53 protein-coding genes and 1 pseudogene (1 of these 54 running past the window's edge) are annotated in these 55,784 nt (G+C 72.2%); 25 read left to right on the top strand and 29 right to left on the bottom strand.

Features of this window, described 5'->3' with window-relative positions; translation table 11 throughout:
- A protein-coding gene (locus tag AB0F52_RS44580) for an SDR family oxidoreductase (protein ID WP_360184368.1) crosses the window boundary here: on the top strand, positions 1-464 show its 3' portion. It extends 274 nt beyond the left edge of the window; only the last 464 of its 738 coding nucleotides appear in the window; the start codon falls outside the window, past its left edge; the stop codon is at positions 462-464.
- Here the strand turns inward: AB0F52_RS44580 and AB0F52_RS44575 are convergent.
- The 3 genes and pseudogenes from AB0F52_RS44575 to AB0F52_RS44565 form a co-directional block, all read right to left on the bottom strand.
- Positions 461-1,433, bottom strand: a pseudogene (locus tag AB0F52_RS44575) (IS481 family transposase). The gene AB0F52_RS44580 and the pseudogene AB0F52_RS44575 sit on opposite strands and share 4 nt — an antisense overlap.
- A 164-nt stretch (positions 1,434-1,597) precedes the next feature.
- Complete coding sequence (locus tag AB0F52_RS44570) at positions 1,598-2,209, bottom strand: hypothetical protein (RefSeq protein ID WP_360184365.1); 612 nt, start codon at positions 2,207-2,209, stop codon at positions 1,598-1,600.
- On the bottom strand, positions 2,206-2,925 hold the full coding sequence (locus tag AB0F52_RS44565) for a YoaK family protein (protein WP_360184363.1): 720 nt from the start codon (positions 2,923-2,925) through the stop codon (positions 2,206-2,208). Before AB0F52_RS44565 ends, AB0F52_RS44570 begins: the two co-directional genes overlap by 4 nt.
- A 209-nt stretch (positions 2,926-3,134) precedes the next feature.
- Here AB0F52_RS44565 and AB0F52_RS44560 point away from each other — a divergent pair, with 209 nt between their 5' ends.
- Together AB0F52_RS44560 and AB0F52_RS44555 are read left to right on the top strand one after the other, a co-directional pair.
- Entirely contained in the window at positions 3,135-3,986 is an 852-nt protein-coding gene (locus AB0F52_RS44560; RefSeq protein ID WP_360184360.1) for a helix-turn-helix transcriptional regulator, read from the top strand.
- A 6-nt stretch (positions 3,987-3,992) separates the two neighbouring features.
- Positions 3,993-4,175, top strand: coding sequence for a DUF397 domain-containing protein (locus AB0F52_RS44555; RefSeq protein ID WP_360184358.1), 183 nt, complete (start codon positions 3,993-3,995; stop codon positions 4,173-4,175).
- A gap of 100 nt (positions 4,176-4,275) precedes the next feature.
- Here AB0F52_RS44555 and AB0F52_RS44550 read toward each other — a convergent pair whose 3' ends face one another.
- The 7 genes from AB0F52_RS44550 to AB0F52_RS44520 all read right to left on the bottom strand — a co-directional run bounded on the left by AB0F52_RS44550 (position 4,276) and on the right by AB0F52_RS44520 (position 10,559).
- The gene (locus tag AB0F52_RS44550) at positions 4,276-5,205 is read right to left on the bottom strand and encodes an ISAs1 family transposase (protein ID WP_360184355.1); all 930 of its coding nucleotides are present in this window, start codon (positions 5,203-5,205) and stop codon (positions 4,276-4,278) included.
- The gene (locus AB0F52_RS44545) at positions 5,181-6,302 is read right to left on the bottom strand and encodes an amidohydrolase family protein (protein ID WP_360184352.1); all 1,122 of its coding nucleotides are present in this window, start codon (positions 6,300-6,302) and stop codon (positions 5,181-5,183) included. The genes AB0F52_RS44550 and AB0F52_RS44545 overlap by 25 nt, the downstream gene beginning before the upstream one ends.
- Positions 6,299-6,637: a GNAT family N-acetyltransferase gene (locus AB0F52_RS44540; protein WP_360184350.1), complete on the bottom strand. Its 339-nt coding sequence runs from the start codon at positions 6,635-6,637 to the stop codon at positions 6,299-6,301. The genes AB0F52_RS44545 and AB0F52_RS44540 overlap by 4 nt, the downstream gene beginning before the upstream one ends.
- 80 nt (positions 6,638-6,717) lie before the next feature.
- Entirely contained in the window at positions 6,718-7,470 is a 753-nt protein-coding gene (locus AB0F52_RS44535; RefSeq protein WP_360184347.1) for a succinate dehydrogenase/fumarate reductase iron-sulfur subunit, read from the bottom strand.
- Positions 7,467-9,383, bottom strand: a complete 1,917-nt coding sequence (locus AB0F52_RS44530) for a fumarate reductase/succinate dehydrogenase flavoprotein subunit (RefSeq protein ID WP_360184344.1) — start codon at positions 9,381-9,383, stop codon at positions 7,467-7,469. Before AB0F52_RS44530 ends, AB0F52_RS44535 begins: the two co-directional genes overlap by 4 nt.
- Positions 9,384-9,450: 67 nt before the next feature.
- Positions 9,451-10,275 carry a hypothetical protein gene (locus AB0F52_RS44525; protein ID WP_360184341.1) on the bottom strand — a complete coding sequence of 275 codons (825 nt, stop codon included), beginning with the start codon at positions 10,273-10,275 and terminating at the stop codon, positions 9,451-9,453.
- On the bottom strand, positions 10,272-10,559 hold the full coding sequence (locus AB0F52_RS44520) for a hypothetical protein (protein ID WP_003054488.1): 288 nt from the start codon (positions 10,557-10,559) through the stop codon (positions 10,272-10,274). The genes AB0F52_RS44525 and AB0F52_RS44520 overlap by 4 nt, the downstream gene beginning before the upstream one ends.
- 234 nt (positions 10,560-10,793) lie before the next feature.
- Between AB0F52_RS44520 and edd the strand changes: the two genes are divergently transcribed.
- The 4 genes from edd to AB0F52_RS44500 all read left to right on the top strand — a co-directional run bounded on the left by edd (position 10,794) and on the right by AB0F52_RS44500 (position 16,737).
- Positions 10,794-12,677: a phosphogluconate dehydratase gene (edd, locus tag AB0F52_RS44515; RefSeq protein WP_360184338.1), complete on the top strand. Its 1,884-nt coding sequence runs from the start codon at positions 10,794-10,796 to the stop codon at positions 12,675-12,677.
- Positions 12,674-13,279: a bifunctional 4-hydroxy-2-oxoglutarate aldolase/2-dehydro-3-deoxy-phosphogluconate aldolase gene (gene eda / locus AB0F52_RS44510; protein WP_360184336.1), complete on the top strand. Its 606-nt coding sequence runs from the start codon at positions 12,674-12,676 to the stop codon at positions 13,277-13,279. The genes edd and eda overlap by 4 nt, the downstream gene beginning before the upstream one ends.
- Positions 13,280-13,493: 214 nt before the next feature.
- On the top strand, positions 13,494-15,461 hold the full coding sequence (locus AB0F52_RS44505; protein ID WP_360184333.1) for a PEP/pyruvate-binding domain-containing protein: 1,968 nt from the start codon (positions 13,494-13,496) through the stop codon (positions 15,459-15,461).
- 22 nt (positions 15,462-15,483) lie between these two features.
- Complete coding sequence (locus tag AB0F52_RS44500; RefSeq protein ID WP_360184331.1) at positions 15,484-16,737, top strand: MFS transporter; 1,254 nt, start codon at positions 15,484-15,486, stop codon at positions 16,735-16,737.
- A gap of 12 nt (positions 16,738-16,749) precedes the next feature.
- Here AB0F52_RS44500 and AB0F52_RS44495 read toward each other — a convergent pair whose 3' ends face one another.
- From AB0F52_RS44495 to AB0F52_RS44475, 5 genes are all read right to left on the bottom strand, one after another.
- Positions 16,750-16,965 carry a hypothetical protein gene (locus AB0F52_RS44495; protein ID WP_360184328.1) on the bottom strand — a complete coding sequence of 72 codons (216 nt, stop codon included), beginning with the start codon at positions 16,963-16,965 and terminating at the stop codon, positions 16,750-16,752.
- A complete protein-coding gene (locus AB0F52_RS44490) occupies positions 16,965-17,492 on the bottom strand; it encodes a regulatory protein RecX (protein WP_103339576.1) in 528 nt (175 codons plus the stop codon). Before AB0F52_RS44490 ends, AB0F52_RS44495 begins: the two co-directional genes overlap by 1 nt.
- A 323-nt stretch (positions 17,493-17,815) precedes the next feature.
- Positions 17,816-18,859 carry a recombinase RecA gene (gene recA, locus AB0F52_RS44485; protein WP_360184325.1) on the bottom strand — a complete coding sequence of 348 codons (1,044 nt, stop codon included), beginning with the start codon at positions 18,857-18,859 and terminating at the stop codon, positions 17,816-17,818.
- A gap of 237 nt (positions 18,860-19,096) precedes the next feature.
- Complete coding sequence (locus tag AB0F52_RS44480; RefSeq protein WP_103339609.1) at positions 19,097-19,291, bottom strand: DUF3046 domain-containing protein; 195 nt, start codon at positions 19,289-19,291, stop codon at positions 19,097-19,099.
- Between the two features lie 44 nt (positions 19,292-19,335).
- Positions 19,336-21,183 (bottom strand): Hsp70 family protein, encoded by a 1,848-nt coding sequence (locus tag AB0F52_RS44475; RefSeq protein ID WP_360184321.1) that lies wholly within the window; start codon positions 21,181-21,183, stop codon positions 19,336-19,338.
- A gap of 297 nt (positions 21,184-21,480) precedes the next feature.
- Between AB0F52_RS44475 and pdxA the strand changes: the two genes are divergently transcribed.
- From pdxA to def, 5 genes are all read left to right on the top strand, one after another.
- Entirely contained in the window at positions 21,481-22,509 is a 1,029-nt protein-coding gene (gene pdxA / locus AB0F52_RS44470) for a 4-hydroxythreonine-4-phosphate dehydrogenase PdxA (RefSeq protein ID WP_360184318.1), read from the top strand.
- Positions 22,506-23,846: an MFS transporter gene (locus tag AB0F52_RS44465; protein WP_360184315.1), complete on the top strand. Its 1,341-nt coding sequence runs from the start codon at positions 22,506-22,508 to the stop codon at positions 23,844-23,846. Before pdxA ends, AB0F52_RS44465 begins: the two co-directional genes overlap by 4 nt.
- Positions 23,818-24,606, top strand: a complete 789-nt coding sequence (locus AB0F52_RS44460; protein ID WP_360184312.1) for a DeoR/GlpR family DNA-binding transcription regulator — start codon at positions 23,818-23,820, stop codon at positions 24,604-24,606. The genes AB0F52_RS44465 and AB0F52_RS44460 overlap by 29 nt, the downstream gene beginning before the upstream one ends.
- Positions 24,599-29,269: a DEAD/DEAH box helicase gene (locus AB0F52_RS44455; protein ID WP_360184309.1), complete on the top strand. Its 4,671-nt coding sequence runs from the start codon at positions 24,599-24,601 to the stop codon at positions 29,267-29,269. The genes AB0F52_RS44460 and AB0F52_RS44455 overlap by 8 nt, the downstream gene beginning before the upstream one ends.
- Positions 29,270-29,943: 674 nt before the next feature.
- Positions 29,944-30,444 (top strand): peptide deformylase, encoded by a 501-nt coding sequence (def, locus tag AB0F52_RS44450; RefSeq protein WP_360184306.1) that lies wholly within the window; start codon positions 29,944-29,946, stop codon positions 30,442-30,444.
- 2 nt (positions 30,445-30,446) lie between these two features.
- Here the strand turns inward: def and AB0F52_RS44445 are convergent, their stop codons facing one another.
- The 4 genes from AB0F52_RS44445 to AB0F52_RS44430 form a co-directional block, all read right to left on the bottom strand.
- Entirely contained in the window at positions 30,447-31,508 is a 1,062-nt protein-coding gene (locus AB0F52_RS44445; protein WP_360184472.1) for a GNAT family N-acetyltransferase, read from the bottom strand.
- 212 nt (positions 31,509-31,720) lie between these two features.
- A complete protein-coding gene (locus AB0F52_RS44440) occupies positions 31,721-32,452 on the bottom strand; it encodes a VOC family protein (RefSeq protein WP_360184303.1) in 732 nt (243 codons plus the stop codon).
- 58 nt (positions 32,453-32,510) lie between these two features.
- Positions 32,511-33,278: a maleylpyruvate isomerase family mycothiol-dependent enzyme gene (locus AB0F52_RS44435; protein WP_360184301.1), complete on the bottom strand. Its 768-nt coding sequence runs from the start codon at positions 33,276-33,278 to the stop codon at positions 32,511-32,513.
- Positions 33,268-33,681, bottom strand: a complete 414-nt coding sequence (locus AB0F52_RS44430) for an SAV_6107 family HEPN domain-containing protein (protein WP_353069492.1) — start codon at positions 33,679-33,681, stop codon at positions 33,268-33,270. Before AB0F52_RS44430 ends, AB0F52_RS44435 begins: the two co-directional genes overlap by 11 nt.
- A 968-nt stretch (positions 33,682-34,649) precedes the next feature.
- Between AB0F52_RS44430 and AB0F52_RS44425 the strand changes: the two genes are divergently transcribed.
- The gene (locus tag AB0F52_RS44425; protein WP_360184299.1) at positions 34,650-35,162 is read left to right on the top strand and encodes a YbaK/EbsC family protein; all 513 of its coding nucleotides are present in this window, start codon (positions 34,650-34,652) and stop codon (positions 35,160-35,162) included.
- Entirely contained in the window at positions 35,159-35,731 is a 573-nt protein-coding gene (locus AB0F52_RS44420) for a GNAT family N-acetyltransferase (RefSeq protein WP_360184296.1), read from the top strand. The genes AB0F52_RS44425 and AB0F52_RS44420 overlap by 4 nt, the downstream gene beginning before the upstream one ends.
- A gap of 19 nt (positions 35,732-35,750) precedes the next feature.
- Here AB0F52_RS44420 and AB0F52_RS44415 read toward each other — a convergent pair whose 3' ends face one another.
- The 3 genes from AB0F52_RS44415 to metF all read right to left on the bottom strand — a co-directional run bounded on the left by AB0F52_RS44415 (position 35,751) and on the right by metF (position 39,580).
- Positions 35,751-36,623: an EamA family transporter gene (locus tag AB0F52_RS44415; protein WP_360184294.1), complete on the bottom strand. Its 873-nt coding sequence runs from the start codon at positions 36,621-36,623 to the stop codon at positions 35,751-35,753.
- Between the two features lie 350 nt (positions 36,624-36,973).
- A complete protein-coding gene (locus AB0F52_RS44410) occupies positions 36,974-38,653 on the bottom strand; it encodes a DUF885 domain-containing protein (RefSeq protein WP_360184292.1) in 1,680 nt (559 codons plus the stop codon).
- A 42-nt stretch (positions 38,654-38,695) separates the two neighbouring features.
- Positions 38,696-39,580 carry a methylenetetrahydrofolate reductase [NAD(P)H] gene (gene metF, locus AB0F52_RS44405; RefSeq protein ID WP_360184290.1) on the bottom strand — a complete coding sequence of 295 codons (885 nt, stop codon included), beginning with the start codon at positions 39,578-39,580 and terminating at the stop codon, positions 38,696-38,698.
- A 95-nt stretch (positions 39,581-39,675) separates the two neighbouring features.
- Between metF and merB the strand changes: the two genes are divergently transcribed.
- The 5 genes from merB to AB0F52_RS44380 are packed head-to-tail and all read left to right on the top strand — an operon-like array spanning position 39,676 to position 44,690.
- Positions 39,676-40,365: an organomercurial lyase gene (merB, locus tag AB0F52_RS44400; protein WP_360184287.1), complete on the top strand. Its 690-nt coding sequence runs from the start codon at positions 39,676-39,678 to the stop codon at positions 40,363-40,365.
- 60 nt (positions 40,366-40,425) lie between these two features.
- Positions 40,426-41,517 carry a polyprenyl synthetase family protein gene (locus AB0F52_RS44395; RefSeq protein WP_360184285.1) on the top strand — a complete coding sequence of 364 codons (1,092 nt, stop codon included), beginning with the start codon at positions 40,426-40,428 and terminating at the stop codon, positions 41,515-41,517.
- Position 41,518: 1 nt separating this feature from the next.
- Positions 41,519-42,991 carry a phytoene desaturase family protein gene (gene crtI, locus AB0F52_RS44390; RefSeq protein ID WP_360184282.1) on the top strand — a complete coding sequence of 491 codons (1,473 nt, stop codon included), beginning with the start codon at positions 41,519-41,521 and terminating at the stop codon, positions 42,989-42,991.
- Positions 42,988-43,914, top strand: coding sequence for a phytoene/squalene synthase family protein (locus tag AB0F52_RS44385; RefSeq protein WP_360184280.1), 927 nt, complete (start codon positions 42,988-42,990; stop codon positions 43,912-43,914). The genes crtI and AB0F52_RS44385 overlap by 4 nt, the downstream gene beginning before the upstream one ends.
- Complete coding sequence (locus tag AB0F52_RS44380) at positions 43,911-44,690, top strand: LLM class F420-dependent oxidoreductase (RefSeq protein ID WP_360184277.1); 780 nt, start codon at positions 43,911-43,913, stop codon at positions 44,688-44,690. The genes AB0F52_RS44385 and AB0F52_RS44380 overlap by 4 nt, the downstream gene beginning before the upstream one ends.
- Before the next feature lie 37 nt (positions 44,691-44,727).
- Here the strand turns inward: AB0F52_RS44380 and AB0F52_RS44375 are convergent, their stop codons facing one another.
- From AB0F52_RS44375 to AB0F52_RS44355, 5 genes are all read right to left on the bottom strand, one after another.
- Positions 44,728-45,345: an MmpS family transport accessory protein gene (locus AB0F52_RS44375; RefSeq protein ID WP_360184274.1), complete on the bottom strand. Its 618-nt coding sequence runs from the start codon at positions 45,343-45,345 to the stop codon at positions 44,728-44,730.
- 126 nt (positions 45,346-45,471) lie between these two features.
- Positions 45,472-45,996, bottom strand: a complete 525-nt coding sequence (locus AB0F52_RS44370) for a CGNR zinc finger domain-containing protein (RefSeq protein ID WP_360184271.1) — start codon at positions 45,994-45,996, stop codon at positions 45,472-45,474.
- 240 nt (positions 45,997-46,236) lie between these two features.
- Positions 46,237-46,653 carry a hypothetical protein gene (locus tag AB0F52_RS44365; RefSeq protein ID WP_360184268.1) on the bottom strand — a complete coding sequence of 139 codons (417 nt, stop codon included), beginning with the start codon at positions 46,651-46,653 and terminating at the stop codon, positions 46,237-46,239.
- Between the two features lie 6 nt (positions 46,654-46,659).
- Complete coding sequence (locus tag AB0F52_RS44360) at positions 46,660-46,989, bottom strand: hypothetical protein (protein ID WP_360184266.1); 330 nt, start codon at positions 46,987-46,989, stop codon at positions 46,660-46,662.
- 178 nt (positions 46,990-47,167) lie between these two features.
- Positions 47,168-47,536, bottom strand: coding sequence for an Rv2175c family DNA-binding protein (locus AB0F52_RS44355; protein ID WP_158264148.1), 369 nt, complete (start codon positions 47,534-47,536; stop codon positions 47,168-47,170).
- A gap of 103 nt (positions 47,537-47,639) precedes the next feature.
- Here AB0F52_RS44355 and pknB point away from each other — a divergent pair, with 103 nt between their 5' ends.
- The 5 genes from pknB (at position 47,640) to AB0F52_RS44330 (ending at position 53,772) form a co-directional block, all read left to right on the top strand.
- On the top strand, positions 47,640-49,661 hold the full coding sequence (gene pknB / locus AB0F52_RS44350) for a Stk1 family PASTA domain-containing Ser/Thr kinase (RefSeq protein ID WP_360184264.1): 2,022 nt from the start codon (positions 47,640-47,642) through the stop codon (positions 49,659-49,661).
- Complete coding sequence (locus tag AB0F52_RS44345) at positions 49,658-49,867, top strand: hypothetical protein (protein ID WP_003100783.1); 210 nt, start codon at positions 49,658-49,660, stop codon at positions 49,865-49,867. Before pknB ends, AB0F52_RS44345 begins: the two co-directional genes overlap by 4 nt.
- A 57-nt stretch (positions 49,868-49,924) precedes the next feature.
- On the top strand, positions 49,925-51,430 hold the full coding sequence (locus AB0F52_RS44340) for an SPFH domain-containing protein (RefSeq protein ID WP_360184261.1): 1,506 nt from the start codon (positions 49,925-49,927) through the stop codon (positions 51,428-51,430).
- A gap of 138 nt (positions 51,431-51,568) precedes the next feature.
- Positions 51,569-52,270 (top strand): hypothetical protein, encoded by a 702-nt coding sequence (locus AB0F52_RS44335; RefSeq protein ID WP_360184258.1) that lies wholly within the window; start codon positions 51,569-51,571, stop codon positions 52,268-52,270.
- Positions 52,271-52,455: 185 nt separating this feature from the next.
- Positions 52,456-53,772, top strand: a complete 1,317-nt coding sequence (locus AB0F52_RS44330; protein ID WP_360184256.1) for a wax ester/triacylglycerol synthase family O-acyltransferase — start codon at positions 52,456-52,458, stop codon at positions 53,770-53,772.
- Between the two features lie 9 nt (positions 53,773-53,781).
- On the opposite strand, the gene AB0F52_RS44325 is transcribed toward AB0F52_RS44330, so the two are convergent.
- Positions 53,782-54,618 (bottom strand): helix-turn-helix transcriptional regulator, encoded by an 837-nt coding sequence (locus AB0F52_RS44325; RefSeq protein ID WP_360184253.1) that lies wholly within the window; start codon positions 54,616-54,618, stop codon positions 53,782-53,784.
- 86 nt (positions 54,619-54,704) lie between these two features.
- Here AB0F52_RS44325 and AB0F52_RS44320 point away from each other — a divergent pair, with 86 nt between their 5' ends.
- Entirely contained in the window at positions 54,705-55,487 is a 783-nt protein-coding gene (locus AB0F52_RS44320; protein ID WP_360184251.1) for an SDR family oxidoreductase, read from the top strand.
- A 7-nt stretch (positions 55,488-55,494) separates the two neighbouring features.
- Here the strand turns inward: AB0F52_RS44320 and AB0F52_RS44315 are convergent.
- Positions 55,495-55,784: 3-deoxy-7-phosphoheptulonate synthase (locus AB0F52_RS44315; protein ID WP_360184248.1), on the bottom strand; the 290-nt coding region annotated here is incomplete at its 5' end.

The raw sequence follows: 55,784 nt of genomic DNA, 5'->3' as shown, positions 1-55,784 counted from the left end.
CGGAGGCACCGGTGTCGTCGGTCGGCTGGCCGGATCACCTGGCCCAGCTGGACTTCTTCGTGCGGTCGCCGGTGCTGCTGGGCCACGCGGTGCTGCCGGGGATGCGCGCCCGCCGCCACGGCCGCATCGTGCACATCGACTCGGAGGTGGCGGACCGCCCGCCCCCCGGCCGCTCGGCGTACGCGACGGCGAAGAGCGCCCAGATCGGCCTGGCCCGGGCGTGGGCGCGCGAACTGGCGCCGGACGGCATCACGGTCAACACGGTGGCGCCCGGGTTCATCCCGGTGGAGCGGCACGCGGAGGTGCCGGAAGCCGAGCGCGAGGAGTACCGGGCGTCGGTCCCGGCGGGGCGGCTGGGCACCCCCGAGGAGGTGGCCGCGGCGGTGAGCTTCTTCGCCTCGGAGGAGGCGGGCTTCGTCACCGGCCAGCGCCTCCTGGTCGACGGCGGCCGCGCGCTCGGTTAGCTGTGATGTCCAGGGAGGTTGGTCAGCCGGGTGACTGGCGGCTTGCCGCCGGTTGAGCTGTGGGGTCGATGATGATTGTAGAAGTGCAGCCGCCCCGGTAGCGCGGCCCGCCGGAGCGTTTCCGATGGGTAGAAGCGGGCATAAGCCCAGCCCTCGGCCAGGGTGCGGTGGAACCGTTCGATTTCCCCGTTGGTTTGTGGCCGGTAAGGCCGGGTCCGTTTCGGGGCGATCCCCAGCTCGGCGCAAGCCTCGCGCCATGCAGGAGACCGGTAGGCCGGGCCGTTGTCCGACAGCACACGCTCGACGGTCACGCCGCGGGCGGCGAACCAGGCCACCGCCCGGCGCAGGACCGCGGTGGCGGCGGCGGTTTCATCGGTGTGGATCTCGGCGTGGGCGACGCGGGAGTGGTCATCGAGCACCGTGTGCACGAACCCGGTCCCGATCTTGGGTTTCGGTAGGCGTTGCGGGGCTTACCCGGGGTCGCGGCGCGGTCACGGTCGCCTTGGGCTCGGCCGACGAACCGGTGCCCACCGCCGTCGGGGATGTTGCCGAACTTGGTGACATCGACGTGGATCAGCGAACCGGGATGGTCGTGTTCGTAGCGGCGCAGCGGTTCACCGGTGACCCGGTCGATCCGGGACAGGCGGTGGAGCCGGCAGCGCGTGCACCGTGGATGCGGGCAGGCCGAGCCGGCCGCCGATCTGGACCGGGCCCAGCCGCTGGCGCCACCGCACGATCGCCCGGACCAGAGGCTTGGGGGGTGCGGGGTGGGCTGTGGTGCGGGCGGCAGCTGCGGTCGGTCATCCCCGCCACGCCTTCGAGCCGGTGGCGGCGAGCCCATTTCGCGGCGGTCTTCGCGGCGACCATGAACATCTTCGCCGCTGCGGTGCAGGTCCAGCCTTCTTCAACGATCAGACGCGCGAGTCGCAGGCGGGTGCGTGGGGTCAGGGTGGCGTTAGGGCGGGACACGAAGACCTCCGGTGGGTGAAGCGGTCCCTCGACAGCTCCACTTCACAACCGGAGGCCCTTCACCTGTCAGCGGGACAGGCCGTCACCAGGTCACCTCAACTCGGGACAACGTCCCCGGACATCACAGTTAGCAGGGGCGCTCGACTTTGCCGAGAGTCAGCCCGTCACGGGGCCAGCGCGAGGATCCCCTCCGCGTCGTGGGCGAGGAAGCCGCCGAACGGAAGCACTTCTCCCAGCTCAGGGTGCCGCCGGGCGACCTCCGGCTGCAGCACCATCAGTTCCGGTGTGATCGTCACCGGCGTCGGGCCGCCGGTCACGATGTCGTCGAGGTCGATCTCCAGCGACGGCCCCCAGCGGTCGACGACCAGCCCGATCGCGGACGGCCCGGTCGCCCGGAACTCGGCCAGCAAGGGGCGGATCACCGTGTCCTGTCCCTTCCGGTAGACCGGGCCGCCGAAGCCGTCGAGGCTGTAGCACTCGACGACCACGTCGCCGTGCCGCGTCAGCGTGCAGATGACGTCGGCGTCCTCGTCGTCGGCCATCCAGTACTGGAAGGTGAACGGCTTCTCCCCCAGCCCGGCCATGGCGGCGAGCAGGCTGTCGGCGTCCATTTCGATCTGCTCGCCGCAGGTCTCCCACTCCCCGCTGAGCGCGGTGATCCGCCCGGTGCGGACATGGCCCAGCACCATCCCGGCCGCCGCGAGCGAGTCCACCCGGTGGCGCGCCTGCCCGGGTGACCAGTCCCGCCGGTACAGCTGCACGAATCCGTCGCTCATCCTGGCTCCCCCTCGGTTCCCGACACGTCCTTTGTGGACGACGACTCCCCCGTGGCGCCGTTGCGCCGCGTGCGGTGCAGCACGGCGAGCACGCCCAGGACCAGCGCGAGCGCCACCGCCAGCGCGGCCCACATCGCGACGTGCAGCTGCAGCAGCCCGCCCGCGAAGGCCCCCACGAGCATCGCCCCCACGGCGGCGACCTTCCGCAGCGGGTGCGAACCCGGCCCACCGGCCGCCTTCGAATCCGCCGCGAAACCGGTCAGCGTCATCGTCAGCACCGTCGTCGTCAGATCGGGCGCGCCGATGCGGCGGACGGCCGCGTTCTGCAGGCCCATCGCCAGCCCGAGCACGACGATCAGCAGTTCGCTGCCCAGCCTCGTGGCACTGCCCAGGGTCGCCGACAGCACGACGGCCACCGCGATCAGCGCCGCCTGCGCCGCGGTCGCCTGCCGCAGGGCGTCGTAGTCGTCTTCGCGCCGGGCGAGGCGCCCGCCGGCGAGCGCGCCGGCCAGGAACGCGAGCACGGCGGTCAGCGACGCGAGCACCGACAACGTCGTCTCCCCCGCCGCCGCGAACCCCAGGAACACGACGTTCCCGGTCATGTTGGCGACGAAGACCCGCCCCAGCCCGAGGAAGCTGACGGCGTCGACCACGCCGGTGACGACGGTCAGCGCCAGCAGCAGGACGGCCAGGTCCCGTGGTTTCGGTTCAGCCATGACTGCATTCAACACCGACCGCCCGTCGATTCCAAATGAGTATTTCGTATATCGCTTAAGAAAGCGCGAAGCAGCTTCGCCCGCGAAGCGGCTTCGCAGCACTTCGCGGGCTGCTTCCGTTGTCACACAGGCGGAACAGCGACCTCCTTGCGGTGAATCCGCGCGCGGCGAGCGGCGTTTTGTCGGAGGTTCCCTCTACCGTCCGTGGCATGACCGAAAAGAGCACGGTGCGCACGCGGGAAATGGCCTGCGAACTCAAGAGCCAGCGCGAGCTGAAACGGCTGACCCTGCGCGAGCTGGCCCGCCGCGCGGACTGGTCGGCGTCGAAGGTGTCCGCCTGGGAGAACGGCCGGAGCATCTCGCCGATCGACGCGGCGATCTACCTGGCCCACTGCGGCACCAGGGCCGCGGAACGCGCGCGGCTCCTCGAACTGACCAAACCGCCCGGCGACCTCTACTGGGTGCGGCCGTACTTCGACAAGCTCGTGGACCCGATGAAGTCCCTCATCATCCAGGAGAACCTCGCGCGATCGATCATCTACTACAGCCCGGCCGCCATCCCCGGGATGCTGCAGACGGAGGAGTACGTCCACACCTGTTTCGAACTCACCGGGCGCTACACCTCCGACCGGCTCGGCATGCTGACGCGGGCCCGGGTGGACCGGCAGCAGCTGCTGCAACGCCACGCCCCGCCGGTCTGCACCTTCTTCGTGCACGAGCGCGCTTTGCGCTCGGTCGTGGGGAATCCGGCGCTCATGCACGAGCAGCTGCAGAACCTCGTGCTCACCACGAACCTGCCGCACTGCGTCATCCGGGTGGTGCCGGAGTCGGATCCCACGTTCCGCGTGCTGAGCACGACCTTCACGGTCATGGAGTTCCCCGAACACGCACCGGTGGTCTACGAAGAGACCTTCACCGCGGGATTGTTCGTGGACGACCGCATCGCCGTGGAGGCCTTCTACCTTCTCGTCACACGGCTGGAACAAGTGGCCCTCTCCGGGGGACAATCACGGGAGTGGCTCGTCCGGTTCTCGGACGAGTACGAACGCCGGAGGGAGTGATCGAGGGTGGCCCGCGAGCGGACTTGGTTCAAGAGCAGCCACAGCGAAGGCCAGGAACACCAGACCTGTGTGGAGGTGGCCTTGACTTCGCAGGTCACGGCGGTCCGCGACTCGAAGGCGCCCGCCGCCGGGCACCTGACGGTCCCCCACCCCGCGTGGAGCGCCTTGCTCAGCTCACTGCGCTACTGAGCCGATCGTTACCACTCCGGCCACAGTCACGGCCGAATGGCTTCGTGGCAACGGGTTGCCCCCGTCCGGGGGCAGGGTTCCGGCAAAGTCGTTGTGTTGCTTAGGCGGGTATTCCGAGCAGGGTGAGGGCCTGGGTGGCGTTGCGGGCGGTGTGGCGCAGCGCTTTGGCGATGTTGGTGTGCCCGGCTTGGCGGTGTGCGCTGGTGGCGAGGTTGCGGAGGCTGGCCATGACGCGGGGTGCGGTGCTGGTGCGGGCTCGGGATTGGTCTTCGTTGTAGGTGACGTCGCGGACCCAGTGGAGTTTGTTTTCGATGTGCCAGTGACCGCGGACGTAGCCTCCGATCTGGGCGGGGTGGCCGGTGAGGCTGGTGAGGCCGAATGCGGCGTGGGCGGAGCGTTTCCGGCTGGTGTGGTGGGTGGTGTAGCGCTCGATGAGGAACGCGTGCGGGGCATGCGGGAAGCCGATGGTGGGATAGCCGAAGAATTCGCCCAGGGGTGCGAGCTGGATGGTGCGGCGTTCGCTGTGGCGGTGCCCGCTGGTGATGTGGGTGGGTATCTCGTGCCAGGGCAGGGTGTCGAGCAGGCCGTGGAGACGGTGCTGGTTCTCTTTGACGGTGAAGACGTAGTCCGCGCCGTGTTGATGCAGGTAGTGGGCGTGGTCGGCGGTGGTGTGCAGGGCGTCGGCGGTGACTACCCGCCCGGTCAGGTCAATGGTGTCCGGCAGCGGCGGGAGCCAGGTGATTTCGCTGCTGCCGGCCGGGACCTGGCGCTGGCCGGGCACTGTTGCCGTGTCGTGGGTGATCGCGGCGAGCGGGTGCACTCCGGTGCCGCCGGTGCGGGCGAAGGTGCCGCGCAGGGATTTGCCGTGCACTGCGATCGCCGGCGGCGTCGTCTCGGCCGGGTCGGTGTCGTTGGTGTCGTGGTCGGTGAGCCAGGCGCTGATCACGTCGTCGAGGATGTCGCCGTCGACCTGGGCGGCTACGCACCCTGCCGTCCGGGGGTGACCTACTTTTGGCCGGATTGGTAACAAGGTTTCCCGTCGTGCCAGACGGCCCGGATCCGCCCGGGCAGGTCGGCCACGTCGAGATCCGTGCCGTCCAGCAGCACCAGGTCGGCGCGCAACCCCGGCTCGACCCGGCCGCGGTCGTCGTCGAGCCGGAGCAGGCGAGCCGCCTCGGAGGTGGCCGCCTTCAGGGCGGCCGCCTCGCCGAGCACCGCGGCCAGCAGCCGCAGCTCGGTCGTCAAGTCGACATGGGGACGCGGGGCGAGGTCGGAACCGGCGGCGACGCGGACACCGGCTTCCACCGCGAGCCGAAGCGAGCGGCGGTGCGTCTCGGCGAACTCGCTGTCGCTGATCGGCGAGAGCGTCGGCACGTACCAGGCGTTCTCGAGCGCGGCCACGGCGTCGTCGTCGAGGAAGGTGCCGTGCTCGATGCTGCGCGCCCCGGCGCGAGCGGCCGAGACGACCGCGGCGGACGTGTGCGCGTGGGCCAGGACGTCCCGGCCGGCGCGGCGGGCCTCGTCGACCAGTGCGGCGAGCTCGTCGTCGGTCGGGCGGACGTCGACACCGTCTCGCACCGCCCGCATGGCCCCGCTCGCGCCGACCTTGATCCAGTCGGCGCCGGCGCGCACCATCCGGCGAACCGCTGCGCGGGCGGCGTCCGGCCCGTCGAACAGCGGGTCGGGCAGCGACGGGTCACCGTAGTGGTCGACGGCGCCCGCGGGCGGCTCCCAGCTGTCGCCGAGCCCGCCGGTCGGCGACAGCTGCCGCAGGCTGACCAGCAGGTCCGGCCCGGCGATCCACCCTTCGCGCAGAGCGTGCTTGAACCCGGCATCGGCGCCCCAGGCGTCCCGGACGGTGGTGATCCCGCGCGCCAGCAGCCCGCGCAGCACGGGCACGGCTTCGAGGATCCGCGCACTGCGCGGCACCGGCTCGGGCCGCGGAAAAGCCACGTGCACGTGGCAGTCGATGAGGCCGGGGATCAGCAGCCCGCCCGAGCAGTCGAGGCGCGAGCCGTCCAGGCCCAGCCCCACCTCGGCGATCCGGTCGCCGTCCAGCCGCACGTCCGCACGGGTGCTCTCCCCGGTTTCGGGATCGAAGACGAGCGCCCCGGCGAGCACCGTCACCGCAGGTCCTTGCGATAGACGAGGAAGTCGCACGGCGTGGCCGGCGACGGCGCGAGGTGCGGGTAGTCCTCGGCGAGGTGCGTCACGCGGTAGCCGAGCCGGCTGTCCCAGTCGGCCAGGAACTGCTTCGACGGATGCGTCCAGTCCCGCGGCACGAGCAGTTCGAGCTGCATCTCCCGGCACCCGGCCTCCCGGCTCGCCCGCTCGGCGAACCGCACGAGCTCCCGCCCGAGGCCGAGCCCCCGCCGCGCCGGGTCGGCGGCGAGCATGCCGAACTCCCCGGTCGCCACGAATCCGGTGACCTCGTCGACGGACGTCCGATCGGTGCTCTCCATGCCCCACCTTGGCACGCGCGGACCGGAAGACGCTCGCGAACCGGCCTGAGGCGCGGTTCGCGAGCGTCGAGGAGAAAGCCCTACTTGTCCCGGCGGAAGAGCTTGTTGCCCAGCCACACGATCGGGTCGTACTTGCGGTCCGCGACGCGCTCCTTCATCGGGATCAGCGCGTTGTCCGTGATGTGGATCCCCTCCGGGCACACCTCGGAACAGCACTTCGTGATGTTGCAGTACCCGAGGCCGTGCTCGTCCTGGGCCGCGTCCCGGCGGTCCGCGACGTCCAGCGGGTGCATCTCCAGCTCGGCGATGCGCATCAGGTACCGCGGCCCGGCGAAGGCTTCCTTGTTCTCCTCGTGGTCACGCACCACGTGGCAGGTGTTCTGGCACAGGAAGCACTCGATGCACTTGCGGAACTCCTGCGAGCGCTCGACGTCCACCTGCTGCATCCGGTACTCGCCCGGCTTCAGGTCCGCCGGCGGGGTGAACGACGGGATCTCGCGCGCCTTCGTGTAGTTGAACGACACGTCGGTGACGAGGTCGCGGATCACCGGGAACGTCCGCATCGGCGTCACCGTGATCACCTCGTCCTCGGTGAACGTCGACATCCGCGTCATGCACAGCAGGCGCGGGCGGCCGTTGATCTCCGCCGAGCACGAGCCGCACTTGCCCGCCTTGCAGTTCCACCGCACGGCGAGGTCCGACGCCTGGGTGGCCTGCAGCCGGTGGATGATGTCGAGGACGACTTCGCCCTCGTTCACCTCCACGGTGAAGTCCTGCAGCTCGCCGCCGGTGTCGTCGCCGCGCCAGACGCGGAAACTCGCCTTGTAGGTCATGCCTTGCTCCCAGGGTGCGCCTCGAGCTCGCCATCGGTGTAGTACTTCCCGAGTTCGTCGAACTCGAACAGCTCCAGCAGGTCCTGCCGCAGCGGCACCTGCTCCTTCACCTCGACGCCGATGTCCGGCACCACCGGGTTCTCGCCCGGGGAAGCCGAGCACACGAGGAGCTTGTTGCGCCAGTCCGCTTCCATGCCCGGGAAGTCGTCCCGGGTGTGCCCGCCACGGCTTTCGGTCCGCGTCAGCGCCGCCTTCGCGACGCACTCGCTGACCATCAGCATGTTGCGCAGGTCGATCGCGAGGTGCCAGCCGGGGTTGAACTGCCGGTGCCCTTCGACGGTGACTCGCAGGATCCGCTGGCGCAGCTCGGCCAGCTTCGTCAGCGCCTGCTCGATCTCGCCCGCCTTGCGGATGATGCCGACCAGGTCGTTCATCGACTGCTGCAGCTCGGTGTGCAGGGTGTACGGGTTCTCCGCCGAGGCACCCGCGGGCGGGTCGAACGGCGCGAGCGCCATCTTCGCCGCGGCGTCCACATCGGACTCGTCGACGGCGGGCCTGCCGTCGAGGCCGTGCACGTACTCCGCCGCGCCGAGCCCGGCGCGGCGGCCGAACACCAGCAGGTCGGACAGCGAGTTGCCACCGAGCCGGTTGGAGCCGTGCATGCCGCCCGAGCACTCGCCGGCCGCGAACAGGCCGGGCACGCTCGCCGCGGCCGTGTCCGGGTCGACCTCGATGCCACCCATGACGTAGTGGCAGGTCGGGCCGACCTCCATCGGCTCCGCGGTGATGTCGACGTCCGCCAGCTCCTTGAACTGGTGGTACATCGACGGCAGCCGCTTGCGGATCTCCTCGGCCGGCAGCCGGCTGGCGATGTCGAGGAAGACGCCGCCGTGCGGAGAGCCGCGGCCCTCCTTGACCTCGGAGTTGATCGCGCGGGCCACCTCGTCGCGGGGCAGCAGGTCCGGCGTGCGCCGGTTGTTGTCCGCGTCGGCGTACCAGCGGTCGGCTTCTTCTTCGCTTTCGGCGTACTGGCCCTTGAACACCTCGGGCACGTACTCGAACATGAACCGCTTGCCGTCGGAGTTCTTGAGCACGCCGCCGTCACCGCGGACGCCCTCGGTGACGAGGATGCCCTTGACGCTCGGCGGCCAGACCATCCCGGTCGGGTGGAACTGGACGAACTCCATGTTGATCAGCTTCGCGCCGGCGCGCAGGGCCAGCGCGTGGCCGTCACCGGTGTACTCCCACGAGTTCGACGTCACCTTGAACGACTTGCCGATGCCGCCGGTGGCGAGCACGACCGCGGGCGCCTCGAAGAGGATGAACCGCCCGCTCTCGCGCCAGTAGCCGAACGCGCCGGCGATTTTCCCGTCGGTGGTGAGCAGCTCGGTGACCGTGCACTCGGCGAAGACCTTGATCTTCGCTTCGTAGTCCCCGGTCTCGGCGAAGTCCTCCTGCTGCAGCGAGACGATCTTCTGCTGCATCGTGCGGATGAGCTCGAGCCCGGTGCGGTCACCGACGTGCGCCAGCCGCGGGTACGTGTGCCCGCCGAAGTTGCGCTGGCTGATCCGGCCGTCGGCGGTGCGGTCGAACAGCGCGCCGTAGGTCTCCAGCTCCCAGACGCGGTCCGGTGCCTCCTTGGCGTGCAGCTCGGCCATCCGCCAGTTGTTGAGGAACTTCCCGCCGCGCATGGTGTCGCGGAAGTGCACCTGCCAGTTGTCGTTCGAGTTCGCGTTGCCCATCGAGGCGGCGCACCCGCCCTCGGCCATCACCGTGTGCGCCTTGCCGAACAGGGACTTGCACACGACCGCGACGCGGAAGCCGCGTTCGCGGGCTTCGATCACGGCGCGCAGACCGGCGCCACCGGCACCGATCACCACCACGTCGTAGCTGTGCCGTTCGACCTCGGTCATAAAAGAATTCCACCTCGGAGCTGGGGGACGTCACCGTCGGGAGGACACTGTCGGGAGTGGGAAAAAGCTAGTTCACGAACCTCAGGTCCGAAATCGCGCCGCTGGCCACGAGCATGACGTAGAAGTCGGTCAGCACCAGCGTGCCGAGCGTCGTCCAGGCCAGCGTCATGTGGCGGGTGTTGAGCTTCGTGACCTGCGTCCAGATCCAGTAGCGCACCGGGTGCTTGGAGAAGTGCTTCAGCCGGCCGCCCGTCACGTGCCGGCAGGAGTGGCAGGAAAGCGTGTAGGCCCAGAGCAGGATCACGTTGGCCAGCAGGACGATGTTGCCCAGCCCGAAGCCGAACCCGCCGGTCTTCCCGTGGAACGCCGTGATCGCGTCGTAGGTGTTGACCAGCGAAACGATCAGCGCGACGTAGAAGAAGTAGCGGTGGACGTTCTGGATGATCAGCGGCAGCCGCGTCTCGCCGGTGTACTTGGCGTGCGGTTCCGCGACGGCGCAGGCGGGCGGGGAGAACCACACCGACCGGTAGTACGCCTTGCGGTAGTAGTAGCAGGTCAGGCGGAACCCGAGCAGGAACGGCAGCACCACGAAGCCGAGCGGGATGAACCCCGGCAGGTCGCCGAACCAGTGGCCGAAGTGGCTCGAGCCCTCGACGCAGGAGGTGGACAGGCAGGGCGAGTAGAACGGCGTCAGGTAGTGGTAGTCGGGCACCCAGTACGCGGTGCGCACGAACGACCGGACCGTCGCGTAGATGATGAACGCCGACAGTCCGAGCACGGTCAGCAGCGGCTGGAGCCACCACCGGTCCGTGCGGAGGGTGCGCTCGGCGATCCGGGCTCGCTTCGGGGCCCGGACGCCGGTGCCGACGCCGTTGTCAGCGGGAGCGCTCACCGCTGGTCGCGCTTGTAGCCGCCGACGCCTTCGTCATCGGCGCCGTGCCAGAGCGCCGGATCGTAGGGGGTGTCGGGGACGGGGACGCGCTCCGCGGCCTTCGCCTGGGCGGGCACCGCGAGGGGCACGCCGTCGAGGTCCGCGGTGTCGATGTCGAGGCGCTCGACGTCGTTGGCGAGCCGGCGCACGGCCGACGCGTCGCCGTAGCGAGAGCGCAGTGCGCCGACGCACTGCCGGAGCTGGCCGATGGTTCGCCGCAGCTCGGCGATCTCGGAGGTGGACATCATGCCTCCCGTGTGGTGGGGCTGGCAGGGAACCGGCGAAGGCTTTGCCACGCGTCGTGCAGTGTGACAACTAGCACACTAACGGTTCCAGAGGTGATCGGGGTCACGCGGGTCGATCTTCTGAATCGATTTTGATTCGGCGTTTTCCCGAGGTAGTGTGGCCAGGGTCACGACCCTGAGGCGTCAGCGCTGCCGTCCCGCGGACCACCCCACACCAGTGATCCGGAGCCGGACATGAGCCCGACCCCATCGTTGCACCCCGTCATCGCCGAAGTCACCGCCCGTATCGCCGCGCGCAGCGCCGCCACGCGCACGGCCTACCTCGACCGCACGGCCGCCTCGTACGCCGAAGGCCCGGTCCGCCGCGGCCTCGCCTGCAGCAACCTCGCCCACGGTTTCGCCGCGATGGACGGCGTCGACAAGGCAGCGCTGCGGGCCGCGCGCGCCCCCGGTGTCGCGATCGTGTCGTCCTACAACGACATGCTGTCGGCGCACCAGCCGATGCAGGAATACCCGGCGTGGCTGAAGAAGTCCGTGCGCTCCGCCGGCGGCGTCGCCCAGTTCGCCGGGGGCGTCCCGGCCATGTGCGACGGCATCACGCAGGGCCGCGCGGGCATGGAGCTGTCGCTGTTCAGCCGCGAAGTCATCGCGATGTCGACGGCGATCGCGCTGTCGCACGACATGTTCGACGCCGCGCTGCTGCTCGGGGTGTGCGACAAGATCGTGCCCGGCCTGCTGATCGGTGCGCTGTCGTTCGGCCACCTCCCGGCGCTGCTGGTGCCCGCGGGGCCGATGAACTCCGGGCTGCCGAACAAGGAGAAGGCGCGCGTCCGGCAGCTGTACGCCGAGGGCCTGGCGACCCGCGAAGACCTCCTCGACGCCGAAGCGGCGTCGTACCACTCAGCCGGCACCTGCACCTTCTACGGCACCGCCAACTCCAACCAGATGGTCGTCGAGGTGATGGGCCTGCACCTGCCCGGCGCCAGCTTCGTCCAGCCGGGTTCTTCTTTGCGCCGCGCGCTGACCGAGGAGGCCGGCCGGCGGATCGTCGCCATTTCGCGCGGCGAGGAGTACACGCCGGTCTCGCGGATCCTCGACGAGAAGGCGTTCGTCAACGGCGTCATCGCGCTGCTGGCCACGGGCGGGTCGACCAACCACACGATGCACCTGGTCGCGATCGCCGCGGCCGCGGGCATCCAGCTGACCTGGGACGACTTCTCCGACCTCTCGGCCGTCGTGCCGCTGCTGGCGCGGGTCTACCCGAACGGCAGCGCCGACATCAACCACTTCCACGCCGCCGGCGGCATCCAGTTCCTCGTCGGCACGCTGCTCGACGCCGGGCTGCTGCACGAAGACGTCCACACGGTGGCCGGGTTCGGGCTGCACCGCTACCGCGCCGAGCCGATCCTGTCCGACGGCGAGCTGGTCTGGCGGGACGTGCCCACGCGCAGCCTCGACGAAGAGGTGCTGCGCCCGGCGTGGCGGCCCTTCGCCGCGGACGGCGGGCTGCGGATGGTCGAGGGCAACCTCGGCCGCGCGGTGGTCAAGGTGTCCGCCGTGGCGCCCGAGCACCGGGTGGTGCAGGCACCGGCGCGGGTGTTCACCACGCAGGAAGGCTTCACAGCCGCGTTCGAGGCCGGCGAGCTGAACCGCGATGTCGTCGTGGTGATCCGGCAGCAGGGCCCGCGGGCCAACGGCATGCCGGAGCTGCACGGCTTGACCCCGGCGCTGGGTGTGCTGATGGATCGCGGGCACGCGGTGGCGCTGCTCACCGACGGCCGGATGTCGGGTGCGTCGGGCAAGATCCCGGCCGCGATCCAGGTGACGCCGGAGGCGGCCGCGGGCGGCCTGATCGCCCGCGTCGCGGACGGCGACGTCATCCGGCTCGACGCTTCCGCGGGCTCGCTCGACGTGCTGGTCGGTGACGAAGAACTCGCCCGGCGTGAGCTTGTGGACTCGCCGCCGTCCGAAGCATCCTGGACCGGCACCGGCCGAGAGCTGTTCGCCGCGCTGCGCCGTGCCGTCGGCCCCGCCGACCAGGGCGCATCCGTGTTCGGTGGCTTGACTCCGGAGCACTTCGGAACGCCCGCTTTCGCAACCCAGGAGGTCGGTCAGTGACCACCGGTCAGGACCTGCTCGAGCTGTCCCCCGTGATGCCCGTCGTGGTGATCGACGACGCCGACGACGCGGTGCCCACGGCCCGGGCCCTGCTCGCCGGCGGGATCGGGGTCATCGAGCTGACCCTGCGCACCCCGGCGGCGTTGTCGGCGATCGAGCGCGTCGCCGCCGAGGTGCCGGACATCGTCATCGGCGCGGGCACCGTCGTCTCGCCGGACCAGGCGAAGCAGGCGGCCGACGCGGGCGCGCAGTTCCTCGTGACGCCGGGCTGCACGGACGCCGTCGTCGACGCGTGCTTCGAGTCCGGGCTGCCGTTCCTGCCCGGCGCGAGCACGGTGTCCGAGGCGATGCGGCTGGCCGAACGCGGGCTGTCGGCGCTGAAGTTCTTCCCGGCGGAGGCGTCCGGCGGCGTCGCGTACCTGAAGTCGATCGCGGGTCCGCTGCCGTCGCTCAAGTTCTGCCCGACCGGCGGGATCACCGTGGCCTCGGCGCCGTCGTACCTGGCGCTGCCGAACGTCGGGTGCATCGGCGGCTCGTGGCTGACGGCCTCGCTCGACGTCGCGACGATCGAGAAGCTGGCCGCGGAGGCCGCCGCGCTGTAGCGGAGATCACTCCGCGTCGTTCCCGCACTCGAACGGCGGAATACGCGTCCGCATTCCGGGAGCACCGTTCCCACGCGCTGGAACGGTGCTCCGAGCGGGTGTGGCGCCGGTCATGGAAACCAACACCGTCCCGCTGAATGGCCCATCCGCCGCTCTGGTGGGTTATTTACCCGCCTGTTATCGTTCCTCTTCGCTATTCCAGCGAGGAGAATCCGTGTCCCTGACCAGCGTGGTCGCGCCCAGTCCTGCCCCCGAGACCGTTGCCGCACTCGTCGGCGAACGCCTTTCGGTGTCCGCACTTCACCAGCTCGGCGGCACTCTCGGCGGCTATTCCTTCGTCAAGGTCGTGGTCGACCGCGAGCAGGCGAAGATCCACTTTCTGAATCACGCGCGGCATTCCTTTCATGCGATCTATATCGGCGAAGAGATCCTCGGCGTCGGAGAAGAACGCGTGCGCGCCGAGATCGACTCGTACAACGAGGCCTTCTACCATGCGCCGGACCGCCGGTTCCTCCTCGGCATTCTCGCGCTGCACCCGCAGATGCTTTCGCTGGAGACGGTCGAGGTCGACACCATGCCGGCCGGGCTGATCCGCGAGTTCCACGCCTTCGTCGCGCAGTACACCGACCCGTCGCTGCCGCTGCTGTTCAAGCCGGCCAACCAGCTGCAGGAGCGGGTCGTCCGGGAGATCCCGGCGAGCGAGCTGCCCCGGGTCTTCGCGCACGAGCTGTTCTCCACGGCGCCGTTCGTGCCGCTGAACCCGGGCACGGCCACCGGGCGGCTGCGCGCGTTCCGCACCGAGGCCGAGTACCGGGCCGCCACGCTGGACTGGACCGACATCATCGTGATGGACCGCGTGCCCGACGACATCCCGCGGCTGGCGGGGATCGTCAACACCCGGCACACAACGCCGTTGTCGCACACCAACGTCCTCGCCACCGGCTGGCAGATCCCGAACGCCGTCCAGCTCGGCGCCCTGGCCGAGGTCGAACGCCGCGGGCTCGACGGGAAGTGGGTCGAGTACACAGTGGACACGCAGGCGCTGTCCCTGCGGGAGGTCGACGAGCCGGCCGACGCCGCCCCGCCGGCCTGGTACGCCCAGCGCGTCACCCTGGAGCAGCCGGAGGCCGAGCACAGCCCGATCGCGAACCTCGCCCGGCTCCGCGCGTCCGACCGGCACCGCTACGGCACCAAAGCGGCCAACCTCGGCGAGCTGCACCACGTGCTGGCCCACGGGTCGCAGCGGCTGCTCGGCTTCTACCAGGTGCCGCGGCCGCCGCGGGACAACCTGCTGCCGTACCTGGCCCGGCTGCTGGATGTTCCCGCTGACGCCGACCTTTCGGCCGCGGCCCGGCGGCTGCTCGACGAGCACGTCCGCGTGCCGCGCGGCATCGCCCTGCCGTTCTCGCTGCAACGGCGGTTCCTGGAGTCGTCGCCGCGGATCCAGCAGGCCATCGGGAAGCTGAAGATGGCCCTGGAACTGGACGCGCGCGAGATCGAGCCGCTGTGCGTCGAGCTGCAGGGCCTGATCCGGTCGGCGCGCCTGCCGGGGGCGCTCGCCGGCGAAATCGACTCCGCGCTGGTGTCGCAGCTGGCCGGCGTGCGCGCGTTCGTCGTGCGCAGTTCGTCGAACGCCGAGGACCTCGCCGGGTTCTCGGCCGCCGGGATCTACGAGTCGCACAACCACGTCACCACGGCCGAGCGGATCTTCGCCAGTGTCAAGGAGGTCTGGGCGTCGCTGGTTTCCGTGCGCAGCGTCCGGCTGCGGCAGCAGGCCGGGATCTCCCTCGACGAGTGCTACATGGGCGTCGTGATCCAGGAGCAGGTCGGGGCGGACTTCGGCGGGGTGCTGGTGACGACGAACCCGATGAACCGCGCGGACTTCCGCACGGTCTACGTCAACGTGTCGCCTCGCGTGACGGACGTCGTCGACGGTTCGGCGCTGCCGATGCAGTACCTGTATTCGACGGTCGAGGGCGGCGGCCGCACGCTGTCCCTGGGCGACGCGCCCGCGGACCTCGACGAAGCCGCACACGCCCGGCTGCAGCGGCTCGCCGTCGCCGGCCGCCTGCTGCAGGGCCACTTCTCACCCGATTACACCTTCGACTCACCGGTGGACGTCGAGTGGCTCGCCGACGGCGAGCACCTCCACCTCGTGCAGCTGCGCCCCTATTCGGTCTGACCTTCCCGGGAGACACACGATCATGCTGGGCCTTCGCCTGCCCGCGCAACCCGCCGTTCAGCGCGCCGTCCGGCTGACCTACGGGTTCCAGTTCTTCTTCGGCCTGCTGCTGTGGGTGCCGATCTTCTACTCGTACCAGAAGCTCGCCGGGCTCTCCGACGGCGAGATCTTCGGCATCCAGAGCATTTACTACATCGTGTTCTGCCTGCTCGAGATCCCGACGGGGATGATCGCCGACCGCTTCGACTACCGCACCTCGCTGGCGGCGGGCGCCGGCGTGCTGGTGGCGGCGAACCTGGTGCCGGTGTTCCTGGGCTCGTACCCGGGGTTCCTGGTGCACTTCGTGCTGATCGCCCTGGCCCGTTCGCTGGTGTCCGGCGCGCAGAGTGCGTACCTGTACGAGTACCTGCACGCTTCCGGCGCCGGGGAGCACTACCTCCGCGTGGAGGGTGTCGGCCGCGCGTACAGCCTGGTCGGCAAGATCGTGTTCTGGCCGGTGATCGGGCTGCTGATGTCCTGGAGCCTCCCCTCTCCGTACTGGCTGACGGCGATCAACGCGGGCATCGCACTCGTCTTCGCGTGCAAGCTCCCGCCGATCCCCGGTGGCCGCCGCGTGACCGGCAAGACGGCCTCGCTGCTCGCGGGAGTCGGCGGCGCGCTGTCGGCGCTGCGTTCGTGCCGGTGGCTGGTGCTGCTGATGGTGCAGGGCGTCGCGATGTTCACGCTGGTGCGGATCTGCCAGGTGAACCTGTTCCAGCCGATCCTGGAGTCGAAGGCGCTCTCGGTGAACTGGTTCGGCGCGGTCCTGGCCGCCATGACGGTCTTCGAGGCGCTGGGCGCGGCCCGCCCCCACCGGCTCCGCCGGGCGATCGGCCCGGTGGGTTCGGTGTTCACGCTGACGATCGTGATGGCGTTGTGCCTCGGGGTGATCGTGTTCGTCGGCACTTTCCCGGCGGTGGTGTTGTTGTGCGTGTTCGCGGTGGCGACGGGGATCGCGTTCCCGGTCCAGAAGCAGCTGCTGAACGACTCCATCCCGGATTCCCGGTACCGCGCGACCCTCCTGTCCATGGAGTCCATTGTGGACCGGGCGGTGTGCGCGCTGGTCGCGGTGGCACTGGGCGCGTACCTGGCGGCCGGGCAGCTGAACGAGTTCCTGGTGCTGACGGCCGTGGTGACGTGCGTCGCGATGGGGTTGCTCGCGGTGCTGCTGCTGGCGGTCCGCAAGCACCGCTCGGACCGCCGCCGCCCGGTCCGGCGGGAGACGGTGTCGGCGTGACGTCCGGACCCGTTACCGCCGGCGCGGCTCCCGGTGGAAGTACACCGTCATGTGCAGGTCGTCTTCGCCCCCGGTGACTTCGCTGCCGAAGACGACGTCCTGCACCTGGACGTCGCCGAGTTCGTCGAGGGTGTCGGCGACCCGGCGCAGCAGAGCTGCCACGTCCCCCTGGCCCGGGCCTGCCGGGTTGCTCCGCGAGAAGTGCTCGACGGGCCAGCTGTCCGCCATCAGTCGATGACGGCGTCGTCGAGCAGGGTGGACTCCGCGCCGTACTCGCGGAGTTCCTCCCTGATCACGGTGTAGGCCAGGCCTTGCGGGTAGCCCTTGCGCGCGAGGAAGCCGAGCAGCCGCCGCAGGGCGGTCTGTTCGTCGACGTTGCCGAGCGAGCCGAGGCGCTTGCGGACCAGTTCCCTGGCCATCTGTTCCTCGGACTCGCGGTCGACCTCGCCGGCCGCTTGCGCGGCGACCTCGCCGTCGACGCCCTTGCGCCGCAGCTCGGCCACCAGCGCGGTGCGGGACAGGCCCTGGGTGGTGTGGCGGGACTTCACCCACAGCTCGGCGAACTCCGCGTCGTTGACCAGCCCCGCCCGGTCGAGCTTGCCGAGCAGGGTTTCGCTGGTCTCCTCGTCGAACCCCTTGCGGCGCAACGCCTGCCGGAGCTCCTCCTGGGTGCGCGCACGCACGGCCAGAAGATCGAAGCAGATCTCCTTGGCCTTCTTGTACCGCTCCTCCGGAGGCAGCTCGGCCGGCGGCACCTTGGGCGCCCTAGCCACCTGGATCACTCCTCGTTCTCACGACAACCACACCCCGAGCCTGGGTCCGCATAGCCCCAGCCCGCACGCCACCCCAAGCCGCACCCCGCCAAGACCGCACGTCACCACCCAAGGCAACCACCGCGGGCCTCAAAACCGCACGTCACCACCCAAGGCAACCACGGCGGGGGTCCAGGGGGCTCGCCCCCTGGCGGGGGTCCGGGGGTTCGACCCCCGGAAGACACGGCGGAGGGATAAGGGCGAGCGCACTCCGCGAGCACACCTCACCCAATCCCGCAGCACCCAATCCCGCAGCCTCTCCGGCTTTAGAAGTCGACCGGCGCCGGGACGGCCTCGACTGCCGCGTCGAGCTGCGGGCCGATGCCGAGCTTCTCCTTGATCCGCTTCTCGATCTCGTTGGCGATGTCCGGGTTGTCGCGCATGAACTTCCGCGCGTTCTCCTTGCCCTGGCCGAGCTGGTCGCCCTCGTAGGTGTACCAGGCACCGGACTTGCGCAGGATGCCCTGTTCGACCCCCATGTCGATGAGCGAACCCTCGCGGGAGATGCCGTGGCCGTACAGGATGTCGAACTCGGCCTGCTTGAAGGGCGGGGCCATCTTGTTCTTGACGACCTTGACGCGGGTGCGGTTGCCGACCGCCTCGCCGCCGTCCTTCATCGTCTCGATGCGGCGCACGTCCAGGCGGACCGACGCGTAGAACTTCAGCGCCTTGCCGCCGGTGGTGGTCTCCGGGGAGCCGAACATGACGCCGATCTTCTCGCGCAGCTGGTTGATGAAGATCGCGGTGGTGCCGGAGTTGTTCATCGCACCGGTCATCTTGCGCAGTGCCTGGCTCATCAGCCGGGCCTGGAGGCCGACGTGCGAGTCACCCATCTCGCCCTCGATCTCGGCGCGGGGCACGAGCGCGGCCACGGAGTCGATGACCAGGATGTCGAGCGCGCCGGAGCGGATCAGCATGTCCGCGATCTCCAGGGCCTGCTCACCGGTGTCCGGCTGGGAGACGAGCAGCGCGTCGGTGTCGACGCCGAGCTTCTGGGCGTAGTCCGGGTCCAGCGCGTGCTCCGCGTCGATGAACGCCGCGATGCCGCCGTTGCGCTGCGCGTTCGCCACCGCGTGCAGGGCGACCGTGGTCTTACCGGAGGATTCCGGCCCGTAGACCTCGATGACCCGGCCCCGGGGCAGGCCGCCGATGCCGAGTGCGACGTCGAGGGCGATCGAGCCGGTGGGGATCACGGCGATGGGCGGCCGGGTGTCCTCGCCCAGGCGCATGACCGAGCCCTTGCCGTACTGCTTGTCGATCTGCGCGAGCGCGAGCTCGAGCGCCTTGTCCTTGTCGGGTGCTGCAGGCATGGAAAGTCCACCTCGCTGGTCTGAGCCCCGTCGAGGGCTCTCTGTGTCGGTTCTTCAGCTGTCCGGTCCGACGCTAGCGGCGGGGACCGACAATTCCAGGCGCGGCGCCCAATCTGTGGATCGCTGGACCCGATGTGGACAACACCATAGACGAACACCTGTTCGAGGTCGGCAGCGACACACCCTTGCGGTAGGGTTTTCGCCCGCCCGGGTCAGGTCCGGGCGCATCCGCGCAGGTCAGCGCCTTTCGGCGGGGACGTCGAAGGCGTTGCAGACCTCGCGCCAGATCTCCTTGGCCGGGATTCCGGCGGTCAGCGCCTGGTCGACGGTGCGGCCGCCGAGCCCGCTCAGGACGTGGTCGCTGGCCAGCACCTGGGCCCGCCCGGGGCCGAACTCGTCGGCCATCAGCCGCCGGAAAACCGTGATCCGCATCGGACCCACTCTAACCGGCGGCGCGAACGGCCCGTTCGCGCCGGCTACCGGCCCGGCTGGACGCTCGCCTCGAAGTAGTCGGCCAGCGTGCCGGGCGTGGTCGCGGCCGCCTGGTCACTCGTGTTCAGCTGGTAGATGAACCCGGCCAGCGGCCGGTCCGAGACCGTGAACACGAGCACCGCCGACGTCTTCCCCGCGGCCGACGCGTAGTGCCCCTTGAGCCCGTTGCCGCCCCAGTCGGCCTCGGTGCGGTCGCCGCCCGCCGAGGCGAGCAGGCCGTCGGTGTACCGCTTGAGCGCGTCGGCGCTGTCGCCGTGGACGTAGGTCACCTGCGTGCCCGCCCGGCCCGGCGCGGAGCAGGTCGAGGCGGCCCCCAGGCTCTGCGCCGGCGCCGCCGGGCCGTTGCCCATGCCCCGCTTGCAGTCCCCGGTGTCGGCGATCTTCCCGGCGAGCTGGCGCAGGCACCCCGTGAAGCCCTTGTCGTCCGTCTGCCCCGGCGTCTTGCACTGGTCCGCGGTGTAGGTCGTCACCGAGGACGACGACGTGAGGAACACCGTCAGGCCCACCGCGAGCGCCACGACGACCGCGGCCGCGATCCCGATCAGCAGCTTCTTCTTCCCGCCGGGCTTCGGCTCGGCCTTGTCGGGCGCGGGCGAGTACGCCGGGAAGTTCGACGGCACCGGCTGCGGGCCGCTCGGCGGGAAGTTCGACGGCGCGTAACCCGGGTACTGCGGCGGCGGAGGCGGCGGCGCGTACTGCGGGCGGCGCGGCGGCGCACCCGCGGCCACCGCCCCTTCGACGTTCTGGGTGCGCACGGACAACCCGTCGCGGGCCACGTGCTGCGCGCCGAGCGCGACGGCGGTCTCCGGCTGGTCGAGGCTGCCGGGCACGACACCGAGCTTCTCCGCGATCATCGCGCCGACCAGCGGCAGCCGGCTCGACCCGCCGACGAGGTAGATGCCGGCCAGCCGGTCCGGGGTCAGCCCGGACGACCGCAGCGTCCGCGACAGCAGTTCGACGCTGCGCAGCATCGCCGGGCGGACCAGGCCTTCCAGCTCACCGCGCGTGACGAGGACGTCCTTGAACGGCTCGGGCATCGGCACCTCGGTCTGCGGGTGCCGCGACAGCGCCTCCTTGGCCGCTTTGACGTCCTCCTGCAGCGCGCGCCGGGTGCGCCGGTCGGCGGTGGACTCCGGGCGCAGCAGGCGCTGCCAGTGCTGCGGGTCGGAGTGCGAGACCTCGCGTCCGACGTGCACCATCAGCGCCTGGTCGACGTCGAGGCCGCCGAGGTCGGGCAGGCCGTCCTCGGCGAGCACGGTGAACCCGTTCTGCGTGGCGCCGACGACCGCGACGTCGAAGGTGCCCGCGCCGAGGTCGTAGACGGCGAGGGCCTGGCCGGGCGCGAGCGACTTGCCGGGGAACGACGCGAAGTGCGCCGCGGCGGCGACCGGCTCGGGCACCAGCAGGATGTTCGGGCCCATCCCGGCGAGCCGGGCGGCGGACATCAGCACGTTGCGGCGCGGCTGCCCCCACTGCGCGGGGTGGGTCAGCCGGACCTCGTCGGGCTGCTCGCCGCCGAGCTGGCGGGAGGTCTCCTCGAGCACGCGGCGCAGGATGGCGGCCAGCGCGTCGGTGACCGGGACGACGTCGGTGCCGAGCAGCAGGGTCTGCTCGTCGATGCGGCGCTTGGGGTTCGGCTCGAAGCGGGTCGGGTCGAGCCGGGCGCGGCGCTCGGCGTCGCGGCCGACCATGATCGTGCCCTCTTCGGTGGCGAAGACCGCCGAGGGCATGTTGGCCGAGCCGTCCACCTCGACGACCCGGGGCGGCCGCCCGTGCGCCGAAAGCACGGCGACGGTGTTGGACGTCCCGAGGTCCACGGACAGGATCCGCACAGCACTCCCCTTCGCGAAAACACGCCCCGACGGCGCCCGCGTGATGCTGCCATGCGCGCGGTCACCGTGCGTGCGGACCCGGGAAAGTCACTGCTCCTTGACGCGGGCGCCGATCAAGGTGCACGATAGTTGCACAGTTCGGTCAACTCGATTGCGCAGATCGCGCAGCAAGGGAGGGTCCGGTGCCGGTGAACGTGGGTACCCGGCACGCCTCACCACCACACGCCATGCAGGCGGTTCGGAAGCGCCCTGCCCGGAACACCTGAACCACATCCCGGCCACCGGAAGGAACACCTCGTGAGCGCCCTCCCCATCCTCGCCGTCACCCTCGGCGACCCCGTGGGCATCGGCCCGGAGATCGCCCTGAAGACCCTCGCCGAGCCCGAAGCCCTGCAGATGGCGCACGGGGTGGCGGTGGGCGACGCGATCGTGCTGGAACGCCTGGTCCGGCACCTGGGCCTGCACCTGGAGATCAACCCGATCGCCACGGTCGCCGACGCGCGCTTCACCACCGGCGTGATCGACGTGCTCAACCTCGGCGTGGTCACCGAAGACCTGCCGTGGGGCGAGGTGAACGCGACCGCGGGCGCCGCGGCGGTGGGGGCGATCGAGGTCGCCACCCGGCTGGCGCTGGCCGGCGAGGTCGACGCGGTGGTGACCGCGCCGATCAACAAGGAAGCCATCTGGGCGGCGGGCTCGCAGCACCTCGGGCACACCGAGATGCTCGGCGAGCTGACCGGGTCGACCCGGTTCAACACGATGTTCTGGGTCTCCGGGCTGAAGATCTTCTTCGCCACCCGGCACCTTTCGCTGCGCGAGGCGATCAACCAGATCACCCGGGAGAACATCGAGCACGCGATCCGGGAGGCGTACACCGCGCTGGAAGTGTTCGGCACGGAGAAACCGAGACTGGCCGTGGCGGCGCTCAACCCGCACGGCGGGGAGAACGGCAAGTTCGGCGACGAGGAGATCATCGCGATCGCCCCGGCGGTCGCCGCCGCGCGGGTGGCCGGGCTCGACGTGGTCGGCCCGATCCCCGCGGATTCCGTGTTCCACCAAGGGATCCAGGGCCGGTTCGACGGGGTGCTCTCGCTCTACCACGACCAGGGGCACATCGCGTCGAAGACCTACGACTTCGACGGCACGGTGTCGGTGACGGTCGGCCTGCCGATCCTGCGCACGTCGGTCGACCACGGCACGGCGTTCGACATCGCCGGCACCGGCCGGGCGTCGCACGGCACCATGCGGGCGGCGTTCAAGGCCGCGGCCACCCTGGCGCCGTACGCGCGGAAGCTGCCGGTCATCTACCCGCCGACCCTCCGGTGATCCCCCGCAAGCGCTGGGCGTACGTCATCCCGGTCGCGGTGGTCATGTACATGCTGGCCTACCTCGACCGCACGAACGTCGCGGTGATCCTGCCCTACATCGGCGACGACTTCCCGTTGTCGGCCGGCGCGAAAGGGCTGGCGAGCGGCATCTTCTTCGTCGGCTACCTGGTGCTGCAGATCCCCGCGGCGGTGCTGGCGGCGAAGTGGAGCGCCCGCAAGACCGTGCTGATCCTGATGATCGCCTGGGCGTTCGCGGCGGTGCTCTGCGGGCTGGTGCGGAACGAAACCCAGCTGCACCTGGCCCGGCTGCTGCTCGGGCTGTTCGAGGGCGGGGTGTGGCCCGCGGTGCTGATCCTGCTGGCGTCCTGGTTCCCGCAGGCGGAACGCGCGCGGGCGAACGCGCTGTGGATGACGTGCCTGCCGATCTCGGCGATCCTCATGTCACCGCTGTCCGGGTTCATGCTCGACCACATGTCCTGGCGCTGGGTGTTCGTCCTGCAGGGACTGCCGCCACTGGTGTGGGCGGTCGTCTGGTGGTTCGCGGTCGCCGACCGGCCGGCGCAGGCCCGCTGGATCTCCGCGGAAGAACGCGAGTACCTCGAAACGACCCTGAAGGCCGAAGAAGACGCGAAGCCGGCGTTCGCCAAGGAGGGCTGTGACAACCGAGGCTTCGCCTCGAGCCGGGGGCTTCGCCACCCGGACCCCCGAAAAGCGGGGTACCGGCAGGCCCTGGCGAACCGCCAGGTGCTGCTGCTGGTCGGCATCTACTTCTTCTGGATCACCGGCTTCTACGGCTTCAGCCTGTGGTTGCCGTCGGTCGTGAAGACGATGACCGGTGGCTCGGCCACCTCCGTCGGCTTCCTGTCGGCCGTGCCGTACGTGCTGGCGCTGGCCGGGATGGTGGCGTGCGCACACTGGTCCGACCGGACCGGCAACCGGCGGCTCGCGGTCACGGTGCCGCTGCTCGTCGCGATCGGCGGGCTGCTGCTGGGCAACCTCGGGCGCTGGCCGGCGGCCGTGCAGCTGGGGCTGCTCTGCGTCGTGGCGACCGGCGTCTACATGCCGTACGGGCCGTTCTGGGCGATCCCCAGCCGGGTCCTCGGCATCGAAGTGGTCGCCGTGGCGATGGGGCTGATCAACGCGCTGGGCAACCTCGGCGGCTTCGCCGGTCCCTACCTGGTCGGCTGGCTGACCGACGTCACCGGTACCACGACCACCGGGTTCGTCGTCTTGGCCGCGTTCCTCGCCGTGGCCGCCGGGCTGGCGTTCTTCGGGCTGAAACCCGTGACTGTGGAAGGCTCGGCGCATGCCTCAGCCGCGACCAGGCACCCGTGACCGGCGCGCGATGCTCCTGGAGGCCGTCCGCGACGGCTCCGGCGGCATCGCGGAACTGGCCGAAGAGTTCGGCGTCTCCGAGTCGACGATCCGCCGCGACCTCGCCTCGCTCGCCGGCGCCGGGCACGTCGTCCGCACCTACGGTGGCGCACTCGACAACGAACGCAGTCCCCTCGAGAAGGACCGGGAGCACGCGGCGGCCAAGGACGCCATCGCCCGGGAGGCCGCCGCGCTCGTCCGGGACGGCGAGGTGGTGCTGCTCGACGCGGGCACGACCACCGGCAGGCTCGCCCGCCACCTCGCCCACCGCGAGGGGCTGACCGTGGTGACCAACGGCGTCACGGCGATCCGCGAGCTCGCGGGCTTCTCCGGGATCGACCTCATCGTCCTCGGCGGCCGGCTCCGGCACCCCGGCGAGGCGATCCTCGGCGAGAGCGTGCTGGCGCAGCTGCGACACATTTCACCCGACCGGGTGTTTCTGGGTGCCGACGGCGTCGTGGCCGGGCGCGGGCTGTGCTGCCCGTCACTGGAACAGTCCGTGGTCAAGCACGCGATGCTCCACGCGGGCGCGGAAGCCTACGTGCTGGCCGACCACTCCAAGCTGGACCAGGCCCCTTTTTCCTACTGGACGCCGCTGGACCGCGAGTACCGGCTGATCACCGACGAGCCGCGGGTGGACGTGATGTTCCCCCAGTTCGCCCAGAGCGTGATCCTGGCGGGCGGTCCCGAAATTGTCGGTGGTGCCGCGCATCATGAATGACGTGGCAGCTGACGTTCTCGACCTCTTCTCCCCCGCGACCCGCGACTGGTTCGCCGGGGCCTTCGCCGCGCCCACCGCGGCGCAGGAAGGGGCCTGGCGGGCCGCGCACGCGGGTGAGCACGCCCTCGTCGTCGCGCCCACCGGGTCCGGCAAGACACTGTCCGCGTTCCTCTGGGCGCTGGACAGGCTCTCGGTGGAGCCGCCACCGGCGGAAGCGACGAAACGCTGCCGGATCCTCTACGTCTCGCCGCTGAAGGCCCTGGCGGTCGACGTCCAGCGGAACCTGCGGGCCCCGCTCGCCGGCATCTCACAGGCCAGCCGCCGGCTCGGGCTGCCGGTGCCCGGGATCGAAGTGGGCATGCGCACCGGCGACACCACCGCGGCCGAGCGCCGCGCGTTCGGCAAGACCCCGCCGGACGTGCTGGTGACCACGCCGGAGTCGCTGTTCCTCATCCTCACGTCGTCGGCGCGGGAGTCGCTGCGCGGCGTCGAGACCGTGATCGTCGACGAGGTGCACGCGGTCGCCGGCGGCAAGCGCGGCGCGCACCTCGCGCTCTCGCTGGAGCGGCTGGACGCGCTGCTGCCGAAGCCGGCGCAGCGGATCGGCCTGTCGGCGACGGTCCGCCCGGTCGACGAGGTGAGCGCGTTCCTGGCCGGTGGCCGTCCGGTGCGCGTGGTCCAGCCGAAGCTGGCGAAGACCATCGAGGTCCGCGTCGAGGTCCCGGTGGAGGACATGGGCAACCTCGACGCGCCGCGCAGCGGGCCGGCGCCGAGCCCGCTCGACGCGCTGGAATCACTGGAGTCGCTGACCGAGGCGTTCCCACCGGGGGAGATCGCCCCGGGCGGCCTGGGCACGCTGGAGGAGATGGCCGGCAACCCCGTGCAGCGGCCGTCGATCTGGCCGGCGGTCGAGGAGCGGGTGCTGAGCCTGATCCGCGCGCACCGCTCGACCATCGTCTTCGCCAACTCGCGCCGGCTCACCGAGCGGCTCACCGCCCGGCTCAACGAGCTGGCCGTCGAGCAGACCGAGCTCACCCCGGCCGACGCGTTCCCGGCGGAAGCCGTCGGGCAGTCCGGCGTGAGCACCGGCGCAGCGCCGGTGATCGCCCGGGCCCACCACGGATCGATGTCGCGGGAGCAGCGCACGCACGTCGAAGAGGCGCTCAAGTCCGGGCAGCTGCCGTGCGTGGTGGCGACGTCGTCGCTGGAGCTGGGCATCGACATGGGCGCGGTCGACCTCGTGGTGCAGATCGAAGCGCCGCCGACGGTGGCGTCCGGGCTGCAGCGGGTCGGCCGGGCGGGGCACCAGGTCGGCGCGGTCTCGTCCGGGGTGATGTTCCCGAAGTTCCGCGGCGACCTCGTCTCCTGCGCGGTCGTCGCGGAGCGGATGGCGAGCGGGGCGATCGAGGCGGTCCGCTACCCGCGCAACCCGCTGGACGTCCTGGCGCAGCACGTCGTCGCCATGGTGGCGCTGGAACCGTGGACGGTGCCGGACCTCGCGTCGCTGGTGCGGCGAGCGGCCCCCTTCGCCGCGCTGCCGGACGACGCCCTGCACGCGGTGCTCGACATGCTCGCGGGCCGTTACCCGAGCGAGGAGTTCGGCGAGCTGCGGGCGCGGATCACCTGGGACCGCATCGGCGGCGAGCTGCGCGGGCGGCCCGGCTCGCAGCGGCTGGCCGTCACGTCGGGCGGCACCATCCCCGACCGCGGCCTGTTCACCGTCATGACCCCGGGCGCGGACGACAAACCCGGTTCGCGCGTCGGCGAGTTCGACGAAGAGATGGTGTACGAGTCGCGCGTCGGCGACACCATCCTGCTCGGCACGTCGTCGTGGCGGATCACCGACATCACGCACGACCGCGTCATCGTGGTGCCGGCGCCGGGCGAACCGGCGCGGATGCCGTTCTGGAAAGGCGATGCGCCGGGCCGCCCGCTGGAACTCGGCCGGGCACTGGGGAAGTTCGTCCGCGAACTGTCCACTTCGGACGATACCAAGGCGCGCGAGCGGGCCCGGGCGGCCGGGCTGGACGAGCGGGCGTGCGACAACCTCCTCGCCTACCTGACCGAGCAGAAGGCCGCCACCCGGCACGTCCCGAACGACCGGACGATCCTGCTGGAGCGCTACCGCGACGAGCTCGGCGACTGGCGGATCGTCGTGCACTCGCCGTTCGGCGCGCAGGTGAACGCGCCGTGGGCCCTCGCGATCGCCGCGCGGCTGCGGGAAAACCGCGGGGTGGACGCGCAGGTGGCGCACTCCGACGACGGCATCGTCCTGCGGCTGCCGGACGCTCTCGACGCCGAAGGCGGCGAGGTGACCATCGGCGCGGACGACGTGCTGCTCGACCCCGAGGAGGTCGAGCAGCTGATCGTCGCCGAGGTCGGCGGCTCGGCCGTGTTCGCGGCGCGGTTCCGGGAGTGCGCGGCCCGGTCGTTGCTGCTGCCCCGCCGGGACCCGCGGCGCCGGACTCCGCTGTGGCAGCAACGGCAACGCGCGTCGCAGCTGCTGTCGGTCGCGGCGAAGTACGAGCGGTTCCCGGTCGTGCTGGAGGCGATGCGGGAGGTCCTGCAGGACGTCTACGACGTCAGCGGCCTGCGCGAGCTGATGGCCGACGTCCGGGCCCGCAAGGTCCGGCTGGTGGAGGTCGAAACGCCGGCCGCGTCACCGTTCGCGCGCAGTCTGCTGTTCGGCTACATCGGGATGTTCCTGTACGAGACCGACGCGCCGCTCGCCGAGCGGCGGGCGGCGGCGCTGTCGCTGGATTCGGGGCTGCTGGCCGAGCTCCTGGGCACCGAGGCGATCCGGGAACTGCTGGATCCCGAAGCCGTCGCCGAGGTGGAACGGTCGCTGCAGCGGCTCGACCCCGAGCGCCACGCGCGCTCGGCCGAGGACGCCGCCGACCTGCTGCGGTTCCTCGGCGACCTCACCGTCGAGGACGCCGCCGAGCGCGGAATCCAGCCCGAGTGGCTCACCGAGCTGGAAGCGGCACGGCGGGCGATCCGGGTGCGGATCGGCGGCTCGGAACGGTTCCTGGCGATCGAGGACGCCGGCCGGGTGCGTGACGCGCTGGGCACCGCGCTGCCGGTGGGCGTGCCCGAGGCGTTCACCGAGCCGGTGGCGGACCCGCTCGGGGACCTGTTGTCGCGGTACGCCCGCGGCCGCGGCCCGTTCGCCGCGGCGGACGCGGCCGCGCGGTTCGGGCTCGGCACCGCGGTCGTCACCGGCGTGCTCGACCGGATGACCGGGGAAGGCCGCTTGGTGCGCGGCGAGCTGAGCCCGGTCGGCCATCCGGAAACCCACGGCGTCGGGGTCGAGTACTGCGATTCGGCCGTGTTGCGCCGGCTGCGGCGGGCGTCGCTGGCGAAGCTGCGAGCCGAAGTCGAGCCGGTCGAACCGGCGGCGCTGGGCCGGTTCCTGCCCGCGTGGCACGGGTTCGGCGGCCGCGTCCGGGCCGCCCCGACGGCGGACGACGTGCTGTCGGTGGTGGAGCAGCTCGCCGGGGCACCGTTGCCGGCGAGCGCGGTGGAGTCGCTGATCCTGCCCGGGCGGCTGCCGGGCTACTCCCCCGCGCTGCTGGACGAGTTGACGACCGCGGGCGAGGTCACGTGGGCGGGCTGCGGCGCGCTCTCCGGCGGCGACGGCTGGATCGCCCTGGCCCCGGCCGACGTGGCCGACCTGCTGCTGCCCGAAGTCGTCGAGGACATCCCGACCGGCCCGCTGCACGACGCCATCCTGTCCACTTTGGAGGGTGGCGCGCTGTTCTTCCGCCAGCTGGTGGACCGCGCGACGGTCCTGGTGGACAAGGCCCCGAACGACGCCGAAGTCGTGGCGGCGCTGTGGGACCTGGTCTGGGCGGGCCTGGTCACGGGCGACACGCTGGGGCCGTTGCGGGCCCAGGTCGCCGGACACGGCGCCCACAAGCCCCGGCGCCAGGCCCCCCGCGGCCGCTACGCACGGCTGCGGGCGGGGCGGCCACAGATGCCCTCGCGATCCGGACCGCCGACGGTCGCGGGCCGGTGGGCGCTGACCCCACCCCGCGAAACCGACGCGACCCGCCGGGCGCACGCGAGGACGGAGGCGTTCCTGGAGCGCCACGGCGTCCTGACCCGCGGCGCGCTCGACACCGAGCGCGTCACGGGCGGGTTCTCCGGGATCTACAAGGTCCTCCGCGGCATGGAGGACACGGGCCAGGTGATCCGCGGTTACGTGGTGGAGGGCCTCGGAGCGGCCCAGTTCGCGGCGAAGGGCGCGGTGGACCGCTTGCGTGCCCTGTCGGGCCCGGGCCGCCCGGCACCGGGCCGGCCGGTGGTCCTGGCCGCGGCGGACCCGGCCCAGCCGTACGGCGCGGCCCTCCCCTGGCCGGCGGCAACGGGCGACACGAAGCACCGCCCCGCCCGCAAGGCCGGCGCACTGGCAGTCCTGGTCGACGGGGTTCCGGCCCTGTACGTGGAGAGAGGAGGCCGGTCCCTGCTGAGTTTCACGGAGGAGCGCCAGCCGTTGTCGGAGGCAGCCCAGGCCCTGTCGGCAGCGGTCCGCGAGGGCTGGCTGGGCCAGTTGTCGGTCCAACGCGCGGACGGCGAGCAAGCACTGACCTCGGAACTGGCGGAGGTGCTACAGGAGGCAGGCTTCCGAGCCACCCCCTCCGGCCTGCGGCTACGAGCCTGAGGCCCGGCAGGGCAAGCCAGGGCCGGGAGCCACAAGGATTTCCCGGCCGGGCCAGGTCCCCGGTCCGGGGCCGGACGTGCTCGCCGGCCCATCCGGTCGCGGCCTCCCGGCCCACGACAGCCGGGGTCGCCGATCGAGGCTGGGCAGCCGGCCGCGGGCAGGGTCGCCGACTGCGGGGCCGGGTCGCGGCCGCAGGTTTGATCGCCGGCCGGGAACCTGGTCAGCGGCCGCAGAGTCGGATCGCCAACCGCACGCTCGGTCGTCGGCCGCGAGCTCGGTCACCGGGACGCGAGTCGCTCGCCAACCGCACGCTCGGTCGCTGGCTGCGTGCTCGGATAGCCAGCCGCGGACCCGGCCCCCCAGCAGAGGAACCGGCTCACCGACCGCAGAGTCGGTCGCAGTCGGGGACCGAGTCGCCAGCCGGGTCGGGCCGCCGGGCCGGGCAGTTCACCCGCACCTCCCGCCTCGCCGCCGGAACCGATCCGCTGCACGCACTCCAACCCCGCAGCCCCGGCAGCCCGGCGTAGGCCATCCCCTCACCCGCCCATCAGCGCCGATTCGCCGCCGCGTCCTCTTCGGCCGTCTCCGGGCGGGCCGGGTTGGTGATTCCGGCGCGACCCTCTTCCTCGCTGGCCTAAGCTGCCAGTCCGACACGCACGAAGGATGTTCTGCTCATGGCGATGCGCGAACTGCGCTATTTCGGGGACCCGATCCTCAAGTCCGTCTGCGACCCGGTCACCGTGTTCGACGAGAAGCTCGAGGCGCTCGTGCGGGACCTGGTCGACTCCGTCAAGCCCGCCGGGCGCGCGGGGCTGGCCGCGCCGCAGATCGGGGTGGGGCTTCGCGTCTTCAGCTATGACGTCGCCGGGCTGGCCGGGTATGTCGTCAACCCCGAAATCGTCGAACTGTCCGAGGAAACGCACGAGATCAACGAAGGCTGCCTGTCGGTGCCGGAGCTGTGGTTCCCCACCAAGCGGGCGAAGCACGCGAAGGTCCGCGGCGTCGACGTCCACAACGAACCCATCGAGGTCGAAGGCGAGGACGTGCTGGCCCAATGCCTGCAGCACGAGACCGATCACCTCGACGGCATCCTCTACCTCGACCGGCTCACCGCCGAGCGCAAGAAGTCCGCCCTGCGCGAAGCGCGCGACAAAGACTGGTTCTGGAAGCGCTGAGCTCAGGCCGGCAGGAACATCCTCAGCCGGGCGCCGTCCTCGATGCCTCTTTCTGTGCGCAGGCCGGCTCGGGCCGCCGTGCGGGGCAGGATGTCGTCGCCCGTCAAGCAGTCCGCGGACAGCTCCGTGATGCCCTGGGCCTCCGCCAGCACCGCGAGCCGCGCCAGGAGGGCCGTGCCGATTCCCTGCCGCTGCCAGTCGTCCTCCACCAGGAGGGAGATCTCGGCGCCGCCCGAATTCATCGGGATGAGCTGGGCCAGGCCGATCACCTCGCGGCCGAAGACGGCGAGCACGCTCGTGCCGCGCGGAGGCACCAGCAGCCGGTGCAGGCGGCGGCGCGGGACCGTGCGCACTCCGGTGTGGTAGCGCCGGAACAGCGTGGCCATCGAGCAGCGGCGGTGCAGTTCGGCCACCGCGTCGGCGTCGCCGGGGACGCCCTTGCGCAGGACGATCGCCGCGCCGTCCGGGCGGTCGAGGACCACCGGGCCGGCTGCGTTCCGGGCCGCCGCCGCGAGCAGGGTCACCAGCGCTTCGGCACGGGTCAGCTCGAGCTGCACGAACGGCGCCCACTGGCGGCGCGCCACCAGCGCGCTGCCGCCGGCCAGCGCGAACACGGCCCGGTGCCCGCTCTCCGTGCGCGCCGGGTTCGCCTCGGCGGCGGGGACGAGCGTGACGACGTCCGCGGCCAGGATGTCCTTCAGCACGTCGGCGAGGCGGGCCGGGTCGTCGACCGCGCGACGGGCCGTGAGCAGCGTCGACGCCGACGGGTCGACCAGCTCGTGGACGTCGGCGTCGATGATCGCCGTGCATTCGCAGCCCTCGGCGCGGATGGCGTCGACCAGGTGCCGCCGGGGCAGGCCGGTCGCGGGGCGCAGCACGATCTCGTCGAGCACGCCGCCCGGCACCGGCAGTACGGACAGGCCGAGGATGTTGCACTCGAGGTCGGCGAGCCGGATGGCGATGCGGGCGAGGGTGCCCGGGTGGTCGTGCATCCGGATCCGCACCCGCCACGCCGACGGCACCGCCGTCTCCTCGGCGGCGACCGTCCGGACCGGCTGGGGCAACGCTCGGGAAGTCTCCATGCCTCCACGGTCCCCCGGGGTTGTTGCCGCTCCAGGACGCCGGTGTTTCGCGCAGATCAGCGTTCGACGCGCCCCGGCAACGCGGCCGAAACACCCAGCCGGACCGCGGCTCGGCCGCGCGGCGCGACCGGGCCTCCCGCGGGCGGAGGTGCGCTCCCCGGCGATCCGGCGCCCGGCCGGTCGAGGAGCCGAGCTCAGCGCGGGGTCAGCACGCAGAACTCGTTGCCCTCCGGGTCGGTCAGCACCCGCCACGGCAGCGCGGGGCCAACCAGGTCCGCCGCCGCCGCACCGGCGGCGATGACCTGCGTCACCGCCGCGGCGTGGTCGGCGTCCGCCGGGGGCGCGATGTCCAGGTGCACGCGGTTCTTGACCCGCTTGACGTCGTCGTTGCGCAGGAATTCCAGCCACGGCCCCCGCGCGGACGGCGCGCGCAGCCCCACCAGGGCATCACCTTCACGGGCTTGGATCGGCCGGCCGGTGATCCGCGCCCAGAAGCCCGCCAGGAGCTCCGGGTCGTGCGCGTCGACCAGGATCGACGCCACCGCGCCGGTGTCCGCGTAGCGCTCGCGGGGTTCGAGGACGCAGAACTCGTTGCCTTCCGGGTCCGCGAGCACCACCCACGGCACCTCGCCCTGTCCGACGTCGACCCGGCGGCCGCCCAGTTCCAGCGCGCGAGAGACCAGCTCGGCCTGGTGGGCCCGTGTCGTGCTCGCCAGGTCCAGGTGGATGCGGTTCTTGACCTCCTTGGGTTCGGGGACCGGCACGAAAACGAGGTCCAGGTCCCAGCCGTCGCTTTCCGGGGCGCGGACGTCGACCTCGCCGGCCTCCTCGACGGCGACGTGCCAGCCGAGCAGCGCGGCCCAGAAGCCCGCCAGGGCATCCGGGCGCGCCGCGTCGATCACCAGGTTCACCAGGCGCGTGGTCATGCGCCGCAGGCTAACCGCCACCTCCGACAATTCCGGTTCGGCTTCCCCACCGGCCGGGTCATCGGGTCGCGAGCCGCAGCAGCGCCCAGAGCTGGGCCGCCTGGTCGTGCACGCCGCGCACGGTCACCGAGGTCAGGGACGCGCGGCCCCAGAGCCACAGGTAGATCTGCGCGGGCCTGGCCGTGACGACGTCGTCCGCGGCCTCGGCCTCCTCGGCCGAACAGCGCCAGGCCTCCGTGGTGACGGGTCCGGCCCGCGCGATCCAGCTGTGCGCGCCGGTCCGGACGCCGACCGAGCCCGCCTTCGTGCCGGTCAGGCCGAGCATCGGCAGCTTCTGCCCGAACCACAGGGTGAGCACCTCGTCGATGCCGTCGATCGCGACGTCGTCGGGCACGCCGTGCGGCTCCGCGCCCGCCGCCTGCTCGACGTCCACCCGGTGGACGACCGTCTCGTGCAGCATCCGGCGGCGCCAGAACCCGTAGGTCCGGTCCGCCGGCCACCAGGTGTCGGCGCGGTCCTCCGGGTCGTGGGCGGCGAGCTCGTCGAGCAGCTCGGTCAGGCCCGTTTCCAGGAAGTCCCGCAGGCTCTGGCCCGGTTCGGGGTCGCGCGGCCAGTCGTCGGGGCTCCGGCCGTCGATCAGCCGGCGCCGGACCAGCCGGTAGAGGCTCCCGACGTGCCGGGCGACCTCGCCGAGCGACCAGCCGGGGCAGGCGGGCACCGGCGCTTCGGTCGGCGCCGCGTGCACCGCTTCGGCCAGCAGCCGGCCTTCGATTCCCAACGCCGTGAGCAACCGCCCCTGGTCGACCGGGCCGTGCTCACGCGACATGGGCTTCCCCGGTGATCGGCAGGCCGTGCACGAGACGGCGGACGAGCTCCAGGAACGGCGTGGCGGCCCCCACCAGCCCGGCGGCCGACTCGGCGGTGACCTTCCCGGTGATCCCGGCCTGCGCGGCGGCGCGGGTGGCCGAGTTGCTGGCGAAGAAGGCAGACCACTCCCGCAGCTCGGGGGCGACGGAGTCGAGCAGCACCCAGGTGCTGGCGGGACGAGCCCGCCCCCGGTGCGGCCGCCCCCGGGCGGCGAGCACGGCGGCGGCCCCCCGGAGGGCGGCGAGGTAGGCCCCGATGAAGCGTTCGGCGGGCCGGGTTTCCTGCGCGGCCTCGGCGAGCCCGCGCCGCGCCTGGGCGAGCAGCCCGGCGGCGGCCGGAGAAGCGGGAGGGCGCAGGGACATGGGCAGCAAGGACTGGTCGGGGTCGGCCCCGGGCGGCCGCAGGGACAGGGGCAGCCCGGGCGGCCCATCGGCGCCGGCCGGGGTCGGGGCTTCGGGAACCGGTGGCTCGGAGTGGCCGGGCTCCGCCGACGACACGACGGGTGGCCGCGGCTGCCCGGACTCCGCCGGGTTGAGCGGCTCAGGCCGGCCGGAGTCCGCGCCGGTGGCCGCCGGCCGGGCAGCGAAAGTCGCCGCTTCCGACCGCCGAGACGGCTCCGAGGCCGACAGCTCGAGCTGCCCGGACTCCGCCACCGTGGACGGCTCAGCCCGGCCAGTGTCCGCGCCGGTGGCCGCCGGCCGGGCCTGCTCCGGGATCGCCGGGGCCGGAAGCGGCAGCTCGGACTGGCCGGAATCCACCACCACGGCCACCGGTCGAGACTCCCCAGAACCCGCCACCACCGAAGACGAAGACCGCGGCAAACCCGGCAACCCCGCACCCGCCTCGGCACCCACCGACCAGGACTCCCCCGAACCCGCAGCGATCGAAGACGAAGGCCGCAGCTCGGCGTCGGCAGCGTCCGGGGCCTTCGAAGCCGAAGTGCACAGGATCGGCAGCTGAGGCTGCCGGGAGTCCGCCGCCGGAGCCGAGGGGCGCTGGCGGGGCTCTGCCGGCGCCGACAGGCACTGCCGGGATCGCCCGCGGGGGGTTCCGGCCGGGGCCGGCTGCGGGCGCAGCGTCATGGGCAGCTCCGGCTGCCCGGGATCCGTGGGGGACACGACCTTGACGGACATGGCGACCCTCCTCCTGCGCGGGTGAGCCCGGCGGGGATCCGGGGCCGGGACGGCTCCGGGCACCTGGCCGGTGCGCACTCACCTAATGTCGAACGCCTGTTCGAACGATTTCCAGAGTAACCCCGCCCGTGGCGTCCGCTCAACCCCAGGGTGGAATCCCGCGGGACACCAGGTCGGTGCCGTGATCTCATAGGTTCATGAGTTCGCTGGAGCACCCCGCCGTCGCCAAGGTGGCGGCCGCGCTGGCCGAAGCCGGGCAGCACGGCGCCGCCGAGGGCATCCGTTTCCTGCCCGCCGAGGTCCGGACCGCCGCTCAGGCGGCCGAAGCGCTCGGCGTGCCCGTCGGGGCCATCGCCAACAGCCTCATCTTCCGCCTGGGGTCCGACAAAAAAGCGCTCCTCGCGCTGACGTCGGGCGCCCACCGCGCCGATCCGGACACGCTCGCCCGGCTGGCCGGCGGCGAAATCGCCAAGGCCGACGCCGATTTCGTGCGGGCGCACACCGGGCAGCCGATCGGCGGCGTCGCCCCGGTCGGGCACCCCGAGCCGCTGCCCACCCTGGTCGACACCGCCCTGCGCGCCCACGACGTCGTCTGGGCCGCCGCCGGGCACCCGAAGGCCGTGTTCCCCACCACCTTCGCCGGGCTGGTGGCGTTGACCGGGGGCACCCCGGGCGCGCTCGCCGGCGCGGAGGAAGATGGGCAGCCGTGACCGCGATGCCCGCCGGCTGCTCTCGTTACGTCCAGCTCTCCTCGGACGAGTTCCGCGCCCGCCTGCCCGAAGCGCTCGACATCTACGTCCGGGCGATGCGGTACCCGGCCGGCACCGCCGAGCAGCGCGCGCCGATGTGGCTCACCCACGCGCTGCGCGAGGGCTGGCGCTGCATGGCCGCGCTCGACGCCGACGACGTCCTGCTCGGCGTGGCCTACGGCTACCGCGGCCGGGCCGGGCAGTGGTGGCACGAGCAGGTGCGCCACGGCCTGAGCCGCCGGGCCGGGGCCGCCGAGGCCGACCGCTGGCTTTCGGACTACTTCGAGCTGACCGAGATCCACGTCCGGCCGGAGAACCAGGGCCACCAGATCGGCGACGACCTGCTGCGCAGCCTGCTGGACGGCGTCTCGAGCGCGAACGTGCTCCTGTCGACGCCCGAGGGCACGAGCCGGGCGTGGAAGCTCTACCGCCGCACCGGCTTCGTCGACGTCCTGCGCGACTACCACTTCGCGGGCGACCCGCGGCCGTTCGCGATCCTCGGGCGGGCGCTGCCCCTCGACCCGCGCTGAGCCGAGGGGCAGCGGTTCCTCAGCGCGGCTCGGGCCGCCAGTAGCCGACGACCAGCGCCGCGACCAGCACGGCGGCGCCGCACCACGCCGTGACACTCAGCCGTTCACCGAGCAGCGCGGCGGACAGCACCGCGGCCGTCAGCGGTTCGAGCACCGCCGACAGCGAGCCGAGCACGGGGTGCGCGTCGGCCAGACCGCGCAAGTACGCGGCGTACGCGAGCGCGGTCGGGACAGCGCCGAGGTAGCAGACGATCACGAGGACGTCGGCGTGCAGCGGGATCGCCAGGCCGGACCAGCTCGCGACCGGGACGAGCAGCAGACCGCCGGTGAGGCAGCCGAACGCCGTCGTCGACAACGGCTCCAGGGCTTCGACGGGCTTCGCGGTGAGCAGCGTGAGGGTCGCGAAGCCCGCTGCCGCGAGCAAGGCGCAGCCGAGGCCTCCGGAGGAGAACGCTTCGCCCGGTGACCACTGGAGCAGCACCAGGCCGGCGAGGGTGCCCGCCACGGACACCGCCGTCCAGCGACGGAGTTTCCGCACCGACGCGAGGGTGACGAAGACGGGCGCGGCCCCGATCGTGGTCATGGTCGCGACGCTCACCGAACTGAGCGCGACGGCGGCGAAGTAGCTCGCCTGGAACAGGGCGAACAGGCCGCCGACGGCGAGGATGCGCCGGGCGGCTGCGGGCGTGCGCGGGAAGGTGCCGCCGGTCAGGAGGACGACGAGGGTGGCGACCCCACCGCCGACGAGCAGCCGGTAGTCGGCGACGGCGAGCGGGTGGAGGCCGGCTCGCCGGCCGAGAAGCGAGCCGGCGAGGCCGCCGGTGCCCCAGAGGACGCCGGCGAGCACGAGCGCGGCCGATGACCGGGCGCGCGTGGGAAGGACGAGGGACATGAACGCTCCTGCGTCTGCGTCGAAGGAAAGGGAATTCGACGAACGCGGGGCGGTGCGCACCACGGATCAGCCGCGGGCCTCGAAGGCCACGCGGCGAGGGACCACCCCGCTCAGCCGCGGGGCGGTGGGGTCACGAAGAGGATTCGGCGCACGAGATCAACCTAATGGGGCGTGCGCGGCGCAGCCACCGGTTTTCGGACGGCGCGGGTCGCGCTCCGCGGCCCCAGCGCGCTCATCCGCGAGGTCAGCGGGTCGTGAAGCAGCTCCAGGGGTCCGCCGAAGGCAAGTTCACCCCGGCTCAGCTGTCCGCGCTTCTCGCCCCGCCGGGTGACCCGGCGGGGCGTGAGCCGTCAGTCCAGGCCGGCCAGCTGCTCCCGCAGCGTGTCCAGCCCCATCCCGCCCATCTTCAGCGCCTCCGTGTGGAAGTGCTTGATGTCGAACCCGGCGCCCGCGCGGGCCTGGGCGTCCGAGCGAGCCGCCAGCCAGAGGCGCTCGCCGATCTTGTACGCCGGGGCCTGGCCCGGCCAGCCCAGGTACCGGTCGATCTCGTCGCGGATGTGGGCCTGGTCGGTGATCGTGCGGGTCAGCATGAACTCCAGCCCCAGCTCCGGCGTCCACCGCGAACCTTCGTGGAAGCCCGTTCCGGCCGGGATCACCAGCTCCAGGTGCATGCCCAGGTCCACCACCACGCGGGCCGCGCGGAACAGCTGCTCCGACAGCATTCCCAGCAGGTCGCCGTCGTCCGACAGGTAGCCCAGTTCCTCCATCAGGCGCTCCGCGTACAGGGCCCAGCCCTCCGCGTGGCCCGAGGTGAACGCCAGCAGCCGCTGGTACTTGTTCAGCCCACCCGACTGGTCCACCGCCGTCGCGATCTGGAGGTGGTGGCCCGGCGCTCCCTCGTGGTACACCGTGCTCGTCTCGCGCCAGGTGCTGAACTCGTCGCGGCCCGCCGGCAGGGACCACCACATGCGGCCCGGGCGCGCGAAGTCCTCGCTCGGTCCCGTGTAGTACGCGCCCACTCCGCCGCCCGGCGGGGCGATCTTGCACTCGAGGGCCATCACGCGGTCGGAAATGTCGAAGTGCTTGCCGCGCAACGATTCCAGGGCGTCGTCGGACAGGCGCTGCATCCACGCCTCGAACTCCGCGCGGCCGCGGATGCGGTAGCGCGGGTCCGCGTCCAGCGCCGCCGCGGCCTCCGCCGGGGTCGCACCCGGCTTGATGCGGTTCGCCACCGCGCGCATCTCGGCCTCGATCCGGGCGAACTCCGCCCAGCCCCACTCGTAGGCCTCCCGCAGGTCCAGCGCCGCGCCGACGAAGTAGCGCGACCACAGGCGGTAGACGTCCTCGCCGACGGCGTCCTTGACCGGGGCCTTCGGCGCCAGCTCGGCTCGCAGGAACCCGGCGAACTCCGCGAACGCCTCGTCCGCGGCCCGCGCGCGGTGCGCGAGATCGGCCGCAAGCGCCGAACCCGGCGAAGACGACACGAGCTCGGTGAAGAAGCTCTTCTCCTCCTTCAGGCCCGCCCACGTCTCGCACTGCTCCGCCACCTTCGCGACCTGCCGCAGCGCCGAGACGCGCCCCGCGTCGGCCGCCGAAAGCAGGCCGCTGCGGACGTTCGCGAGTGCGCGGGGGACCTCGGCGATCCGGGCCGAGACGACCGCCCAGTCCTCTTCGGTCTCGCACGGCATCAGGTCGAACGCCATCCGCAGTTCCTGCACCGGGCTGGCGATGACGTTCAGGCTCGCCACGTCCAGGCCGGCCTCGTGGATCTCCAGCTCCAGGCCGAGGCGCTCGGTGAACACGGCCTTGGCGGCGCGCTCGGCGGCGTCACGCGGCTCGGCGGCGGTGACGGCGGCGTGCGCCCGCGCGGCCAGCCCGGCGCGCTCGGCGAAGCCGTCCGCCGAGTAGTCGGTCAGGCGGTGGTCGTGGCCGGCGACGCCGTGGACGGTCGCCGCGACCGGGTCCGCGGCCACGTAGTCGTCGACGTAGCGGTCACAGATTTCGTGCACGCCCTCGGAAGCAGTAGACATGCGCCGCACGCTACCGGGCCACGTGGACCCGGTGGTACGTACTTAAGCACGGGCCGGGACGAGGCCCAGCCGGGCGATCACCTCGCGCGTCGCCTTGGAGCGGTTGAACGTGTAGAAGTGCAGGTTCGGCACGCCCTCGGAGATCAGCTTCTCGCACAGCTCCGTGGTGACGTCGATGCCCGCCGCGCGGAACGCCTTGGGGTCGTCGGCCAGCGGTTCGAGCCGGTCGAGCAGCTTCCGCGGGGCGGGGGCGCCGGACAGCTTGATCGTCGTCTGCAACGTCCGCATCGTCGTCAGCGGCATGACGCCGGGCAGCACCGGGACGTCGCAGCCGGTCGCGGCGACCCGGTCGCGCAGCCGCAGGAAGTCCTCGGCGTCGTGGAACAGCTGGGCGATCGCGAAGTCGGCGCCCGCGCGCAGCTTGCGGACCAGGTACTTCGTGTCGGTCTCCAGTTCGGGCGAGCGCGGGTGGCCGTAGGTGTACGCCGACACGCCGATGCAGAAATCACCCAGCGAGCGCACCAGCTGGACCAGCTCTTCGGCGTACTGAAGGCCCTCCGGGTGCGGGATCCAGTCGCCGTAGACGTCGCCCGGCGGGTCGCCGCGCAGCGCGAGGATGTTGCGGACGCCGACCGAGGCGTACCAGCCGATCACGTTGCGCAGCTCGGCGACGGAGTGGTTGACCGCGGTCAGGTGCGCCATCGGCACCAGCGTCGTCTCGGTCGCGACGCGGGCGATGCTGCGGATCGTGCCGTCGCGGCTGGAGCCGCCGGCGCCGTAGGTGATCGACATGTAGGCCGGGTCGTACGGCTCGAGCTCCCGGATCGCCTTCCAGAGGACGGCCTCGTCCGCCGTGTCCCGGGGCGGGAAGAACTCGATGGAGAACTTCGGCCCGTCTCCGCGCAACCGCTCGATCACCGACGTCATACCCGCATGTTAAGGGCCACTGCCCGGCATCCGGGAGCCCCCGTCCGCGTCGCGAGACAGTCATTCGAGTCACCTTCGAGGACTAAACTGGGGCGATGAGGGACGACGACGCGAGCTGGGACGAGGACGTGCGCCTCGCGGTGTACCGCGCCTTCGCCCGTCACGGCCGCGCGCCGGCGGCGCCGGAGCTGGCCGACGCCGCGGGCGGGTCGCTCGCCGTCGCGAAGCAGGCCCTGCACCGCCTCGCCGGCGCCCATCACCTGGTGCTCGACGAGTGCGAGCACGTCGTCCTGGCCCACCCCTTCGCCGCGAAGTCGCTCGGCTTCTCGGTGATGGGCGCGCACACGCTGTGGTGGGGCGGCTGCGCGTGGGATTCGTTCGCCATCCCGCACCTGGTCGACGCCGAGCCGGAGGTGCTCGTCGCCACCCGCTGCCCCGGCTGCGGGCAGCCGCACGCGCTGGTCGTGCACCGGGCCGTGCCGCCCGAAGGCAGTCAGGTGGCGCACTTCCTGGTGCCCGCCGCCCGGATGTGGGACGACGTCCTGCACACGTGCGCGAACCAGCGCCTCTTCTGCTGCGAGTCCTGTGTGGACGCCTGGCTGGCGGAAACCGGGCAGGCCAAGGGTTCCGTGCTCGACCTGGTCACCCTCTGGCGGCTGGCCCGCGGCTGGTACGCGGGCCGGCTGGAGCGCGGCTACCGGCGGCGTGAGCCGCACGACGCCGTCGCCTACTTCGCCGAAGCGGGCCTCACCGGTCCGTTCTGGGCCGCCACGGCCGGAGTCTGATTCGCCACATCCGGGTGCCCCGCGCGCCCGCGCGCCCGCGGGTTCGGCGAGGATGGCGGGATGAACGCGCCCGTCGCCGACACCGACCTACCCGTCCACGTCGAGCGCGCGCTGGCCGGGTTCCTCGATCGGGCGGGCACCGCGATCCTCGGGACCGAGCCCACCGTGGCGGCCGGGATCGACGCGCTGCGCGGGTTCGTGCTGGGCGGTGGCAAGCGCTTGCGCCCGACGTTCGCCTGGTGGGGCTGGCGCGGCGCGGGCGGCGACCCGGCCGGCCCGGACGCCGAGGGCGTGCTGCAGGCGGTGGCCAGCCTGGAGCTGATCCAGGCGTGCGCGCTGATCCACGACGACCTCATCGACTCCTCCGACTCCCGCCGCGGCAACCCGACCGTGCACATCGCGGGCGCGAAGCTGCACGCGGACCGCGGCTGGCTCGGCTCCCCCGCGACGTTCGGCCTGGCCACCGCCGTCCTCGTCGGCGACCTGGCGCTGGCCTGGGCGGACGACATGTTCGCCGACGCGGCCCTGCCCGCCGACACTCTGGCCGCGGCCCGCCCGGCCTGGCGCGCGATGCGCACCGAGGTGCTCGCCGGGCAGTACCTCGACGTCCGCACGCAGGCCACCGGGGACGCCTCCGTCGAGGCCGCGCTCAAGATCGACCGGCTCAAGACCGCCGCCTACACCGTGCAGCGGCCGCTGCACCTGGGCGCCGCGCTCGGCGGGGCCTCCCCGGAACTGATCGCCACGCTGCTGGAGTTCGGCGGCGAGGTCGGCGTGGCGTTCCAGCTGCGCGACGACCTGCTGGGCGTCTTCGGCGACCCGTCGGTCACCGGCAAGCCCGCCGGTGACGACCTTCGGGAAGGCAAGCGCACCCTGCTCGCCGCCCTCGGCCTGCAGCTCGCCGCGGAGAAGGGCGAGCAGGCCGCGGCCACCGTGATCGCGGACGCGATCGGCGACACGGACCTGTCCGACGAGGGCGTCGAGACCGTCCGGATGGCGTTGCAGCAGGTCGGCGCGGTCGACGCGGTCGAGCGCCGGATCGACGAGCTGACGACGGCGGCGATGGCCGCCCTCGACCGCGCGCACCTGGCCGAGCCGGCTCCCGCCGCGCTGACCGGGCTGGTCGTCAAGGCCACCCAGCGGACGTACTGACGTGCGGACGATCGACGGTCCGGCCGACCACGTCGTCGTCATCGGGGCCGGGTTGGCCGGCCTTTCGGCGGCCCTGCACCTGCTCGGCGCCGGACGGCGGGTCACCCTGCTGGAACAGGCGGCCGTCCCGGGCGGGCGGGCCGGGCAGCGGAGCTTCGACGGCAACGCGGTGGACACCGGCGCGAGCGTGCTCACCATGCCGGAACTCCTCGAAGAGGCGTTCGCCGCGGTCGGCGAGCCCCTGGCCAAGAACCTGCGCCTGACCCGGCTCGACCCGGCGTACCGGGCGCGGTTCGCCGACGGCAGCTCGCTGGACCTGCGCACGGACGGCGACGCGATGGAGGCCGAGATCCGCGCCTTCGCCGGCGCCCGCGAAGCGGCGGGCTACCGGGCGCTGCGCCGCTGGCTGACCGAGCTGTACGCCGTGCAGAAGGACCACTTCCTGGCGGCGAACTTCGACTCGCCGCTCGCCCTGGCCCGCCCCGAGCTGGCGAAGCTCGGCGCGCTGGGCGGGTTCGGCAGGCTCGGTCCCCGCGTCGCCCGCTACCTGCGGGACGAGCGGGTCCGGCGGCTGTTCACCTTCCAGGCGCTCTACGCGGGCCTGGACCCGGCCCGCGCGATCGGCGCGTACGGCGTCATCGCCTACATGGACACCGTCGGCGGCGTCTACTACCCCGAAGGCGGGATGGGCGAGATCGGCCGCGCGATGACCGGGGCGGCCACGCGGGCGGGCGCGGACGTGCGGTTCGGCACCGAAGCCGCGTGGCTCGAACGGGTGAATTCGCGGGTGCGCGCGGTCCGGACGCGCTCGGGCGAGCGGATCGCCTGCGACGCCGTGGTGCTGGCCACCGAGCTGGGCACGGCCTACCGGCTCCTCGGCGCGCGGCCCCGCCGCCCGCTGCCGCTGCGCTACTCGCCGTCGGCCGTGGTGCTGCACGGGCGGACGAGCGAAAAGTGGGACCTCGGCCACCACACGATCTTCTTCGGCGGCGCCTGGGAGCGGACGTTCGCCGAGATCATCCGCGAGGGCAAGCTGATGAGCGACCCGTCGCTGCTGGTCACGCGGCCGACGGCGACCGACCCGGGGCTGGCCGGGCGCGGCGGCGAGATCGTCTCGGTGCTCGCGCCCGCGCCGAACCTGCGCCGCGGCCCGATCGACTGGGACCGCGTCCGCGGGCCGTACCGCGAAGAGCTGCTTCGCACGCTCGAGGCTCGCGGGCTGACCGGTTTCGGCGGCGGGTTCACCGTCGACGAGACGATCACCCCGGCGGACTGGGCGGCGCGCGGCCTCATGGCCGGGACGCCGTTCTCGCTGGCGCACACGTTCGGCCAGACGGGTCCGTTCCGGCCGGCGAACCTGGTCCGCGCGGCCGGGAACGTCGTGCTGGCCGGCTGCGGCACCACCCCCGGCGTCGGCATCCCGCCGGTGCTCATCTCCGGACGACTGGCGGCGGAAAGGATCACCGGCCGGTGAACGAACTCGACGCGGCGGGCATCACCGAACCGGGCCTGCGCGCCGCCTACACCGAGTGCCGCCGCATCAACGCCCACTACGGCCGCACGTTCTTCCTCGCGACGCGGCTGCTGCCGGCCCGGGCCCGGCCCGCCGCGCACACGCTCTACGGGTTCGCGCGGATGGCCGACGAACTGGTCGACAACCCGGCGCCGGGCACCGACCCGGCGGCCTCCCTCGACCGGGTCGGAGAGATGGTCGACGTCGTCTTCGCGGGCGGGACGCCGGCCGACCCGGTGCTCGTGGCGTTGTCCGACACCGTGCGGCGCTACGACCTCTCGCGTGAGTTGTTCGACGCGTTCCTGAAGTCGATGCGGATGGACCTTTCGCCGGTCGAGTACGCGACCTTCGCCGAGCTGGGCGACTACATGTACGGCTCGGCCGCGGTGATCGGGCTGCAGATGCTGCCGGTGTTCGGCACGGTCGGCCCGCTCGCCGACGCGGAGCCGGGTGCGATCGCGCTGGGCGAGGCGTTCCAGCTGACGAACTTCCTGCGCGACGTCGGCGAGGACCTCGACCGGGGACGGCTGTACCTGCCGCTGGCCGAACTGGCCGCGTTCGGCGTTTCGCGTGAACTGCTCGAGGCGAGGCGGCCCGATCCGCGGATCCGGGCGGCGATGGCGTACTTCGTCGCCCGGACCCGGGCGGTGTACCGGCGCGCCGAAGCGGGCGTGGCGTTGCTGCGTCCCGAATCGCGGCCGTGCGTGCGGACGGCGTTGACGCTGTACGAGGCCATCTTGGACGAGATCGCCGCCTTGGACTACGACATCCTGACCCGGCGCGCGGTGGTGCCGAAGCGGCGCAGGCTGGTGGTGGCGCTGCCCCGGTTGGCCACGGTCTGGGCGCGCGAAACGGCCGGTCGCGGTCGTAGGCTGCGATCATGACCGAACGACGCATCCGGATCGGCTTGCAGCTCCAGCCGCAGCACGCCGACTACGACAGCATCCGGCGCACCGCGTCGGCCGCCGAAGAACTCGGCGCCGACATCGTTTTCAACTGGGACCACTTCTACCCGCTCTACGGTGACCCCGAAGGCATGCACTTCGAGTGCTGGACGATGCTCGGCGCGTGGGCGGAGTCGACGTCCCGGGTGGAGATCGGCGCGCTCGTCACCTGCAACAGCTACCGCAACCCGGAGCTGCTCGCCGACATGGCCCGCACGGTCGACCACATCTCCGGCGGGCGGCTCATCCTCGGCATCGGTTCCGGCTGGTTCGAGAAGGACTACGACGAGTACGGCTACGAGTTCGGCACCGCCGGCGGCCGGCTCGACGACCTCGCGGAATCCCTGCCCCGGATCGAAAGCAGGCTCGGCAAGCTGAACCCGGCGCCGACCCGCAAGATCCCGGTGCTGATCGGCGGCGGCGGCGAAAAGAAGACCCTCAAGCTGGTGGCCAAGCACGGCGACATCTGGCACGGCTTCGGCGACCCGGAGGTCGTCGCCCGCAAGGTCAAGATCCTCGACCAGCACTGCGCGGACGTCGGCCGCGACCCGGCCGAGATCGAGCGTTCCTGCGGCGTGCAGGGCGAGCCGGACGAGCTGGGCCCGAAGCTCCTGGAGCTGGGCGTCACGACGTTCACCGTCGGCGTGGGCGGTCCGGACTACGACCTGGGCGCCCTCGAGAAGTGGATCGCCTGGCGCGACAAGACCCAGGGCTGAGCTGCCGGTGGCCGGGGGCCTCGGGTCCCGGCCACCTTCAGCCACAGCTGACGACGGCGTACTGGCCGGAACTGCTGTTCTCAGACATGACGCTGCCGTTGCCGCGGGTGATCCGGCAGGTGATCGTGCCGCCACCCGAGTTCTGCGCGTTCATGTTGATGCCCAGGGTGCGCCCCTCCGCCTCGATGGTCTTCGACCACTTCTTCCCGCGGACGCTGGTTTCCTGCGAATTGTCGAAGCCGGGCTTCAGGTACGTGATCATCGAGATCCCCGCTCCGGTCGTCGTGACGCTGTAGGTGATCTCGTTCGCCTTGCGCTCCGACTCCTCGTCCGCCTTGCGCTGAGCCTCGACCGCGGCAGAGGAACTGGCCGCGGCTTCCGAGGACTGGCGTGCGGATTCCGAAGCACGGCTTTCTTCCGCTTCGAGGTTCGCTCTGGCGGCGGAGCTCTCCGCGGCGGCAACAGCCGGGTCCGTGGTCGTGACCGGTGTGACGGTGGCCGCGACCGGTGTTCCGCCGGCAGCGACGGTCGGCTCGGGCCGGGTGGTGGCCGAGATCGAGCCGATGATGACGAAGGCCGCCAGTCCCGCGGTGACCCAGGGCCACTTGGGGTGCTTCTTCGGGGCTGAGGGCGGCGGTGAGGCGGGGAAAGTCATGCGGCTTCTCGTTTCGGGTCTCGCGACGGGGTCTCTCGCGTCGTCGTGACTTTCCGACGGTTCATTATCCTCTGCGACAAAACAGGTCGAAAGACCCGGGTCGACGGGCCGGACGACCCCAGTGCGTTACCTGCGGGCCGCCCGGTGCGCGGCGACGCGTTCGCGCGTCGCGCACCGGGGCGAGCAGTACCGCCGTGGGCTGCCGCCACCCGTGTGGGCGAACGGCTTGCCGCACGAGGGTGACGCGCACAGCCCGCCCGGGACGTCCTGGCGCTCCGCCAGCAGCGCCGCCAGCCCCAGCGCGGACGACGTGACCAGCCACGCGCCCCACGGCCCGTCGTCGGCCGCGTCCGCGTGCAGGTGCCAGCCGTAGCCGTCTTCGTGGTCGGACAAGCGCGGCGGGCCCGCGTACGCCGCGAACAACGCGTTGAGCACCGAAGCCGCCGAAGCGACATCACGCGCCGCGAAGACTTCGCGCAGCTCCAGCGCCGCCGCCCGCAGTTCCGCGACGTCTTCGGGCGAGAGCGCCGGCTCCGGTTCGCCGTGTTCGCGCAGGACGCGGGCGACCACGGCCGGGTCGGGGGCCGGGACCAGCAACACGACCAGCAGGTCCACCGCGCGCTGCACGGAATCCCGGTGCGGAAAGGCCATGCCCCATTGTAACGTCTTGTCAGTGATAAGACGTTACCTCCTCGGTGCCACGCTCGCCCGGACCGGTGACGAGCTCTCCGGGCCCGCGCTGCTGCTGCTCGGGATGACCGCGGGCCCGCACGCCGGTGCGGCGCTGCTCGCCGGGCTGACCGCGGCCGCCGCCGTGGGCGGACCGGTGTTCGGCGCCCGGCTGGACCGCAGCGCGACCCCGGGACGGCTGCTCGCCGTCGCACTCGGCGGCTACGCGGGCGGGATCGCGCTGGTCACCGCCGTGTTCGGCCGCCTGCCGCTGGAAGCCGTCGTCGCGGTGGCCGTCGTGACCGGCCTGCTCAACCCGGCCATCGCCGGCGGCTGGACCGCGCAGCTGCCCGCGGCCGCCGGGCCCGCCCTGCCGAAGGCCAGCCGCCTCGACGCCATGACGTTCACCGCCGCCGCGCTCGCCGGGCCCGGCCTGGCCGGGCTCCTCGGCGGGCCGGCCGGGCTCGTGGTCGCGGCCGGCCTGGTCGCCGCGGCGATCCCCGTGGCGTGGTCGCTGCCGAAGCGGTCACCAGTGAAGACCCGCCTCAAGGACGGCTTCAGGGTTCTGGTCCGCAACGCACCGCTGCGGCGGGCGACCACCGCCTCGACGATTTCCTGCGCCGGGATCGGTATGGTCACCGTGTGTTACCCGCTGCTGGGCGCGGCGCACCTGCGCGGCCCGGCGGACGGCGCGCTGCTGCTGACCGTCCTGGCCGTGGCGTCGCTGCTGGCCAACGCGATCCTCGCGAAGAAGCCGCTGCCGTGGGCACCCGACCGGATCGTCCGGCTGAGCACGCTCCTCCTGGCGGCGAGCTGCCTCGTCGCCGCGAGCGGGCACGGCGTCATCGTCGCGGCCGTGCTGGCCGGATTCGCCGAAGGTCCGCAGCTCACGGCGTTGTTCGCGATCCGCCACCGCGAAGCACCGGAGCACGTCCGCGCGCAGGTGTTCACGACCGCGGCGAGCGTGAAGATCACCGGGCTGGCCGCGGGAGCGGCGCTGGCCGGCCCCCTCGCGGCGTGGTCGCTCCCGGTGTGCCTGCTGACCGCGGCGGCCGTTCAGCTGCTCGCGGCGATGACCGCTTTCACCAGTGACATCCGGGGCTTCGCCCCGAGCCGGGGGCTCCGCCACCCGGACCCCCGAAAGAGCTGCAGGTCAGAACGCCATCGCCTGGGCACGCCGCTTGACCTCGGTGCCGTGGCTGGTGCGCAGCGCGTTGATGGGCGTGCTCCCGGGCAGCGTGTCGTCCTCGGTGAACAGCCACCGCAGCATCTCGGTCCGGGAGAACCCGGAGTCGGCGAGCACGGTGATCGTCCCGGTCAGGCCCTTGACGACACCGTCCTTGACGAAGAAGTCGCCGGGCACGCACAGTTCGCCGCGGCGCCGGACCGCGATCAGCTGCCCGTCGCGCAGCATCTGCCGGACCTTGTTGGTCGAGGTCCCGAGGACGGTCGCCACCTCCGTCAGCGGAAGGACCGCGATGGCGGTGTCGAGGATGTCTTCGGCGACAGGAATCCCACTCACAGGTGACACTGTGCCACATTCCGTCCCCTCACCCGCTAGTGCGCATGGGTGACCCGCGAGGTCTCCTCCACGAGGCGTGCGCGATTCCGTACGATCCATACTCGTGACACGCACCCAACCCAGCCTGGTCGGCACGCTTTTGGAGCGGCGCTATCGGGTGGACCGGCTGCTCGCCCACGGCGGAATGTCTTCCGTCTATCGGGGGACGGACACCCGGCTGGACCGTCCGGTCGCGATCAAGATCATGGACCCGCGCTTCGCGGACGACCGGTCGTTCGTGGACCGGTTCGTGCGGGAGGCGCAGTCCGCGGCGCAGCTGCACCACCCGCACGTCGTGGCGGTGCACGACCAGGGCTTCGACCTGCCCCAGGGTGCGGAGTCGGGCCTGGCGTTCCTGGTGATGGAGCTGGTCGACGGCGGGACGCTGCGCGACCTGCTGGACGACCACGGCCCGCTGGACGTCGCGCTGGCGCTGAGCGTCGCCGAGCCCGTGCTGTCGGCGCTGGCCGCCGCGCACCGGGCCGGGCTGGTGCACCGGGACGTGAAGCCGGAGAACGTGCTGATCGGCCGGGTCGGGCAGCACACCGGCGGGGCGGTGAAGGTCGCGGACTTCGGCCTGGTGCGGGCCGTGGCGAGCGCGGGCACGACCAGTTCGAGCGTCATCCTGGGCACGGTCGCCTACCTCTCCCCCGAGCAGGTCGCCACCGGTGCGGCGTCCTCGCGCGGCGACGTCTACGCGGCCGGGATCCTGCTGTACGAAATGCTGACCGGCCGGGTGCCCTACACCGGCGACACCGCGATCTCGGTGGCCTACCGGCACGTGAACGACGACGTGCCGCGGCCGAGCGAGCTGCGCCCGGACCTGCCGCCGGCGCTGGACGACCTGGTCGTGCGCGCGACGCGGCGGGACCCGCAGCTGCGCCCGGCCGACGCCGGGGAGTTCCTCACCGAGCTGACCGCGGTGCGCGCCCAGCTGGGGCTGCTGCCGGTGACCGTGCCGATCCCGGTGTCCCACGGCCAGGGGGACCTCGCCGACACCGAGCGCACGCTGCCGCGGATCCCGCAGGTGCCGGACACCGAGAAGACGATGCCGGTGCACCGGCCGAACGCGACCCGGGCGCTGAGCCACACCGCTCCCCCGGCCCTCTCGCCCTCGCTCACCCCGCCGCCGCCGCGGCGGCGCAGCCGGCCCGAGCCGGAGAAGCCGCAGGACAACCGCAAGCGGATCCTCGTGATCGCGGCCGCGGTGCTGCTGCTCGGCGGGCTGATCGGGGCGTTCGCCTTCATCCTCACCGACACCGGTGGCGACAAGACCGCGCAGGTGCCGAAGCTGGTCGGGCTGAACCAGGCCGCGGCCGGCGACGCGCTGCGGGCGGTGAAGCTGAACCCGCGGTTCAGCCAGGAGTACGACAACACGGCGCCGTCGAACACCGTGCTGCGCGCCGACCCCGCGGAGGGCACGACGCTGTCGCCGAACGCGACGGTCTCGGTGGTGCTGTCGAAGGGCCGCCCGCAGGTGCCGGACATCCGGCCGGGCACCGCGCTGCCCGACGCCCAGCAGGCGATCAAGGCGGCCCAGCTGACCCCGGTCCGCGGGACCGACGACTTCGACGCCGAAGTCCCGCAGGGCGCGGTCATCCGCACCACGCCGGCGGCGGGCAGCCAGCTGACCATCGGCGGCCAGGTCACGATCATCGTGTCGAAGGGCCCGATCCCGCTGCCGCCGGTCCCGGACGTCGTGGGCCGGTCCAAGGACGAGGCGTTCGGCCTGCTGCAGCAGGCCGGGTTCGAGCCGTTCCAGGCGGGCGAAGAGTTCAAGCAGGACGTCCCGGCCGGCGCCGTCACCCGGACCGACCCGCCGGCGAACGCCACGGCCAAGGCCAAGCGGATCGGCGTGTTCGTCAACAACGCCGTCCAGGTGCCGGACGTCCGGTTCCGCTCGTTCGAGGACGCCCAGAAGATCCTGGAGCAGGCCGGCCTGAAGGCCGACCGCGACGGCGGCCGCGGCCGCGGTCCCGGCGGCGGTGGCGGTGGCGGGTTCGACTTCGTCTTCCAGCAGGACCCGGCGCCGGGCACGTTCGTGGCGAAGAACTCCAAGGTCAAGCTGAAGGGCTTCGGGGGATGATCGGCAGCCGGGGCCGCGTGACGGGCACGATCGGCCCCGGCCTCATCGGTGAGGTGCTCCTGAACGTCCGGGGCGGCACGGAGGCGTTCTACGCGTATCCGGCCGACCCGGAGGAGACGTTCACGTCGGGAACGCAGGTGCTGGTGGTCGACTTCGAACCCCCGCGCACGGTTTACGTGGAACGCTGGCAACCCCTGAGCCGCTGACGGCGTGGAAGAGGCACCAACACACCACAACAGAACAGAACGAGGGGGGTCGGTGCCATGAGCCTCGTGGAAATCCTGCTGGTTTCCGCCGGCGGCGTCATCGCCGTGCTGATCGTCGTCTTCGGGATCCTGCGGCTGCTGTACAAAGTGGCCGAACCGAACGAAGCGCTGATCATCTCCGGGCTGGGCGTCCGCGTCGACCGCGCGGACACCGCGGACAGCCTGGGCTTCAAGATCATCACCGGCCGTGGGGTGAACGTCATCCCCGGGTTCCAGACCGCGCGGCGGCTGTCGCTGGACACCCGCGGCGTCAACCTGCAGGTCTCCTGCGTGACCAAGCAGGGGCTGCCGGTCACCGTGCGGGCCGTCGTCATCTACAAGGTCGGGGACGACTTCGCCTCGATCGCCAACGCCGCCCGCCGGTTCCTGGACCAGCAAAAAGGCATGAACGACACGATCCACGAGCTCTTCTCCGGGCACCTGCGCTCGATCGTCGGCGGGCTGACCATCGAGGAGATGATCCACAACCGGGACGCGCTCACCGGCGAGGTGCGCCAGTCCTCGGCCACCGAGATGATCAAGCTGGGGCTGATCGTCGACTCGCTGCAGATCCAGGAGATCGACGACGAGTCCGGCTACATCAACAACCTCGGCAAGCCGCACGCCGCCGCGATCGCCGCGTCGGCCCGGATCGCCGAGGCGCAGCGCGACCAGGAGGCCGCCGAGGTCGAGCAGGTCTCGGCCGCGAAGAAGGCCGCCGCGGTCCGCGCAAGCCAGATCCAGCAGGCCGGCTACCAGGCCGAGGTCGACCAGGCGCGGGCGAAGGCGTCGCAGTCGGGCCCGCTCGCCGAGGCGACCGCGCGCCAGGAGGTCGTCGTCCAGGAGACCCGCGCCGCCGAGCTGGAGGCGGCGCTGGCCGAGCAGCGGCTGCAGTCGCAGGTCCGCAAGCCGGCCGACGCGAAGGCCTACGACACGCGGACCACGGCCGACGCCGCCCGTGACGCTTCGATCGCCAAGGCCCAGGCCGAGGCGAGGGAGACCGAGCTGCGGGCCGCGGCGGACGCGACCCGCGTGAAGACGGCCGCCGAGGCCGAGGCCCAGGCCACCAAGGCCCGTGCCGAGGCGATGGCGGGCGCGACCCGGGCGACGGGTGAGGCCGAGGCGGCCGCGGCCAAGGCCCGCGGCCTGGCGGAAGCGGAAGCCGCGAAGGCGCGTGGCCTCGCCGAAGCCGAGTCGGCCCGGGCGAAGGGGCTCGCCGAAGCGGACGCCATCAAGGCGCGGGCGGCGGCGCTGGCCGAGAACCAGGAAGCCGTCGTCGCGCAGCAGCTGGCCGAGCGCTGGCCGGAGATCGTCGAGGCGGGCGCGAGCGCGTTCGGCAACATCGACCACATGGTCGTGCTCAACGGCGCCGACGGCATGTCCGACATGTTCGCCAAGGCGCTGTCGCTCGGCGGGACCGGCGTCGGCCTGGCCCGGCAGCTGATGGACGCCATGGGCAAGCCGGCCGAGAAGGAGCTCGACGAGTCCGCCCGGCGCAACGGCGAACTGAAGCTCAGCGACTGATCGATCACACCGCGTGTACGGCCTCTGTGTCCCGGATCACGGGTCGCGGGGGCCGTACCCCCGTTCGGGGGCGGAAATTCCCGCTCGGTTGTCCTACCGTGGGCGCATGGTGCCGGACCGTGCGTCGCGGGCCGTCCGATGAGCTTCTTCACCGGCGGTCCCCGTGAGCGTCCCCTGTTCCCCGTTCCGGAGCAGGAGCTTTACGCGTTCAGCGGACGGCACTGGACCGATCCCCCGCGCGAGTACATCGTCCCGGCCGTGCTGCCGTGGGCGCAGCCGCTGGGCCGGTCCGAGCGCACGGTGGTCGCGCTGCGGATCATCGAGGTGTGGCCGGAGGCGGTGACACTGCGCGTCACGGTGTACTCCCGGGACAGCCTGGTCGAAGATCCCGCCGAGGGGCTGATCGACCACCGCCGCAAGCCCGACTACAACGGGCTGCTGATCGGCGTGCTCTACGCCGACGGCAGCCGGGCGAGCTCCGAGACGATCTCGGTGCCGTCCGCGTCCGAACCGGAGGCCCCGGTGCTGCGGGCCCAGCCGGTCGGCGGCACCCGGTTCGCGGTCGAGCACGAGGTGTTCCTGTGGCCGCTGCCCTCGGCCGGCCCGCTGAAGCTGGTCGTGCAGTGGACGGACCGGGAGATCCCGGAAACCCGCACGACGCTCGACGGTGGCGCGATCCGCTCGGCGGCGAAGGACGCCGCGGAAATCTGGCCCGGGCTGGGCCGCCGGCAGGTGAACGGCCTGCCGGTGCGCCGCGTCGGCAAGCAGGTCGCGCTCACCCCCGATTGGGGCACACCGGTGGCTCGGGCCGAAGAACCCGAGCATGCTCCGGGGGAATGACTTCTTTCCCGATCTGTGAGCCGGGGCACCACCGCCCGGGGTATCTCGAATGGCGGAACGGGGTCGCTCGTTAGCGTGGTGGAAACACTTCGACCACCCGGCTGTCATGTCGGGCTGGTGCAGTGGGTTCCTTCCCTTCCGACGCACGTGGCCGTGCGCCCCCCGCGAACCCGGAAAGGTCGCCCATGGCAGGCTCGCCGCTCAGCGCACTCGATGTCGCTTTCCTTTGCCTGGAAAGCGAAACCTCTCCGATGCACATGGGTGCGGTGGTCACCTTCACCGCCCGCGGCCCGGTGGACCCGGCCGCGTTGACGGCGTTGCTCGCGCGACGGGCCGCCCGGCTGCCGAAGCTGCGCCAGCGGGCGCGCACGGAACTGTTCCCGCCGGGCTCGGCCAGCTGGGCCGACGACCCGGGTTTCGTTGCCGCCGACCACATCCACCAGGTCGCCTTGAGCTCGCTGTACGAGCCGGACCCCCTCTCCGCCTACGCGTCGCGGTGGATCGCCGAGCCGCTCGACACGTCCCGGCCGTTGTGGGACCTGACCCTGGTCACCGGGCTGCCGGACGGGAAGTTCGCGCTGCTGCTGAAACTGCACCACGCGCTGACCGACGGCGCCGGCGCGTACGCGGTCGCGGCCGGGCTGCTCGACGGCGTCAAGCTGCCGGAAACCGGCTCCGCGCCGGCCCGCCCGATCCCCGCGCCGCGCTCCACTTTGGACACGGTGAAGGACGCGCTGGGCACGGCGTGGGGCCAGGCGAACGAGGCGGCCGGGATCGCGTCTTCGCTGGTGCGCGCCGCACGTCCGCCGCTCTCGCCGGTGTCGGCCCCGCCGTCGGCCGAGCGGCGCCTCGGGTTCGTCCGGCTGCCGCTGGCCGAGCTGCGGCGGGTGCGCCGCGCCCACGGCGGGACGACCAACGACGTCGTGCTGGCGGTGCTCGCGGGGGCCCTGCGCGAGTGGCTGGTGAACCGCGGGCAGCGTGCCGACGGCCGCACGCTGCGCGCGCTGATCCCGGTGAGCGTGCGCGGCCGTGCGGGCGGCCAGGTCGGCGGCAACAAGCTTTCGGGGTACCTGTGCGACCTGCCGGTCGGCGAGGACGACCCGGTCGAGCGGCTGCGGGTGGTCCGCCGGGTGATGACCCGCAACAAGGCGGCGGGCCCGAGCCGCGGCGCCGGCGCGCTGCCGCTGCTGGCCGGCCGCGTCCCGCCGCTGCTGCACCGCCTGGGCACCCGCACGGCGGGCCGGGCCGCGCCGATGCTGTTCGACCTGGTGATCACCACCGTCCCGGTGCCCCCGGCCCGGCTGTCCCTCGACGGCGCCCGGATGGCGGAGGTCTACCCGTTCGTGCCGCTGGCCCCGCGCCACGCGGTCGGCATCGCGGTCGCGACGTACCGGGATTCGGTCCACGTCGGACTGCAGGCCAACGGCGCGGCGGTGCCGGACGTCGGTTCGCTGCGGGACGCGGTCCTGAAGTCCGCGGCCCGGCTGGTCGACGCCTCCTGACGGTGCTCGTCAGGGTGTGACGCCCGCCGAGCCGACCACCTCCAGGAACGCCAGCGCCTCGGCGCCGCGGGAGCCGGGCGGCGCCGTGTAGAGCACGAGGTGCTGGTCGCGGTCGGGCAGGGCGAGGGAGTCGCAGTCGACGGTCACGTCCCCCACTGCCGGGTGCCGGAAGGTCTTGGTGAGCACCGGCGTCGCCTGCACGTCGTGCCGGTCCCACAGCCGGACGAAATCGGCGCTGCCCGCGCGTAGTTCGTCGACGAGCCCGCGCACAGCCGGGTCGGCGGGGTAGCGGGCCAGCGTGGCGCGCAGCTCCATGACGACGGTGAGCCGGAATTCGGCGGCGTCGGAGATCCCGTACGGCGGCTCGGCCGGCCCCAGGAACGCCTTGCGGGCGAGGTTGCGCCCCTCGGGCGAGGCCTCGGCGAAGTCCTCCATGAGCGCGGCCGCGAGGTCGTTCCAGGCCAGCACCTCGAACGTGGCGGAAATGACGATGGCGGCCGTCTGCGGCAGCCGCCGCAGCAGCGCCAGGATGCTGGGACGCACGTCACGGCGGTGCCGGCCGCTCCGGATCGGCGCGGTGCCCGCCACGACGTGCAGGTGCTCGGACTCGGCGTCGGTCAGCCGCAGCGCACCGGCGATCCCGGCCAGGACCTCGCCCGACGGGCGCGGCGCCCGGCCCTGCTCGAGGCGGACGTAGTACTCGGTGGAGATGTGCGCGAGCACCGCCACCTCCTCGCGGCGCAGGCCCGGCGTTCTCCGGCGCGGCCCGGCGGGCAGGCCGACGTCCTGCGGCCGCAGCCGCTCACGACGGCTGCGGAGGAACGCCCCGAGCTCCTGCTTGTCCATGCCTTCAGTATGCGGACGCCTCCGGGCCCGATCCTGGTACGGATGATGCCTGTCTCCCGGCCGCGGACCGGGGCAGCGTCGAGGGCATGACGAACACCAGCGAATTTCCCCCGATCGGCCTGCTCACCGGGAAGGTCGTGCTCATCACCGGCGCCAGCCGCGGCATCGGCGCGGCCGCGGCCCGCCTCTTCGCCCGCGAAGGCGCCGCCGTCGTGCTGGCCTCGCGCGGCACCGAGTCGCTCGACCGCATCGCCGGCGAGATCCGCGACGCGGGCGGCACCGCCGACGCCGTCGCGCTGGACCTGGCCGATTCCGCGAGCATCCGGGCCGCGGTCGACCACGTCGAGCAGCGGCACGGCCGCCTGGACGGCGCGTTCAACAACGGGGCGGCCATCCAGCAGCCCGGTCCGCTGGAGACCACCGCCGAAGAAGAGATCGACCAGCAGTTCGCGGTGAACTTCCGCGCGCACTGGACCGCCATGACCGCCGAGGCCGCGCTCATGCGCTCGAGCGGCGGCGGGGCGATCGTCAACACCTCCAGCATCGGCAGCCGCCGCGCCAACCCCGCCCTGCCCGCCTACGGCGCCATGAAGCGGGCGCTCAACAGCATCACCGAGACCGCGGCCGTGACCTGGGCCCCGCACGGCATCCGGGTCAACGGGATCACCCCCGGCGGCACCGCCACGGACATGATCGACGCGTGGGAAGCCGCGACCCCCGGGGTCGTCGAGCGGATCAGCGCCTCGATCCCGCTCGGCCGCATGGCCGAACCCCGCGAGGTCGCCGAGGCGGCGGCCTGGCTGCTCAGCGACCGCGCGTCCATGGTGACCGGCGCGATCGTGCCGGTCGACGGCGGCGCCGGGGCGTGAGCGGGCCTCAGCCGCGGAGCATCTCCGCGACCAGGAACGCCAGCTCCAGCGACTGCTGGGTGTTCAGCCGCGGGTCGCAGGCCGTCTCGTAGCGGCCCGACAGGTCGACGTCCGAGATCTCCTGGGCGCCGCCCAGGCACTCGGTGACGTCCTCGCCGGTCAGCTCGACGTGGATGCCACCGGGGTAGGTGCCCAGCTTGTTGTGCACCTCGAAGAAGCCCTGGACCTCGTCGACGATCCGGTCGAAGTGGCGGGTCTTGTAGCCGGTGGAGGACTCGTGGGTGTTGCCGTGCATCG

It is taken from the genome of Amycolatopsis sp. NPDC024027 (genome assembly GCF_040638975.1).
Taxonomy (GTDB): domain Bacteria; phylum Actinomycetota; class Actinomycetes; order Mycobacteriales; family Pseudonocardiaceae; genus Amycolatopsis.
This window is presented reverse-complemented; position numbering and strand designations above follow the sequence as displayed.

What these genes read in the sequence shown, in the direction of transcription:
- AB0F52_RS44455 (WP_360184309.1), top strand. Translation starts at nt 24,599, where the DNA reads ATGAATGACGTGGCAGCTGACGTTCTCGACCTCTTCTCCCCCGCGACC.
- AB0F52_RS44425 (WP_360184299.1), top strand. Translation starts at nt 34,650, where the DNA reads ATGAGTTCGCTGGAGCACCCCGCCGTCGCCAAGGTGGCGGCCGCGCTG.
- AB0F52_RS44330 (WP_360184256.1), top strand. Translation starts at nt 52,456, where the DNA reads ATGGCAGGCTCGCCGCTCAGCGCACTCGATGTCGCTTTCCTTTGCCTG.
- AB0F52_RS44480 (WP_103339609.1), bottom strand. Translation starts at nt 19,291, where the DNA reads ATGCGGATCACGGTTTTCCGGCGGCTGATGGCCGACGAGTTCGGCCCC.
- AB0F52_RS44540 (WP_360184350.1), bottom strand. Translation starts at nt 6,637, where the DNA reads ATGGAGAGCACCGATCGGACGTCCGTCGACGAGGTCACCGGATTCGTG.
- AB0F52_RS44345 (WP_003100783.1), top strand. Translation starts at nt 49,658, where the DNA reads ATGATCGGCAGCCGGGGCCGCGTGACGGGCACGATCGGCCCCGGCCTC.
- AB0F52_RS44530 (WP_360184344.1), bottom strand. Translation starts at nt 9,383, where the DNA reads ATGACCGAGGTCGAACGGCACAGCTACGACGTGGTGGTGATCGGTGCC.
- AB0F52_RS44430 (WP_353069492.1), bottom strand. Translation starts at nt 33,681, where the DNA reads ATGTCCCTGCGCCCTCCCGCTTCTCCGGCCGCCGCCGGGCTGCTCGCC.
- AB0F52_RS44415 (WP_360184294.1), bottom strand. Translation starts at nt 36,623, where the DNA reads ATGTCCCTCGTCCTTCCCACGCGCGCCCGGTCATCGGCCGCGCTCGTG.
- AB0F52_RS44565 (WP_360184363.1), bottom strand. Translation starts at nt 2,925, where the DNA reads ATGGCTGAACCGAAACCACGGGACCTGGCCGTCCTGCTGCTGGCGCTG.
- AB0F52_RS44380 (WP_360184277.1), top strand. Translation starts at nt 43,911, where the DNA reads ATGACCGAACGACGCATCCGGATCGGCTTGCAGCTCCAGCCGCAGCAC.
- AB0F52_RS44370 (WP_360184271.1), bottom strand. Translation starts at nt 45,996, where the DNA reads ATGGCCTTTCCGCACCGGGATTCCGTGCAGCGCGCGGTGGACCTGCTG.
- AB0F52_RS44560 (WP_360184360.1), top strand. Translation starts at nt 3,135, where the DNA reads ATGACCGAAAAGAGCACGGTGCGCACGCGGGAAATGGCCTGCGAACTC.
- recA (WP_360184325.1), bottom strand. Translation starts at nt 18,859, where the DNA reads ATGCCTGCAGCACCCGACAAGGACAAGGCGCTCGAGCTCGCGCTCGCG.
- AB0F52_RS44535 (WP_360184347.1), bottom strand. Translation starts at nt 7,470, where the DNA reads ATGACCTACAAGGCGAGTTTCCGCGTCTGGCGCGGCGACGACACCGGC.
- metF (WP_360184290.1), bottom strand. Translation starts at nt 39,580, where the DNA reads ATGACGTCGGTGATCGAGCGGTTGCGCGGAGACGGGCCGAAGTTCTCC.
- AB0F52_RS44395 (WP_360184285.1), top strand. Translation starts at nt 40,426, where the DNA reads ATGAACGCGCCCGTCGCCGACACCGACCTACCCGTCCACGTCGAGCGC.
- AB0F52_RS44375 (WP_360184274.1), bottom strand. Translation starts at nt 45,345, where the DNA reads ATGACTTTCCCCGCCTCACCGCCGCCCTCAGCCCCGAAGAAGCACCCC.
- AB0F52_RS44410 (WP_360184292.1), bottom strand. Translation starts at nt 38,653, where the DNA reads ATGTCTACTGCTTCCGAGGGCGTGCACGAAATCTGTGACCGCTACGTC.
- AB0F52_RS44460 (WP_360184312.1), top strand. Translation starts at nt 23,818, where the DNA reads ATGCCTCAGCCGCGACCAGGCACCCGTGACCGGCGCGCGATGCTCCTG.
- edd (WP_360184338.1), top strand. Translation starts at nt 10,794, where the DNA reads ATGAGCCCGACCCCATCGTTGCACCCCGTCATCGCCGAAGTCACCGCC.
- AB0F52_RS44335 (WP_360184258.1), top strand. Translation starts at nt 51,569, where the DNA reads ATGAGCTTCTTCACCGGCGGTCCCCGTGAGCGTCCCCTGTTCCCCGTT.
- def (WP_360184306.1), top strand. Translation starts at nt 29,944, where the DNA reads ATGGCGATGCGCGAACTGCGCTATTTCGGGGACCCGATCCTCAAGTCC.
- AB0F52_RS44495 (WP_360184328.1), bottom strand. Translation starts at nt 16,965, where the DNA reads ATGGCGGACAGCTGGCCCGTCGAGCACTTCTCGCGGAGCAACCCGGCA.
- AB0F52_RS44435 (WP_360184301.1), bottom strand. Translation starts at nt 33,278, where the DNA reads ATGTCGCGTGAGCACGGCCCGGTCGACCAGGGGCGGTTGCTCACGGCG.
- AB0F52_RS44520 (WP_003054488.1), bottom strand. Translation starts at nt 10,559, where the DNA reads ATGTCCACCTCCGAGATCGCCGAGCTGCGGCGAACCATCGGCCAGCTC.
- AB0F52_RS44440 (WP_360184303.1), bottom strand. Translation starts at nt 32,452, where the DNA reads ATGACCACGCGCCTGGTGAACCTGGTGATCGACGCGGCGCGCCCGGAT.
- AB0F52_RS44340 (WP_360184261.1), top strand. Translation starts at nt 49,925, where the DNA reads ATGAGCCTCGTGGAAATCCTGCTGGTTTCCGCCGGCGGCGTCATCGCC.
- AB0F52_RS44325 (WP_360184253.1), bottom strand. Translation starts at nt 54,618, where the DNA reads ATGGACAAGCAGGAGCTCGGGGCGTTCCTCCGCAGCCGTCGTGAGCGG.
- merB (WP_360184287.1), top strand. Translation starts at nt 39,676, where the DNA reads ATGAGGGACGACGACGCGAGCTGGGACGAGGACGTGCGCCTCGCGGTG.
- AB0F52_RS44500 (WP_360184331.1), top strand. Translation starts at nt 15,484, where the DNA reads ATGCTGGGCCTTCGCCTGCCCGCGCAACCCGCCGTTCAGCGCGCCGTC.
- AB0F52_RS44320 (WP_360184251.1), top strand. Translation starts at nt 54,705, where the DNA reads ATGACGAACACCAGCGAATTTCCCCCGATCGGCCTGCTCACCGGGAAG.
- AB0F52_RS44570 (WP_360184365.1), bottom strand. Translation starts at nt 2,209, where the DNA reads ATGAGCGACGGATTCGTGCAGCTGTACCGGCGGGACTGGTCACCCGGG.